A 57671-nucleotide genomic window follows, 5' to 3' on the forward strand; every position below is an offset into this window, starting at 1 on the left:
ACCCTCCTTCACGCAGGTGATTTTCGCGGCCGATGGCGGGCTGCGACTCACGGGCGACTTCCAGGGCACGCTCCACTGGGGAGGCGCCGTGCTCATGCCGTCATGTGTCGCGGAGGGCTGCGCTCGCGCCGCCTTCGTGCTCGCGGCCGATGCGGCGGGACGTCCGCTGTGGGGACATGCGCTGACCAGCCCGTCGCCAGGGGAAGCCCGTGGCGCGCGACTGGCGGCGGATGAGGAGGGAGGCGCGGCGGTGCTCTGGAAGCATGGCTGCGGCTCGGAGCTGGTGCGGCTGTCACCTTTGGGTGAGCTAGCGTGGCAGGCGCCCTACGTCACCCAGCCGTGTGACGAGAGCCTCCACCTGCGAGACCTCACCTTCCTGTCGGGCGGAGACGTCCTGGGTACGGGCACGTTCTCCGGTACTCGCGCGCTGGGCGGCACGGAGTCCTTCACCTCCGACGACACGGACGTCTTCCTTCAACGCCTGGTGCCGTGAGGCCCGCGTCGCCCCTCAGGCGGCGCGCGTCTCAGCGGGGACGGCCACCTCCGCCACGGGCTCGGGGAGCGGCTCACCGTCCGCGCCCAGCACCACGGGCTTGATGCCCAGCTTGCGCTCCACCAGGGCATGGCCCAGGTAGATGAAGGGCGTCAGGCTCACCGCGACGAGCAGCTTCACGACGTACGACGTGGCGATGATGTTGAAGATGACCGCGGTGGGCAGCACGCCCGTCCACGCGACGAACTGGACCACCGTCGTGTCGATGAGCTGGGAGACCAGCGTGGAGCCCGTCGCGCGCAACCACAGCATCTTGTTGTTCGTGATGCGCTTGAGCAGGTTGAAGATGGAGATGTCGCAGAACTGGCCCACCAGATAGGCGATCATCGACGCCAGCAGGATGCGCTGCGAGCCACTGAAGACGTTGTTGAACGAGCCCTCCACCGTCCCCGTGAAGTCCGGTGCGCGCGTCAGCGGAGCGAAGGGCACCTCCACCGCGATGGCAATCACCGTGAAGGCGAAGATGGCCATGCTGAAGCCCACCCACGTGACGAAGCGGGCGGCCTTCTTGCCGTAGAACTCGTTGAGGATGTCGGTGAGCAGGAACGTCACCGGGAACGGCAGCATGCCAATGGACATGACCGCCACCACGAAGCCCAGGTTGACCTCGAACAGCTTCACGCCGATGAGGTCTCCCACCACCAGCGACGTGACGAACACCGCCGCCAGCACCACGAAGAGCTGCATCCGCCTGTCGAGGTTCATGCCGTTGTTTCCTCTGGGCTCCGAAGTCGCGTCATACCGTGTCTCGCGTCCTCGGAAACAGTCCCCTCACCAAGAGTGCGTCCCCGTCCTCAGGGCTGCTTGTCCGCGGACACACCGGGCGCCGCGGGCTCGTCATGGGGGTAATAGGACGTGCCGGTGATGGACAGGAGCGCCGACGCGGGCGCACGCGGCTCCACCGCCTGGGGCTCCGGCTCCAGGAAGCGGGGCCGATACACACTCAGCACCGTCTGCTCCTGCGCGGAGGGGTTGTCGTAGCGACGCGGAAAGCCCCGGGGCCAGTGGAAGGCCATGCCCCGCTCGACGGGGTGCCCCTGCGACATCAGCCCCTGCCCCAGCACCAGCTCGCTCTCCTCCATGCCTGGATTCGAGCTGGCGGGGACGGTGCCACCGGGCTTCACGCGCAGGCGATACATGCCGTATCCCGCGCCCTCGTGGATGACGTCCAGGCGACCGAAGGACCGCTCCTCCGACGCATAGCTCATCTCCTCCGCCGTGCGATGCACCTGGAGCGAGGGCACGGCGAGGCCGCCCAGGGCCAGGGGCTTGATGACACGCACGGTGGCGGCGTGGACCTGCGCGCGCGGCACGTCCGCGGTGGGGGTGGCGAGCAGGTAGCGACTCACCGCCTCGACGGCGGACTCCAGCAGCTCGAAGCGACACGCCTCCAGCAGGAAGCGCAGCTCTCCGGCCAGCCGCCCATAGTTCACGGTGTGCGCCAGCCGGCCGCCCGTCGCCGCGTTGCGCGTGTCCAGGAAGAGCGCCACATCCAGCCGGAGCGGCTGCGCCGAGACGCGCTCGCGGTTGTACACGCCCACGATGCAGTCCACCGTGAGCCCGCGCAGCTCGATGACGTCCAGCGGACGGCCCTTGCTGTCATTGACCACGGGAGGATGGAAAGCCAGCTCCGCGCTCATAGTCTCGCGCTCCTGCCGCCGTCGACGGCGATGACCTGTCCGGTGACATAGGGCGCTTCGCGCGCGAGGAAGACGATGGTGCGAGCCACGTCCTCCACGCTGCCCTCGCGTCCCATGGGAATGTGTCGCAACACCTCTTCGCGCGCGGCGGCGTCGAAGCTCTCCGGGAACGCGGCCACGCCGGGCGATACGGCATTGACGCGCACGTGCGGCGCCAGCTCCACCGCCAGCGCGCGCGTCAGCATCAACAGGCCCGCCTTGCTCACCGAGTAGTGCGCGAAGTGGCTCTCCGGACGCTCACCGGCGATGTCTCCGACGTGCACCACCAGCGGGTCCTTCCCCGCGAGCAGCGCGGGCAAGAGCGCCTGGGTGAGGAAGAAGGGCGCGTCCAGGTTGACGGCGAGCATGGTGCGGTACCGCTCGCGCGAGATGTCCGCGAAGTCGACCCGCTCGTAGAGGCCGGCGTTGTGGACCACCACGTCCAACGCGGGCCAGGCCTCGCGCACGCTCGCGGCCAGGGCGTCGACCGCGTCGGGCTGACTCAGGTCGGCGGTATGAAGGGTGACGCGGCGTCCCTGTGCCCGGAGCTCGTCCGCCAGCGAGACCAGCGAGGTCATGGAGCGGTTCGCATGCAGCGCCAGGTCATAACCCGCGCGAGCCAGCGCCCTCGCCACGGCGCTCCCGACGCGGATGCCTGCTCCCGTGATGAAGGCGGTCCCCATGCGGCGCACTGACTAACAGGCCGCACGGGGAAAGGCACCGGGGACCTGAAAACACGAAGGGCGGTGCTGGATACCCCCGTATCCGGCACCGCCCCTCGACCCCCTGTTTTTTCTCAGCGATGACTACGGGTAGTAGCTGGCCGGGTGCGTGCGGTTCGAGCTCCAGCCATTGCCGCGCTCGTAGGACACCCAGACCCACTCCGTGGTCTGCACGTAACCGCCTTCCACCCACCGGTTCTCATAGAAGCCACCCGAGCAGCGGGAGACGCGGTGCCGACGGCCACGACGCTCCTCGCACACCTCGGGCACCCACACCTTCTCGTAGCGGCCCTCGACCCAGCGGTTCACGGTCTGCATCTCGTAGCGGCCGCGAGCCCGGGAAGGAGGACGGGGCGCCGGAGCGTGGTGGCAGCCGCCGGTGTGGATATGGGCCTCATAGCGGTCCGGGTGGTGGCCCCGGCGGTTGTCCCGGTCCTGGTGGCCCCGGTTGTCGTCACGGTCGTTGTCCCGGTCATGGTTTCGGTCATCGCCGCGGCGGGCCTGCTGAGTCGCCCAGTCGCGCACGCTGCCGTCCTCCGCCATCGCCGTCGAGGAACCAAGGAACAGGGTGCCGAGAGCCAGGGTGGTGAGAGCAGTCTTGAAAGCCATGGTGTCCGTCCTCCGTCGTGTTGCTACTTCTGACGGGGCACCCTCCGGAACATTCACCACCGGGCACCACCCTTCCTCGCGGACATCGAGCGCGGATGTAGGCAAGGCGCTCAAACCCCCGTGGAACCAGGGACTTACCGGGCGAAGCGAGGTGCGACCTCCGCGCAGGTGAGGCCCTCCTCGGGAGCGCAGTTGCGCCCCACGAAACAGCCTCCCGCGCCTTCATGGTCCACGCAGCGGATGGGCCGGCAGTCCGCGTCACCCACGCACGAGCGACGACTCACCGTGCACGTGCCCTGGCTGCAAGCATCCTGCACGCAGTCGGTGTCCTGCTGGCATGAGCAGAAGCCCTCCACGTCCCCCTCCGCAATCGAGCAACGTCCCGCGCACGCGCCCTCGGCCTGTCCGTCCGACTTCACGCAACGCCCGCCACGTCCACAGTGCGAGTCCTCACGGCACGGCAACGAGGGCGACGGCGCGCACTGCGCATCCGAGCGACAGCGCGCACGACTGGCGACCACCACCACGTCCGAGCACTGGTAGCCATGAGGACAACCCTGCCCCTCCGAGCAATCCGCGCCGCAGAAGGCAGTCCCCGGGCTCGCCGTCTCGCGCAGACAGAAGTTCGCGCCGCGACCGCAGACCTGGAGGCCACCGCCGTAGATGCAGCTGGCGCAGTAGGGACGTCTCACCGGGTCGAAGTCGCTGAAACATGTCCCCGCTTCCACGCCCGACGGCGTGCCGCAGGACTCACCGAAGGCGCAGTCTCGCGCGTCCGCGCAGAAGCTCGCGTCGCAGACACCCAGGGCACAGGCGGCGCGCCCTTCTGGCGTGGTGGCGTCGCAGAGACACGGTGCATCACCGCAGCGGCAGGCCGTGCCCGCGCAGTCTCCGGATGTCCGACAGCCCGCCACGCACGTGGTCCGCGCGAGGTCACAGACTTCGCCCAGCGCGCAGTGCAGGTCCGTGGCGCAACGGCCGCGCGTCAGGCAGGTGCCGGTGCTGGTGTCGCAGAAGAGGGAGTCCTCACCGCAGTCCGCGTTCGACTCGCAGCCCGCGCGGTCCTGGCAGAAGCCCGCTTCGTTGCACAGCTCTCCCGGCGCACAGGCGCCGTCCGTGCGACACCGACAGGCCGACGTCTCCGTGTCACACCGATACGCCTCCGACGGCGTGCCGCAGTCCGAGTCCACGCGACAGCCCTCATCGCCCACGGGAGCGTCACCGCGACAGGCGGCGAGGAGGAGCAGCAGCGGCACGGCGAGGGGAAGCCAGCGGCGCATCACGGGTCGAAGACCTCCGAGCGCCCCAGGACGTAGGCCGTCCAGGTCGCGGTGGACAGCGTGTCGTAGGTCCACTGCGAATACTCGAAGCGAGGGACTCGCGCGACGGAGAGGTCCGCGCGAAGTCGCGCGCCTTCGGGCAGCTCCGCGCGCAGCGACTGCAACGCGGCCTCAGGGAGCGTCGCCCGCGTCTCGCCGCCCGGAAGCACGGCGGTCCAGCGGATGCCGCCTGTCGTACCAGGCGCCATCAGGGTGAGGACCTGCACGTCCGGGGTGGCACCGGAGGACGATGGAGTCCAGGCCACCGCTCCCGTGAAGCGGGCATCCCGCGCGGGCTCGGTGAAGACAGGGAGCGGGAGTATCGGCGGGAGCGTCACGCCCGCCTCCAGGGCTCCTGGCTGACGGTGATACAGCACGCTCTGGGGATAGGCCGTGGTGCCTCGAAGCAGGTCGAGGAAGAGAAGGCTCGCCCCGTCCACTCGAGGAAGCTGGGGGAACGTGAGCAGCGGACCGGGCCCTTCGACAGAGGAGAAGAAGCGCGAGCCCGTGCCCCAGTTGTGCGGATGAGGAACCAGTCCCTCCGCGCCCAGGTCCAGCCACGCGTAGACCTGATGCAGGGCTTCCTCGCCCGCGATGATGACGGGCCCCGCCACGGAGTGGGGCGCGGCGACGTCCAGATGCACGTCGAACACCACGTCCTGTCCTTCGGACACCCGCGTGCCCGAGGCCGCGATGCCGCGACGCACGCCGAGCAGGTAGGGCTCGAAGTCGACCTCGTCCTTCAGCACGCCGAGCACCGCATACACCGCGCGCAAGCCGGGCTGCGCCTGCACGACGTAGGCGCCACCCTCTTCGCGAATCCGCCACGTCTCCGCGCGACGGTCTCCGGGCCCCGCGAAAGGAGGGCCCGACGCGGGGCTCAACTGCGCCACGAAGACGCGAGCCTCCAACACCTCTCCAGTCTGGAGCGGCCTGGGCGGCTTGAAGCCTCGCACCCGACCCGTGATTCGAGCACTCGCGGGCACGGGCGGATTGCCCGGGTTGCCTTCGCTGTCGAGACGGCGCAGGTACACCGTCAGGTTCTCCGAGCGGATACCCGCCACCGTCACCACATCGTGGCCCGCCTTGAAGACGGTGACGCTCTGCGCGCCCACCATCCGTGAGTCGGACAGCGTCAACTGTCCGCGTGCGTCCGTCTCACCCTGGAGGAGTGCCGGCGAGCCCGTGCCGAGCAGGACCTTCGCGCCCACGACGGGCTGCCCGTAGGTCCCCGAGGAAGTGTCGAGCACCGTGACATTCAACGTTCCCGTGAGCAGCGCACCCGAGAGACCTCCAGGGCCTCGCGGGTCGAAGTAGGTGAAGGCCTCGGAGAGCGCCGAGCGCACGGCTCCCTGGATGACGGCCACCTCCACGGGCCCCTGGCTCCGCGACACGGGAGTTCGACATGTGAGGGTGTGGGCGTCCACCACGTGCACGTCGCTCGCGGGCTCTCCGCCAAAGGTGACGCGGATGCCTTCAACGAAGCCGGTCCCTCGCACCGTCACTCGCGAGCCTCCCGCGATGGCACCGCGCGCGGGCTCCACCTGGGAGAGCACGAGCGCGGGCTCGTAGGTGAAGGCGTTCGGGAGCAGGGCTTCGTTCTCCGGGTCGCTCGCCGAGGAGACATGGAGCGAGTGCGCTCCCGCGCCACCTGGCGGCGTGGTGAGGCGGAGCTCCGTCGTTCCCAGCACCGTCACATCTGGAGAAAAAAGCGCGCCGACTCGCACCACGGCATCCGGAGGCAGTGCGTCTCCTTCGAGGAGGACCTGACTTCCTCCTCCCGAGGGGCCCGTTCCAGGCGTCACCCGCGTGAGCGCGAGCCGATAGGTGTAGCCCCCTGGGAGGTGACTGCGCAGCGAGGCCGCGCTGACCGTCACGGGGACTGTGCGCGGAAGCGTGCCTCGCGGCGGAACGCGGACCGTGAGCGTGAACCGGGTCGCCGCGACAATCTGGACGGGCGTTTCATCGAAAGTGACGGAGAGGTCCGGAAAGTCGAACGCCAGTCCTGTCAGCGTCACCGTGCCGTCCTCTCGCGTCCCCACGCGTGGAAAGACTCCCAACACGCCGAACACGGTGCCCTGCGGACTGTCCGCGTACGTGAATCCCTGGCGCACCGTCCAGGCACCTCGCGGGGTGACGATGCGCACGGGGACTGTCTCCATGTCCATGTGCCGTGGCGAGGCCACCACGAGGCGCGTGGGTGACTCCACGCGGAAGGAGGGCGCGGACGTGTCTCCGAAGAAGACCTCCGTCGTGCCCTCGAAGCCCTGTCCCGTGAAGACGACGGACGTGCCCCCGAACATCGTCCCCGTGAGCGGCTCGATGTCGGTGACGCGGGTGTCCTCGACGTAGCGGTATGCACGCCTCAGCACGTCACCCACGCCGGCGCCCTGCACCCGCACGTCGACGGAGCCAACAGTGGTGCTCCGGGGAACGACGACTCGAAGCTCCGAGGAGGACACTCGCGTGACGGAGGGACTCGCCGTGCCTCCGAAGAGGACCTGGAGCCCCGTGCTCGAAGGGAAGCCCGCGCCCACCAGCACCACGGTGTCACCGCCCCCTTGCGCTCCCGTATCGGGCGAGACAGCGCGGAAGTCGAAGACATCGAAGTACGTGAAGCACGCCGCGCAGACCGTCGTCCCATTCGGGTTCTTCACCGAGACGTCTGCCGTACCTTCGATGCCAGGAGGCGTGCGCAGGTCGAGCGTGGTGTCGTCGATGAGCTGGAAGTCCCGAACCGCGCGCGAGCCGACCCGCACCTCCGTGCGCAGCGCGGCTTCCGAGGGCGTCGCGGCCACCCCTTCCACGAAGCCACGGCCCTTCAACGTCACCCAGGTTCCACCCCCACTCTCTCCCCGCGTGGGCAGCGCCGAGTGGATGACGGGCGCGGCCGATGCCCCCGCGTCGACCTGAGTCCCCGCGTCCGTGGGGCCTGCGTCCTCCGCACCCGCATCACGTGAACCCGCATCCGGCAGGTCGCCCGGTGGTCGGGACGAGCCTCCGCAGGCCGCGAGGACAAGGACCAACAGACCCAGCACGAACCCGCGCCGAGGTCGCTCGACATCGACACGATTCGTGCAACCGGGCCAGAAGTGGCCGCTCCTGGCAGCGAGCCACAAGCCCATACGCACCCGGGTGACGTGCGCGATGAAGGAGCAGTTGCCCGCTCGGGCCGGAGCCCTCATCGCGAAGCCATCCGGGATTGGCGTGCGTGATTCCCGCGAGCCCGAAGGCAGGTGGCTGTTCGCCGTCGGCACTGCCATGCGGCGACCAGGCCATGAGGAACTCCTCATGGGTGCCACTCCTCCTGGAGCGTGTAGCCATTCATGCCCGTGCCCCAGGCAGGTGGTCGCTCGCGTCGGCACCGACGTGCGACGGCTGGGCCATGAGGAGTTCCTCATGGGAGCCACTCCTCCTGGAGCGTGTAGTCATTCATGCCCGTGCGCCCAGAGGCAGGTGGTCGTTCGGCGTCGGCACCAACGTGCGACGACTGGGCCATGAGGAATTCCTCATGGGAGCCACTCCACCTGGAGCGTGTAGCCATTCGTCGTGCGCGCGTCATCGCCCACCACTCTCGCGGTGAGCCGCTGGCCCGCCACGGTCGGAGCCGGCAGCGACACCGTGGCGCCCTCCACGTTTTGCGAGCAGCCCAGTTCCACGCCTCCGCTCTCGCCCAAGAGACACAGGCGCAGCAAGCCACGGTCCGCCGCGTAGCCCGACAGCGACACCTTCACGCCTTGGGCCACGGGCACGGTGAATCGAACATGGTCCTGCTCTCCCGGGCAGACCATCCCCACCAGCGACAGGCGCTCCGGCAGGTCCGTGGCCGTATCGACGGTGTCGTTGGGCTCGTGGATATCGTCATCACAGGGCGTGCCTCGCGAGAGGAAGAAGCCGATGTCATACGCTCGCGGCAGTGTGTCACGCGAGGCGATCCGCACCGTATACGTGCCTCGCTCCGCCACGACGTGCGACATGCGGAATCGTCCCGTCGCCAGCACCCGACCCCTCGCGTCTTCAATGGTCGTGGAGAACACCGACTCCGCGAACACCTCCGCGTCCACGTTCACGCCGAGCTGGTCCCCTCGCTCCAAGGCGAGCGAGTAGTGGTCCACGTCATCCGGGCACAGCGTCAACTTCACGTAGCGACTCGCGCTCACGGGGAACGTCGTGGACACCGTGTCGTTGGGCTCCAGCGCATCCGGCTGACAAGCCCGGGGCTCACAGGTTCCCGTGCCGAGGTCGCAAAGCTGGTCCATCGCGCAGTCATCATCCGAGCCACACGGTGGAGAACCCGGCAGGCACGCCCCGCTCGCCAGATGACACACCCGAGGCACCTCGCAGTCCCGGTCCGAATAGCAACGCGGTGTCGATGAACACCGTCCCGCCGCGTCACACACCAAGCCCACCGAGCAGTCCGTGTCCGCCTCACACTGGACGCAGAGACCCTCCGCGCAGTGCTCCCCGTCCCCGCACGAGGTGACCTCGGTGCAACGGGCCACACAGGCATGCAGCCCGGGATTGCAGCGCTCCTCGGCACCACAGTCCGCATCCTCGACACATCCCAGGTCCTCCTCGCAGACGAGCGTGGACCCATTGCATCGTTGCCCGGTGGGACACTCGCCCCTCGCTCCCGAGGGACAGAGCACCACCTGCGTCCTCGCGAGACAGAGCCCCTGTCGGCACCACAGCCCGAATGCACACGCCTCGTTCGTCGCGCAGTCCGTGCCCCAGCCCTCACGAAGCACACAGGCCCGGGCCTCATCGTCACAGCGTTCCTTGAGCCGACACTGGCCGCTCGACTCACAGGCACCGCAGACACCCGCGAGCGTGCAGACCTGTCCTCCCTCGCAGTCCTCGCGCCGCGCACAGGACGTCGGGCTCGGCCCCGCATCCGGCAGCACGGGTGGCACTGTCTCCTTGGAGGAACAGGCGAACACGCAGCACGCCACCACGAGGAGCCACCACCGCATCGTCACGGCACCTCCGTGACCACGCCCGAGGGCCACTGCACGTCCGCCGCCGTCCACACCTCACCCTGACTCGCCAGGGTGCGACGGAACTCGCCCTTCAACACGCCCCGGTCATACACACGCACTGTCGCCCCACTGCGCGGGTCCACCGCTCCATTCGCGCGCGCCAGCACCACCGCCACACGGTAGGTCCCCGCCACCGGGCTCTCGTAACCGAACACCTCCGGGCCGTAACCCGTCAGCCGGTCTCTCAACAACTCCGGGTCCTCCGCGAGTCCGGGCGCTCCCCAGTCCGGACGCGGATTCGCGTAGTGACAGTCGTCCACAGAGCCCGGCACCGCGTCCACGCCCCGCGACACATGCAGGTCCAGGTCCGTCTCCGCGTGGTCCCAGGACACGTCCACCAACAGTCGCTGCGCCGGCACCGCCAGGACACGCGCGCTCGCGGGACGAGGACTTCGAGCGCCAGCGGCATCCATCACCGCGAGTTCCACCACGTACGCCCCCGGCACCACCGGGTCCAACCGCAACACCGTGCGGGCCGCCCCCGGCTCCATCACCTGAGCCCGCGCACCCACCGGTCTCTCCCGCAGCACCCATTCGTACGTGAGCGGCCCATCCCCATCCGCGTCCGTCGAGGCCGTTGCGTCCAGCACCACCTCTCCTCCAGGTACGCTGTCTCCCATCGCACCCATGACAGGCACCGGCGCCAGATTCACCCCGCCGTGCAGCGCCACTCGCGCCTCTCGGTGGTCAGGGTCCGTGGTCCGCAGCAGGAGTCCTCCGCTCACCTCCTCGGAGGCAGCACCCAGAGGCACCGCATAGCGGACCGACAGCTCCACCTCGCTCGACACATCCAGGACCGCCGGGGTCTTCGTGGAGCCCACGAGCTGAAAGGCCGACGGTATCGAGTCACCAACAAGGGTCAGTGATTCGAGCACCAGCGGCGCGTTGCCCCGCGAGCGCACCTTGAAGGAACGCACCACGGCGGCACCTTCCGAGACACGTCCGAACTCGATCCGCTCCGCGTCCAACTCCAGAATCGCCGAGGTACGCCCCTCTCCTCGCAATGACACGTCGAGCGACGGACGACTCGGGTCATCCGTGTGCAGCTCCAAGGTCGCCGTGTACGGAGACTCGCGCGGAGGGACGAAGGCCAACAGCACGGGGGACTCCGCCTGCGCGGGGACTTCCACTGGCGCGGAGATGATTCGAAACGGACTGTCCGCCTCCCGCACCGAGACACCCACCACGCGCAGCGGAGCACGCCCCGCGTTCACCAGCGGAAGGGACACCGTGCGCTCGTTCAGCGCGGGCACCTCTCCGAAATCGAGCGTGGATTCGGGCGCCACCCAGCGAGGCACCACCGGCAGCGAAGACACATCCTTCCCGCAGCCTCCCGTCAGCAAGCAGCCCACGACGAGCCACCACCCTCCGCGAGCCGCCCACGTCCTCACGACGCGTCCTCTTCCACGTACTCCAGCTCCACCCTTGACCCGAGCCCGGGCACCGAGTCCCCCGCGAAGAACACCGTCCTTCGCTCGGGCTGGTACACCCAGCCATCCTCGGCTCCGGCCCTGGGCGTGCAGACGGCATCCAACGCTTCGCCTGGTTGACCCGCGCACGCCTCTCGGTCCACCGCGTCACAAGCGCTCAGCGCGTCCTGCGTCGCACCACAGGGATACCGCACCCGGACCCGCAACGAGTCCACACGAGGGACACGCTCCAGCGCGAACGTGCGCCGCAAGCCCACCGCGCTCGTCGCCAGCGTGCGGAGCGCTCGCGCGAAGTCCTGGTCACAGATGCTCCCCAGCTCCCCACCCATCAGCGTCACCAGCTCCGCGTACCGAGTCCCCGGCTCCGCGCCACAGCCATTCGCGGGCACGTCCCCGATGATGGCGGAGGCCACCACCGTCCCGTCATTTCCCAGCCCCTTCGCCTGCTCGAACGCGCGCCAATACATGCGCACGTCATGCGGCGAGCGGTCGTCCTCATCCGTCACGAAGGCCAGATAGAGCCACGCTCCCGGACGCAGGAAGTCCACGGCGTGCTCCAGCGCGCAACCGTCGCGGCAGGGTTGTGTGGAGCAGCGCGCCACACAGGCCGCGCGGGCCTCCAGCACCGGTGCGTTCTCGCGAGCCACCTGCTCCAGCACGAGGTTCGCGGCCTCCAGGCCCGCCTCGTACGCACTTCCCTGCGTCCCCACGCGCACGCTGTTCGCGAAGGCCTGCTCCAGCTCAGGTGTGTCCGGCCTCAGGATTCGCGGCGTGCCCACCAGGGCCCCCGGCCGCGTGAAGGTGTCCGTCGTCGCCACGCCCATCCGGTAGTCGACGCGCCCCTCGCGGAACAGCGAGATGAAGGCCTGGAAGTTGCGCGCGAGCGACTCCTGACGCGGTGCCATGGAGGCCGAATCGTCCACCACCCACAGGACATCCACCGCGGGGGCAGGGCGCTGCGCGTACGTGTCGACGTGATAGCCGGCGGGAAGCGAGGGCACGAGCCGCTCGTCTCGACAATCTACGACCAGGAGCGCCAGGAAGGCGACGGCGGCTGCACGGCGCATGAGCGAGCAGCCTATTACCACCGCTCCTCGGGAATCGAGCAGGCCGTCCCGCCGAGCGTTCATGGTGCACATGGACAGCCAGAAGCAGTCCTGGCGCGGCCCCGGGTGCGGTACACCCAACCTCACCATGTTCCACCGCCAAGGGCCCACCCTCCTCGAGCTGGCCGAGCAGGCCATGACCTCCGTCGAACACGGCTACGACCTGCTCGCCCCCAAGTTCGACTACACACCCTTCCGCACGCCAGACCCCGTGATCCAGGCCGCCATCGACGCCCTGGGCCCTGCCGGCTCAGTCGACACCGCCCTGGACGTGTGCTGTGGCACCGGCGCCGCCATGCGCCACCTGCGGCCACTCGCCCGGGAGCGCGTCGTCGGCATCGACCTGAGTCAGGGCATGCTCGAGGAAGCCGACCGCCGCCTCTCCGGCGCTCCGGGCACCGCCGCCTTCCAGTTCGTCCGGGGTGACGCGCTGGAGATGACCTTCGACGCCGAGTTCGACGTCGTCACCTGCTTCGGTGCCTTCGGTCACATCCTCGAGTCGGACGAGCCGCGCCTGCTGCAAGGCATCCATCGCGCCCTGCGTCCCGGTGGCCGATTCCTCTTCGTCACCGGACATCCACCGTCGATGCTGCGTCCGGGCTACTGGGTGGCCCGAGGCTTCAACGCCGCCATGCGCGTGCGCAACGCCCTCTGGAAGCCGCCCTTCGTCATGTACTACCTGACGTTCCTGGTGCCTCGCGCCAGGGCACTGCTGGAGGCCCAGGGGTTCACTGTCGAGGTTCGCGACAGCATCCTCCCCGAGCCCTTCACGCCCCTGGCCACCGTCATCGCGACGAAGCGCTGACTACTTGCTGTCCGTCGCCTTCGCCGCGCCCTTCTCCAGGCCGCGGTACACCGTCTCCAGCCACACGTCCGTCTTGATGTAGCCCTCGCCGAAGGACTTGAGGTGCTCCGGCACGCCCTCCGCCTTCACCTGCTCCAACGTCTTGCCGGCCTCACGCCGGGTGCGCACCAGGGCCACCGACTCGCGCAGCGCCCCCACGAAGCGCTCCAGGCCCGCGCGGTCCGTCAGCGGCCCGTGGCCCGGAATGATTTTCACGTCCGCCGGGAGCGTCTGGAGCAGCTTCTCCACGTTGCGCACGTACCCTTCCACCGAGCCGCCGCTGTTCACGTCGATGAACGGGAAGGCGTCCACGAAGAACTGGTCACCCGTGTGCATCACGTTGGAGCCCACGAAGTGCACCAGCGTGTCGCCATCCGTGTGGCCCGCCGGCAGGTGCGTCAGGCGAATCTCCTCGCCGTTGAAGTACAGCGACATGCCCGTGTCGTAGGTGATGACCGGCAGCGCCTCCTTCTTCGCCGGAGGGACGACTCCGCGATCCCCCCTGTCCTGCCCGACCACCAGCCGCGTGCGCACCTCGCGATGCGCCACGATGCGGCCCTCGCGGCCGAAGACGGCGTTGCCGCCCGTGTGGTCGCCGTGCCAGTGCGTGTTCAGCACATAAGCGATCTTCGCCTTGCTCAGCTTGTCCAAGGCCTTGTGAATCTTGGGCGCCAGGGGCTCGAACTGGTCATCGACGATGAGCAGGCCATCCGGTCCCACCGAGACGCCGATGTTGCCGCCCGCGCCCACCAGCATGTGCACGTTGCCCGCGACGGGACTGCTCGTCACAGAGACCTTCTCCACATCCTTCAACTGCGCCAGGGCCAGCGAAGGAATCGCGACCAGGACCGCCAGGAGGCTTCGCATGTCGGGGACTCACAAGGACAGGGGTGCGGGAAACGGAGAGGCACCATAGTCCACCGCGACCACCGTGTACTCCACCGCGCCTCGGGGTCGCTCCACCTGCACGGACTCCCCCACTTCCTTGCCCAGCAACGCCCTGGCCAGCGGCGACTCCACGCTGAGCCTCCCCGCCTTCACGTCCGCTTCATCCAGGCCGACGATGCGGTAGCGCACCCGCTCGCCCTCTTCGTCCTCCAACTCCACCCACGCGCCGAAGAAGACACGTCCCACCTGCGCCGGGTCTGGCTCCACCACCCGCACTTCCTCCAACGTCGCAGCGAGGTGCCGCGCTCTTCTCTCTCGCTCCTGACGCCGCACCCCGGCCTCCAGCGGCGTCAGCCCTTGCGCACCTGCGTCCGGGCCCTGCATGGACGCCAGTTCGTCCTGCAGCGCGCGGTAGCCCTCGGGCGTGATGTAGCGCTTGTCTCCCGAAGCGGACCTCGGGCGCGGCGGCACCAGCGCCTCATCCCCACCCGAGTCTTCCTTCGTGAACGCCTTCGACATTCCCGCCTCCACGAGCCGAGGCACTTCAAGGCCCCGAGATCAAGCTACGCCGCTTCCTCCATCACTCAAGGGGTGCGCGCATGGCAGGGCAGGCAAGGCTGACTGGCAAGCAGGGCCAGGAACTGGCTGGCTCTCGTGGTGGGGCCTGAACGCGCACATCCAAGGCATCGCCGACCGACTCGCGAAGGAGGGCTTCACCGTGTTCGCGGTGGACCTGTACCACGGCCGCACGACAAAGGACGCGGCGGAGGCGGACAGGCTGTTGGCGCAACTGGACTGGGGCAAGGCCAGCGAGGAGCTACGCGCCGCAACGGATGCGCTGCGCGAGCGCGGTGGGCCGGGCACCAAGGTCGCCGTCCTGGGCTTCTGCATGGGAGGCGCGCTGACGCTGCTGGCGGGAGTCACTGACCCGCAGCTCGACGCCGTGGTCCCCTTCTACGGGATTCCTCCGGAGACCGTGGACGTCACGCGCATCCGCGCGCCGGTGCTGGGCCACTTCGCGAAGAACGACGACTGGTGCACGCCGGACCGCGTGGATGCACTGGAGCAGAAGCTGAAGCGCGCCCACGTGCCCGCGGAGTTCCACCGCTACGACGCCAGCCACGCGTTCTTCAACGACACTCGACCGGAGGTCCACTCGCCCGAGAATGCGCGCCAGGCGTGGAAGCGCACCGTGGACTTCCTCCACGCGAAGCTCGGCTGAGCCTCGCGCGGAGGACGGACGACGCTCGGCTCAGGTGCCGGGCGTGGGCGCGGGCGTCCCGGACGGCTGCGGCACGGGGCTGGGCGCCGCCTCCGGGGTGGTGGCCGGCGTGCCGGACGCGGGGGTCTCCGTGGCCGGGGTCTCCGTGGCCGGGGTCTCCGTCGCGGGAGCCTGCTCCGGCGCGGCGGGAGCCTGGGGCGCGGTCTCCACGGGAGCGGCGGGCGCCTCACCCGAGGGCGCGAGCTGCAGGCGGTACTCCTTCACGCCCTTGGGCAGCACCACCTCCACCAGCGGGTTCTCCTTCAGCAGCGCCTCGTTCGCCTCCAGCTTCACCAGGCCATCCGCGTCGCTGAGGACGTTCAGGCGCGTACGGCCCTCGCCCGCGCGTACCCGGGCCCCCTCCACGGGCTTGCCGGAGCCATCCACCACGCGCAGCGCCACGGTCTGCCCGGGGGTGACGCCAGCGGCGCTCGGAGGAGCAATCAGCTCCTTGTAGGTCGGCCGCAGGGCACAGGCGGTCAGCAGCGAGGTGGAGGTCAGGACGACGGTCAGCAGGGCTCGGCGGAGGCTCATGGGAATTCCGTACGGACGTGAGGGGACTAACGGGCGCGGCAGCATAGCCGCAGACGGCGAGCCGCCAAGCCCCACGCCCGCCCCCTTGGGTTTGCCTGGCCCGTTTTCCCCGGCTTGCCCCTGGGATGAACCAGGGGGCCGCAGGGCGGCCCGCTCACCGATGGGGGCAGCAGCCCTTCCACATGTCCGTCGCCGACCCCACACCTGAGGGACGGCGGGAGCGCCACACCTGCCCCTTGGGAGGCTCGAAAGCCATGGTCGAGATGATTCGCTCCGATAGAACCACCAACCCTCCCCCCTATGCGCGGGATGTGCACCGCGAGCTCAGGTACTCGGAGCTTCCAGCGGGCATCGGGATGAAGTCCGAGGAGATCCGCTTCAAGCACAACCGGTTCGTCGTCAGCGTGGCGACGATGCTCATCACCAGCTTCGTCGTCTTCTTCGTGCCGCTCTTCAACGGCCTGATTGGTGGCGCGTTCGGCGGGTTCCACGCGCGGACCATGAAGCGCGCGCTCGGCGCGGCGCTCGTCAGCTCCATCGCGCTGCCAGTGTTCATCGCGCTCTTCTCCTTCCTCGCCGGCCCCACCCAGCTGCGCATCTTCGGCGGGCTGGGGTTCTGGGGATGGACGGCCCTCTACGTCATCGGCACGTTCATCGGCGCCGCCACGGGCCCCTACTGTCGCCCGCTGTTGACCGAGGGCTTCAACGCAGCTCCAACCCCAGTGCCAGCCGACGGTCCATCGTACCGGACCACCACGACGACGGAGACCGTGACTCGCGAAGTGATTGTGGAGCGAGTGAGCCCTCCCAACGAACCTGTGCGCGAGGAGTGAGCAGCACCCCGAAGGGCCCCGCGCGCCCCAGCCACCACTCCACCTGGAGCCAGGCCCCCGCCTCATGCGTGAGGCGGGCGTCGCCCATGCGCCAGGTGGGGGCATAGGCCGCTTCCAGGCGCACCGCGTTGGCCCCCGAGCCCGGCAGGCCCGTGCGGTGTGTCAGCGACAGGCGAGGCCCCGCCGCGGGCGTCAGGGCGTGCTCGCTCCAGTGCATCCGCGCGAGTCCTCCCACGCCCACCGCCGTGAAGCGCGAGAAGCGCGCGCCCGCGTCCACCACCACCAGCGCCTCCGCCTGCACGGTGGCCCGGTAGGGCAACGCTCGCGCCGCGTCCGAGGCCACGCGCGCCTCCGCGCCCCACCCGAGCGAGTCCCACGCGGACTCGCGGAACTGGGGCAGTTCGCGCTGCAACGTGCGGTAGCCCACCAGCGTCATGTCCGTGGACACCACGCGCGGAGGGCCCCACCGAGGCTCCAGCGACAGCTCACCATCCAGGACCCGCAGCTCGCTGCTCGACTGGAAGCCATGCAGGCGCGAGTCCCCCAACGCCTCCGCCATCCCCGCGGTGCGCACGCTCACCACGGGCCGCGCCGCGCCCACGTCGGGGAAGTCCATGCCCACGCTCACCACCGTGCGCGCCGCGCCGGACTCCCGCAGCGCCGAGGCCGCCCAGCGTGTCTCGGCCTCCACCTTGCGACGACGGTCCGCCCCCAGGAAGGCCACCGCGTCGACCTCCGCCAGCACGCCGTCATTCAGCTCGCCCTGTGCCTCGGTGGCCCGGACGAAGGCGGCCTCGGTGCGCTCCGCGCGGACGAGGACCTTCAACTCCTTGGGCGTCGGCGGGCGGCGCGGCGCCCTGGCCAGGGCTTCCTGGAACAGCGCCGTCCGGTCCAGCACCGCCAGCTTCCGCTGCAGCGCGTCCTCTCGCTCGAAGACCCGCTGACGCTCGCGGATTCCCGCCTCCGCGGAGCCCTTCAGGGGTGTCTTCACCGCGAGCAACCGCTGGCGCTCGATTCGCAGCCGCTCTCCTTCCAGCCGGTCCAACGCCGCGCGCTCCACCCGCACCGCATGGGCCACGTAGGCATGCAGTGTCTCGCGCACGGAGGCTCGGGCCTTTGGCGATGCGGAGGCGAGCACCCCGCTCACCGTCTCCGGCAGCTCTCCATAGGCCTCGCGTCTCGTGTCGGGCTCGGGAGATTGAAGGTGGGCGTGAAGGCGCAGCAGCCGCGTCAGCGCGGAGGTGTCCACCAGGCCCGTGAGGGACTCCAGGGTCTCTCTTCGTATCGCGTCCGCGCGCACGGCGCGGTCTCCGGTGGACTCGAAGGCGTCCGGAATCAGCTCCAGCAGCGGGCCCGCGGGGCCTTGCTTGCCCAGCACCTCCAGCTTCGCCAGCGCGTCCAACGTAGCCGTGGGCAGCACCCACAACGCTCCGGGGGAACTCACCTGTCGCCCGTGCTCCAGGACTCCGTTGAGGAGGAAGAGGAGCGCGCTCGCGCAGTTGTCGGTGAAGAAGTAGTAGCCCATGTACCCGCGCCGCTCGAGCTCCCAGATGCGCTCCAGCATCCGCGCCTCCTCGCCACGAGTGAGGCGCAGTCGGAAGCGGCGGATGGTGCGTTGCTCCAGCTCCAGCGACTCGTGGGTGAGGTCGCCCATCGTCCCGGTGAGGAAGACGGTGTCGTAGCTGCCCGTCATCCCCTTCACCACGTAGCCCAGGCCTCGGGGCTCCAGTCCCGTGAGCGCCACGAGTTGCACGACGCGCTCGAAGGAAGGGCCTCGCACCTGGGCGCCCTCGCTCCAGACGGGGCGCAGCAGCAGGTGGCCGAAGAGGGACTCGGGCTGACGTCCCGTGGCCGCCACCAGGAGGACCTCGACATGGGACAGGAGGTCGCGTTCCGCCCAGGCGTCGAAGGCCGGACAGTCCCCGCGTGAGCGCGGCGCTCCGAGCCCCGTAGCCTCCACCAGCTCCGTCAGCGCGCGCGACTTGGAGAACTCCTGACAGCGCACCTGCTCGTCCACGGACAGCGCGTCCTCGCGCAGGGACTCCACTGGGACGAAGTATTCTTCCGCGAACGTCACCAGGTCCTGCGACGCGCTCTTCTGTCCGAGTGCGCGACTGAAGGCTCCGGCGTAGTGCAGGCGCGCTTCCTCCTTCCAGACCAACGGGCGCTCGAAGGGCTTCATCCAGCCCGACAGGCGGCGCCAGCTCTGGGACCGGCTCCACTGGTAGACGTCGTCCCAGCGCTGCACCACCGCGTGCACCACGGCGCGGCGGCGCCACAGCCGCGCCGACTCCTCATCCGTCAGTCGTGACAGTCGCAACGTCGCGCGACGCTCCGAGGAGGGTGCGTACTGGTAGAGGTGGAAGCGGGCGCGCTCCTCGGACCAGTCCGGGCGTGCCGCTGTTCCATCACCCAGCCCCAGTGGAGCGGACGCGGGATGAAGGACGAACTCCAGCGGACCTCCTGGAAAGCGGCGCATCGCGGGCGGCAGGGCGCTCAGGCCTGCTTCCACCTCGCGCACCAGGGACTCGTCGCTCGCGGCGGCACCTCGCAACAGGACGCCTGCTCGCTCCAGCGCGGACACGCGTTCCTTCAGGGGACGTGTGTCCTCCGTCGTCCCGCCTCGCGATGGAGGCTCGGCCTTCTCCGTCGCTCGGGCGCCAGCTCGCGGCGACACTTCGTCCTCCATCGCCGCACTTCGCGATGGAGACTCGGCCGGGTCCGTCACTCGCGGCGACATTTCGTCCTCCATCGCCACACTTCGCGATGGAGGCTCGGCCTTCTCCGTCACTTGCGCGCCGCCGGGCTCCGCCCACGCGGGCAGCGTGAGCGCGAAACTCAGCAGCCACGCCGCCCGGCGCCTCACTCCACCACCTCCGCCGTCGCCTCCTCCCCACCATGGGCCGCGAGGAAGGCGCGCCGGTCCTCGTCGAGCCTCGGGTCCGTGCGCGCCAGCTCACCCACCCGCGCCAACCAGGCCAGCGCCCGCTCGGGCGTCAGGGTGCGCGTGTCCGCCATCGCCAGCAGCTCGCGGCGGTTCGCTCGCAGCAGCCGCCCGAAGGTCCCCAGGTTCTCCCGACGGATGCTCGCCGCCGACGCCAGGTCCTCCACCGTGGGCCCCGCCCCCAGCGCCAGGTCCTCCCGAAGCTGGTGCGTCCGGGAGCGCAGATACACCTGCGCGGCCCGCCCCACCTCCTCCGGCGGAGGAGGCGCCTGACGCCGCCGCTCGGCCGCCGCTATCACCCGCCAGATGACCACCCCCAGGCCAATCACCGTGGCCGCCACCGTCGTCGCCGACACCACGCGCCCATCGTTGTTCTCGCTGTTGCTCGTTTCCGAGCGCGAGTCCTTCCCCTCCCCTGCACCCTCCGACTCGCTGGTCCCCGTGTCGCTCTTGCTGGAGCGCGACTCGCTGGACCCTCCCTCCTCGGAACTGTGGTTCGAGTTCTCGCTGGAGCCCGACTCCGACTTGCTCGAATCGCCGGACCCCTTCGACGAGTCCCCGGACCCCTTCGATGAATCCCCGGATCCGTCCGACGAGCCACCCGAGCCCGAACCCGAACCCGAACCGTCGGACGACCCCTCCGACGCGCTCATCCCTCCACTCCCCGTGGCCCCCGGCGTCCGACACCCTGTCACGCCCAGCAACACGGCCATTCCCAACGCAAGTTTCCCGGTGCGCATCATCGTCATCTCAGACTCCCCCTGAATGAGCATTCGTTCGCCGCGAGCAATGGACAGACATCCGTCCAGCCTCACGGAAGGAATTCATTGTCATGAATATGTTAGCCAGTGGCGTGCCGGCTGCGAAACAGTGATGTTTCGCGGCCTTGCGGATGACGCCACGCATCAAAGCGCGAAGCGGACGTCCCAGGGGTGCGTCACGGGCTTCGCGCCAGATGTAGGGAAAGTGCGGGGTACAAGGGCGACGCGCCGGGCATCGACTGTCGATCCCCGGCGCGCGCTCACATGAAACCTACCGCGAAAGGCCCTCCCCCCCGGTGGGCCTGCACTTCATTGTCGCGCGGTACGCACTGCGATTTCCATGCGGGGAAGCCCTGATGTCTGCTTCCACCCGGAAGCCTCAGACTCCAGGGCATGTCGCCGATAAATGCTCAACAACTCACAACTTCGACGTGTTGGTGGGATAGTGGGAGTCACTCATTGCCAGCGTATACTCAGGATATCGTGATTCGTTTGAATTCCGAGGAACAGCGTATCCTGGCGGACCTGGAAGCCCTGCTCGTCGAAGCGGAGCCGAGTTCGGAGTCCCTTCCCACACTTCTGGGGGCATTGCGCGACACGCTCAAGGCGGAGCGCGCGGTGGCCTACGGCGTGGATGTAGGGCCGGACCGCTACCACGTCAGCTATTCCTTCAACTCGGGCTTCCCCCAGGAAGGGGAGTCGGTCTTCGACGCCCTGGAGACCTTCCTGTCGGACCGGGAGAGTCTTTGGGGTTGGTATGATCCAGCCCGTCCCGCGCCGGCCCAACGCAACCGGGCGCTGCACTTCCGCTCGCTGCAGGAGTCGGAAGCGCGGCAGATGCCCTTGCATGACCTGCCCGCATATGAGGTGGGGCGGCGTCTGGGATTGACCGAGGCGGAGCTGGACGCCCAGAGAGACCGGGTCAACACCCGCTCCGGCGCGGTGTACCGGCAACTGGGCATGGAGCGCATGGCCTTCCTTCGCACCCTGGTCTGCGAGGGGCCGTCGCTCCTGGGCTGGCTGGGGTTGATGCGCGAGGAGCCCTTCACCGAGCGCGAGCAGCGGGTGCTCCAGGCGTTGACGCCCACGTTGCAGCGGCGGCTGACGATGGAGACGCGCCTGCGCGAGTCGGGCCTGATGTCCACCGCGCTGGAGGTCGCGATGGAGGCGCTCGGTCGAGCCGCCTGGGTCGTCAGCGGCAGCGGCCGGGTGGTGCACGCCAACAGCGCGGGCCGGGTGTGGCTGGAGCGCGGCGAGCCGGAGCTGATGGAGCAGCTGCGCCGAGGCGCCCAGGGCATCCCCTGCTCGGGGCCGCTGACGCTCACGCCGCTGCGCACCACGGGGCTTCCCGCGCACTACCTGGCCATCGACACGGGCACCGCCTCCAGCGCCGCCGCGCGCGTGCAGGCCCTGGCCGCGCGCTGGTCGCTCACCGCGCGCGAGTCCGAGGTCCTCACGCACATCGTCCAGGGCGAGACGAACAAGTCCATCGCCGGCAGGCTGGGCTGCGCGGAGCGCACCGTGGAGGTCCACGTCACGCACCTGCTGGCCAAAGCGCACGTGGAGAGCCGCTCGGCGCTCATCGCCCGCTTCTTCCAGACGTCCTGACTCTACAATGAGCGGGTGAACGACTCCCAAGCCACCCGCATCCAGGCTGCCCACGCTCGCGCCCGACAGGCGGTGGAGGCAGGTCCCCGCTCCGCGCCCCCTGACGGTGTCCCCCGCCGACGACGGCTCGCCCTGGGCGACCCGCAGGCGGACTTCGACAAGGTCCTGGGCATCCTCGACCACCACGGACTGCTGGGCGCGGACGGCTGGCTCCTGCCCGACGTGCAGCTCATCTCGGTGGGAGACCACTTCGACTGGGGTCGTCCCGAGGAGCGCCTGCACGCGGCGAACAGCGCGCTCGCGCTGGTGGCCTGGCTGGCCGCGCATCCCGCCGACCAGGTCCTCCTGATTCTGGGCAACCACGACCTGGGCCGCGTGGGAGAGCTGGCCGGCTTCGACGACGCCCGCTTCACCGTCGCCCAGGCGGAGGCGGACCGCGTCTACCAGAAGGGCCTCACCGACGAGGCCGGGGAGAAAGCCTTCCTGGCGCGCTGGCCCCAGGTGCCCACGGCCGAGCTGGTGGCCCGCGACTTCGGCAACTTCCTGGAGGCCCAACGCGCCTGGGTGGAGCACCTCTTGCGCGTCCGGCGCTTTCGCACCGCGCACGCCGCGGGCCACGGGCTGCTGGTGCTGCATGCGGGCGTCACCCACGAGGACCTGGACGTGACGGGCCTTGCCCCCGAGCGCCGCGCGGACGCGGACGCGGTGGCCCACGCGCTGAACGCGACGATGGACGCGGCGGTGGAGGCCTGGACGCAGGGACGGCTGGAGGTTCCGGGCCTGCACCAGCCGGGCGACGCCGCGCACGGCGAGGGCACGGGCATCTTCTACCAGCGCCCCAGCACGAAGCCGGAGGACGCCGAGCGCACGCGTCAGACGCCGCGTCGGCGCTTCGACCCCAGGCGGCTTCCCTCGGGACTCACCCAGGTGGTGGGGCACACCCGCGACAAGCGCATCCGGGAGCTGATGGGCGTCACTTCGGGCACGGCGCTCGACGGGGTGGTGCGCCACCTGGTGACGGACGGCACGCGGGTGGACTGCGCGCACGGTGCCCCGCCAGCGACGGGCCCGGCGGAGGCGGTGCTCGTCTTCATCGACGGCGGGATGAGCCACTGTCCCGTCGACGCGTACGAGCTGTTCGACCTGGGTCAGCGCGCCGCCGTACGAGCGACGGCGCGCTGACCTGAAGGACTACTTCGGCGCGGGCTGGGCCTCCGCCTGGAGGCCGGCGAGCTTCTTCTCCAGCCCCTTCATCATGCGCGGCGACACCTGCGAGGCGGGCAGCGTCTTGGCGTAGGCGATGGCGTCCTCCACCGTCTTCGTGGCGCCCGCGACGTCCTTGCGCGCGACGTGGATGTCGACCCGGTTGGACAGCACGTTGATGCGGCGGGAGCCCTTCACCCGCGCGAGCGCGCGGTCACTCGCCGCGAGCGCATCATCCAGGCGCCCCTGCAGCCGGTACAGCGTGGCCAGCCGCGCGGGCGGGTTGTAGTCCTGGGGCAGGTCCTTCTCGCTCTGCTCCAGCGCGGGCACGGCGCGCTCGGGCGTGCCCAGCTTCATCGCCGCCAGCATGCGGTGCGAATCAAAGACGGAGCGTGCGTCGGGGTTGGGCGCCTTGGCGGCCTCCGCCTCCAGGAACGCCAGCCACTCGCCCGCGAGCGCCTTCACGCCCGCCTCGTCCTTCTCCAGCTCTCGCGCGCCCACCCGCATCTCGTAGAGGCCGGAGCGGTCATCCCCCGACATCTCGATGATGGGAGCGCCCATGGCCTCGACCACCCTGGCCTCCAGGGCCACGCGCAGCTCCTTGCTCGCGGCCTGGTCCGGAATCGACAGCGCGCACATCAGGCCCATCATCGAGGCGTTGGCCCACGACAGCGAGCGCGGCGTGCCCGGCAACAGCTCCAGCGCCTTCTTCGCGCACGGCTCCACCTGCATCGCGCCGTACATCGCCGTCATCAGGGACTCCACCGCGCGGCCCCGACGGGACCAGTCCGCGGGTGCCTCGGCCAGGGCCTCCGTCAGCGTCTCCGCGGCCTCCGCCGAGCGTCCCTCGCCGTAGAGCGCGTCACCGCGCGCCAGGAGCGCCTCCGCGCCGGTGATGCCACCCTTGTAGGCGCGCTCACCGTCCTCGAAGAGCTTCACGAGCTGCTCCACCGTGGCGCTGCCGGCGAAGCGCAACAGCGGCTTCTCCTCGCGCGGGTCGATGACGTACAGCGTGGGCCAGAACTCGATGGGGAACTTCTCCTGGAACGCCGCGTTCTGGGTCAGGTCGGTGTTCACCTCCAACCAGACGTAGCGTCCGGCATGGCGCGCCAGCGACTTGTCCGACAGGACATACGCTTTCATGGAGCGACAGGTGTGACACCACGGTGCCCAGACGTCGACGAAGAGGGGGATGCCCTTCGCCTTCGCCTCGGCGAGCGCGCGGGCGTAGTCATCCTCGATGAACGGCAGGGGGGCTCCGGCATGCGTCGCATCCGTGGACACGGGGGTGTTCGTGTTCGCGGCGGTGCAGGCGACGAGCCCCAGCAGCAACAGGCAGGCGGCGTGGATGCGCATGGCGGCGGACCCTACCGCGCCCTCGCCGCTCTGTCCCTCAACGACATCCGCCACGCAAGCAACTGGGCACCCGCTCCCGCACATGCTCTGGTGTGCGCGGACCTCCGATGACGAGAGACCCCTACACCCTGCGTGATTCCCTCGCGTCCGCCCTGGACGCCCTGCCCGCCCCCGAGCGCTTCCCCGAGGCGTCGGACGCGGACCTGGCCCGGCGTCTGGCCGAGCGGCTGCGCAGGGACCTGCTTCCCCGCCTGGGTTCCGCGGACGCGCCCCTGTTGCTGGTGGCCATCGCCGGCCCCAACAACGTGGGCAAGTCCACGCTCTTCAACGCGCTGGTGGGCGCGCCGCTGTCGCCCGCGAGGCCCGAGGGAGGCCTGACGAAGCAGTGCCTCGCGGCGGCCCACCCGGAGACGTGGACGGGCGCGCTGAAGGACTTCCTCACCCGTCGCTACGACACGGTGCCCGTAGCGCCGGGAACGCTCGCGCCCGTGGACCAGCCGGGCCCCGCGGGGCGGCTGTACCTGGTGCTGGCGGACGCGGTGCCGCGCGGGCTGCTCGTCATGGACACGCCGGACTTCGACAGCGTGTACCGGGAGAATCGCGAGCGCGCGGAGGCGCTGCTCGTCACGGTGGACGTGCTCGTGTTCGTGGTGAGCCGGCAGACGTACCAGAACGCGGCGCTGGTGGACTTCCTGCGCGCCGCCGTGGGCCATGGGCGGCCGTACCTGCTCGTCTACAACGAGGCCTCGCGCGAGGAGGTGGCGCGTGGGCACCTGGACAAGCTGGCCTCCGACGTGGGCCATCCTCCGCTCGCGCGGTACCTGGCGCCGCACCAGCCCGACGTCGAGGCGGGCCTGCGGGCCCTCGCGACGGAGCCGCTGGATGGGAGTCCTCCGCTCGATGCCCTCCTGGGAGAGGCCGAGCACGCACGGGAGCTGAAGGCCCGGGCGCTGGAGGCGTCGCTCGCGGATGCTCGCGCGGAGCTGGAGGCGGTGGCGCGCGCGTCGACTCGCGCGGCGAGCGAGCCGGAGCGGCTGCGGCAACGCCTGCGTCACGAGCTGGAAGGCGTGGGCCGCGCGGCGGCGCTCAAGGCGGTGCCCGCGGACGTGCTCATCGATGCCTTCCGCGACGAGTTGGACGCGCGCAGCCAGTTCCACAAATGGGTGCGGCTGCCCTTCCGGGGACTGGCCACGGCGCTCACGTACGTGAGTCGCAAGGTGCGCCAGTCCTTCACGGGGCCGGAGCCGGAGGGCTCGCAGACGCCCTCGCGCACGGTGGACGCGACGATGACGGATGGGGTGCGGCGGCTGGTGGATGCCTTCGCGCCGGAAGTCGCCGCGTGGCGCGGAGACCCCGAGACACGAGAGAAGCTGACCGAGGCCTTCGGGCCCGTGACGCTCGCGAAGCTGGAGGAGCCGCTGGGCTTCGAGTCCCTGCACGCCCACGCGGCGGACCGCGCCACGCTCTATGCCTACTGTCGCGAACTGGTGGCGGGCGAGCTGCAGGGAGGCATGCGCGAGGAGCTGCTCCAGGCGCTGACGACGCTGGTGTACTCGGTGCCATCGGGCGCGGCGGCGGTGGTGACAGTGGCCACGGGCGGCTTCGGCCATGACGCGGTGGTGTGGGCGGGTACGCTTTTGTCCACGCCGCTGATGGAGCGCTTCGTGGACCTGCTGGGCGCCCAGGTGCGTGCCCGCGTCACCCGCAAGTGGGCGGACGCACATGGCGCCACGCTGGCCCGCGCGCTGGAGACGCGGTTCTTCTCGGACGTGCTCGGCCACCTGGATGGGCTGGCGGACGACTGGAACCACACCGCCGCGCGACTGGAGGCCACGCGGGCCGAGCTGTCGTGACGGCTGGCGGGTGGACGAGCCGTCGTCCTCCTGGTTCAGCGGGCTGGGAGGCGTGCGCACTGAGACACCGAGGCGACACCGCGCGGACGGACAGGACGGATGACATTCGGTCCGTGCGTGTGCGGCGACAATGCGCCATGCTGCGAGCGTCATGAATGGCTCGGACCCCGGAGCACCGGGCTCCCCACCTCCCGTCCTTTCCTTCCGCCACCTGCTGACCGACGCTGTCGGTACGTTCCTGGATGAGGCGGGGATGTCGTGCGCGCAGACGGCCGACTCCATCGGCGAGCTCATCGTCACGCTGTCGCGCTACCGCGAGGAAGGCGCACCGCTGTTCCCCATGGCCTTCATGGGGGACGACCTGGGGCAGATGCTCGCGCTGCTGGGCGGCAAGGACCCCATCGCCATCGGCATCGGGCCCCGCTCACGCGCCACCGTCCAGCGAGCCCTCAAGCAGTGCGCGCCGTTGGGGCAGGGTCGGTGGTGGGCGCTGTACCTGCTGCGGGTGCCGGAGGGCTTCGCCTACGGCGTGTTCCGCACGGACCCGTTTCCGCTCGCGGAGTCACCGCTGGAGCGACTGCGGCGGACGGAGGAGGCGCAGGCGGGTGTCGTGGGTGTGCTCCAGCTCGCGGACAACATGCTGGAGCTGCGCGCGGGTGGCGGGCTGTGCCGGCACGTGTACCTGTCGGGTGCGCGCGTGGAGGGGGCGTCACCTCCCGCGGTGCTCAACGAATTGGCGGAGGCCATCACGGATGGCGTGGCGAGCGCCAGTCTGGAGCGAGCCCGAGGGTTCTTCCGGCGCGTGCTCTTCGAGGTGATGCAGTCGTCCCATGGGGCGCTGGTGGCGGTGCTGCCCCGGGAGCGCGCGGGCTCCACGCTCTTCGTGGACGGCATCATCCTGCCGCGCCCATTGGATATCGTGGCGCTGCTGGACCGGTATCACGTGGACCCGACCGACTCGGCGGCCACGGCGGTGCGAGCCACCGGGCAGCTTCTGCGCGGAATGATGGCGACGGATGGAATCACCGTGCTTCGCGCGGATGGGTGCATCGTCGGGTACAACATCTTCGTGCGGCACCCGGAGTCGCTCGCGCATCAACCGTCCGTCGTGGGCGGAGCACGTCGGCGCACGTACGAGGTCCTGGGCGCCGCCGTCGGCACCGAGCTGACCGCCGCGTTCATCCGCTCCCAGGATGGTGACGCGGCCTGCCGTCGCGCATAGCAATTCCTTCCACTGCCTATCCACAGCGCCTGGTCTGGCCGACAATCATTTGTCAGACCGCCGCGAAACCGTCGTCTCTTCAACAGCCACCCAGCCATTTCAGAGACACGTGGCGGAAAGTCAAAGTGAAATCTCCCAGTGACAACTCTCCCCACCAGCGCTCGAACGCGTCCACCAAGACCGGGCTTCTGGTGGGTATCTGCCTTGCTACGTTCCTGACCGCCCGGATCGCTGAAGCCTCATGCCCCGAAGGACAGACAACAACCTGCACCTTCGAAGGATGTGCGGGAACTTCAACATGCAGCAACAGGGAGTGGAGTGAGTGTGCGCCCACCCCGGCCTGCTACGAGACGCCGCCCATGGGTCTCCGGTACGTGACGAGCGGGATTGGGGCAGGAAAGGAGAAAACCGTCGTGGGCGTCCCGGACGCCGCCACGACAGACCCGTTTCCCACGTATCTATTTACCCAGGCGCAAAAGAGTCTGACTTTCACTGCGACGGCGGAAGACCCCAATCGGGGAGTCAAATCCGTCAAGCTCACCGGCGAACTCACTGTCTGGTGCATGTCGCCTCGCCGCAGTGTCTACAGCACCGAGACGCGCTCGGCGCAGACGTTCCCTCTCTCGAATGAGAACAGCGCCGCGACAGCCTCTCCCTCGCGCACCGTCTCCCTCGCAGCGACGTTCAAGTCGTATACGGAGGAGACCCGCTGCGCGCCCGGCCTTTTGCCCTACCGCATCGACCTCGCGCTCACGGCACAGGCCACCGACGGCAACAACAACGTCCTGAAGACGCCACTGCGCCGGTATGTGTTCGTCCAGTCATTCAAGGTCGCGACATTCAACATCCGCAACGGCAAGAACATGGCGAACCAGGACAGTGCCGACATGCTCGCCATGTACTTGGAACCCGATCACAGAGTGGACATTGTCCTCTTTCAGGAGACCAGCGAAGACACCGTTTCACGTCTCCTGATGCAGCCCTGGCTCCGAGAGCTCTCTCGATACCGAGCCCTCTCTGGGAACAACGATCTGGCCATCTTCAGCAGGTTCCCCATCGCGCAGAACGTGGTGGTCCCTTTTTCGCAGCCACTCAGGGACTACGTTCATCGATGGCACTACGTGGTGATGGACATGGGCGGATTCAATCCTCGGATTGCGAATCTTCACCTCATCGCGACCAGCGTCGCCGAGGAGCGAGACCTGAATGAATTCACCTATCGCCGACAGGAAATGGATGAAGTGATGTTGGTGATGCGTCCGCCAGGCCCTCCCTCCATCATCGCGGGTGACTTCAATGCGCCCGTCTACAAAGACGACCCGCCCTATACCTACATTCGCGCGGAATGGGACTCCCTCTACTTTCAACCACCGTACAAGCATTTCTGCATGGTGGCGGGCTGCGAGGTGACGCCGGAGCTTCTGCCCCGCTACAACCTTGACCAGATCTGGCTGGGGATGAGCACGCCGGGGTTCGCGATTGTCGACGCCTACACGGCTTTCGATGAGCCTATCTACGAACCCACGTTCCTCTCGGACCACCGCATGCAGGTGGTCCGCGTGCACATCAAGGAATAGTGGGGACAGGGGGAGTCGCGCCCTGCTCCCGATATGAGCCTCGGTTCTCCTCGAAAAGGAGGAGAACCCATGGTGTGCTGGAGCCATGAACTTCGTCTTCGTGGGTACCAGCCTTGGCGCCCGGGGAACAGAGACCCACCTGGTCAGCCTGGTGCGCGCAATTGCCCAGGCTGGCCACGGGGTGGTCACCGTCGCGCGAGAGGGGGGCTTCATCGCCAGGGAGTTGGAGTCCCATGGGCTCGCCGTCGAGCCCGGCGTCTTCCGAAACGCGGCGGATGTGAGGGGGATGCGCAGCGTGCTGCGCGCCATCCGCCGTACGCGGCCCCAGTGGTTGGTGGGCAGCTTCGGACATGAGTACTGGCCGCTGCTGATGCTGGGGGGGATGACCGGCACACCGGTCGCGCTCTTCCGCCATCTCAACAGCCGACTCAAGCCTATGTCCCGCCTGCTGCTACCCCGCTGGGCGCACCGATTCATCGCGGTCTCGGAGTCCATGCGCTCGAATCTGGTAGAGCAAGGTGTTGCCTTCGAACGGGTTCGGCTCCTCTACAATCCGTTGGACGTTGGCTACTTCCGCCCAGATGAAGAACGAAGGGCGGAGGCGCGTCGCGCTCTTGGAGTGAGCGCTGACGAAGTGCTCATCGGATTCGTTGGCGCGCTGAAGCCAGAAAAGGGAGCGTTCCGACTGGCCGAGGCCCTGAATCAGGCCATGCCACTTCGACCTGGGCTGCGCGCACTTTGGGTGGGCGAGGAGGCAGCGCATCCGCGATTGAGAGCGGCTCTTGCGCCAGAGTTCCACCACCGACACCTCCTGCGCGGATGGACGAGCGATATGCGCTCCCTCTATGCCGCCATGGACGTAGCCACCATGCCATCTGAGTGGATGGAACCCTTCGGGCGTGTCTCCATCGAGGCTCAGGCGTGCGGAGTCCCAGTGCTCGCCAGCCGCATTGGAGGATTGCCAGAAACCCTGCGGGAGGGAGAGACCGGTGGACTGGTTCCTCCTGGAGACGTCGCGGCCTGGCGTGAAGCACTGCTGAACATGGCGGACATGGCGCCAGCTCGTCGGCGGGCGATGGGGGAAGCAGGGGCTCGATTCGTTCGAGAGCGCTTTGCCGCCGAGCGCATCGTGGAGGAGTTCTTATCGATGCTAGAGCCAGCTGGAGCCGGCCCCGCAGGTCGCCTGGGCCCTGGGGCCTGACGCCGGGCGTTCCGAGGACCGAACCGGCCAGTAGGGGTCTTGCGCACACGACGCCGGGCCGGGATTTTCGGGCTGTTCTGGATAACAGCTGCAACCTGTGTCGGTAGAGGCACAGGTTTGCTGTCCGGAGCCTGACCTCTCACGTCACATGGCACCGTGGACGCACAGATGGCCGGAGAATTGAGTTTGTCAGAGGCTTCCAGCATGCTGGCGCGGCCTTGAAATCCCCCTTGTTCCGCATCGCGCGATTCGCGCTCGCTGCCCTCGCGGTGTGCCTCGTGGCCCCCTCTGCGTGGGCCCAGAAGCTACCGGACGTCACCGTCGCTGGTCCGCCTATTGCCCCCGCGCTGAGCGAGAGCGGCCAGGGCCTGTGCGTTGCGTCCAACGTGTGGACGCGGACCCCAGGCGAGTTTCCGCAGACGCGTGGCACATTCCTCGACGGCATCAACGGGTTCTTCGAGGAGCCCGCCAGCAAGCAGAACCGCATCACGACCGTGCTGCGCACGCCGTTCGATCTGTCGAACAACCTCAACGATGGTCGCACGCTCAGCTTCGGCGACTTCGTGGGTCAGGTCACCATGCCTGGCTGCTCCACCGGTGGATGCAGTTTCAACGTCATCAACGACAATGATGCGTTGACACCATTCGTCTCCCGCTTTCGCGGCTACTTGAACATCCCCGCTAGCCTCGTAGGCCAGACACTGCATCTTGGGTACTACTCGGACGATGCCGTCAGTCTGGTCGTCTATGACCGTGCTCAGGCCTATACGGTCATCAACCGACCGCCACAACTCGGCGCCGCCACATGGCGAACAACCAACAGCGTGACCTTCGCCCAGTCAGGGCTCTACGCCGTTGAGATTCTGTACGCCCAGGTGACGGAGCACGCCGCGCTGGAGATGTCGATGCTCGTAGGAGCCTTCACGGACTTCGAGCGAGCAGCCAACGTTCCGCCGATCATCAACCTGTACAGCTCCAACTTCCAACTGCTCCAGCCCGCGCAGTTCTTCCAGACGGAGAACGGCATCCCGTCCTATTCGACGGACCCCAACCGCTGCGAGCAGTGCATCCGCGCCAACGTCAACGCCCAGAACAACGGCGGCTGTGATCCCTACTACCACTGCAACTCCGCGGCCCTGTGCGCCCCTTGCGACTCCTCGCTCCGCTGCGGCGCGGCCTGCTCTCCCTGCGGTCAATCCACGCCCCTCTGCGCCAACATCAACGGCAACACGCAATGCGTGCAGTGCACGGATGATAGCCAGTGCCCCAACGGCCGCTGCGACCTGAGCGACAACATCTGCCGAGGATGCAACGGCGACGACGACTGCCCGACCAACGGCCGCTGCGACCTGAGCGACAACACCTGCCGAGGCTGCAACGACGACAACGACTGCCCGAACACCGGCCGCTGCGACCTCGGAACGAACCAGTGCTCGGGCTGCAACGACGACGCGGACTGCCCGGGCGCCGTCTGCGACGAGCCCACCGCCACCTGCGTCCCCTGCACCGACGATGAGCACTGCCCCGATGGCCAGGTCTGCGCGACCGACATCAACCAGTGCCGCGAGTGCAACGACGATTCGCAGTGCGTCCGCGGTGAAGTCTGCACCAATCACCAGTGCGCCCCCTGCGCCACCGATGACCAGTGCGCCGGCAACTCCTGCAACTGCTGCCCCAATGGCACCCAGTGCTCCGCACTGACCGCCGGCGGGTCTCCCTCCTGCGTCGAGTGCACCACCGATGACCAGTGCGCTAACGGTCAGAAGTGCGATCCGCTCAACGGCACCTGCGTCACCACGCTGCCCGAGTGCAACACCGCCGATGCCTGCGGCCCCGCCTGCGCCAAGTGCCCTGGCGAGCGCCCCTTCTGCCTCGACGGCGAGGTCTGCGTTCAGTGCCGCACCGACCTGGAATGTGGCGACGGCCAGTTCTGTCTCAGCGGCGAGTGCAGCACCTGCACCACCGACCGCCACTGCGGCTCGCGCTGCGAAGCCTGCGAGACGGACGCACCCTTCTGTCTCTCGGATGGCTCGGTCCAGAACAGCACCTGCGTCGGCTGCAGGAGCAATGACGACTGCGGCAGCGGCCAGTGCAACCCCACGACGCGCACCTGTGAGAACGCCGGCGCCTGCGCGGTGACCTGTGACGCGGGCCTCGTCTGCGATGGCGAAGCGTGCGTCCAGTGTTTCGCCGACGCGCACTGCCCCTGCGGCGGCACCTGCGACCTCACCAACAACACCTGCTCCTCTTCGTGCGAGGACAGCGGCGACTGCCTCGGCGTCCAGCACTGCTCGGCCAAGACGCAGGAGTGCGAGCGAGGCCGACGCAAGCCCGGCACCGACCCACAGGGCGGCGCCTTCTGCTGCGGCACCGCCGCCGACGCCACTCCGGCTGGCAGCGCCACCATCCTCGTCCTGCTCGCCGCGGGCCTCCTGCTCCTCCGCTCCCAGCGCCGCGTCCGATGAAACCCTTCCACCTGCCGCTCCTCCTCCTGGCGCTCGGAGGGGCAACCCTCGCCTCCGCCCAGCCGGACGCCCGCTTCGACGTGCAGCTGTTCCGCCCGTCCGCGGCGCCGCAGGACCTGGTTGTCGTCACCCAGTCCCGTCCGCTGTCACACATGTCCGTGGCCTTCGGGCCGTACTTCAGCTACTCGCTCAACCCCCTCACGCTGGTGCCCGAGGGCGGAGACCTCGAGAAGATCAGCCTGGTGGGCAACCGCCTCCAGCTCGACGTCATGGCCATGGTGGGCCTGTTCGACTGGGGCGAGATTGGCGTGGACCTGCCGCTCATCCTCGCCCAGGGCGGACAGAACCTGGAGGTCATCGGCACCGAGGGAAGCGTGGAGAGCTTCGTGCTCGGTGACTTGCGCCTCTCCGGCAAGGTGGCCATCCCGGGCCTTCGCCGTCCCGCCGAGGGCAAGGGCTGGGGCGCCGCGCTGACGCTCAACGTGTCCTTCCCCACGGGCGCGCAGGACGCGTTCGCCGGCGAGGGCGAGATGACGTGGGCCCCCGGGCTCGTGCTGGACTACCGCTTCGGCAACGGCATCCTGCTGGCGTTCAACGGCGGCTTCTGGAAGCGGCCGGACCGCGTGTTCGACGGCGTGGCGCTGGGTGACATGGCGCCCTTCGGCCTCGGCACCGAGGTGCCCATCCTCCGAGGCAGCGGCATCACCGCGCTCGCCATGGTGAACGGCGCGGTGGGGCTGAAGAAGGCTCCTGGAACAGAGCGACAGATTCCCGCGGAGCTGCTCATCGGCCTGCGCTGGTACAGCTCCACGGGCGTGACGTTCACCTTCGGCGGCGGCGCGGGCTGTGGCTGCTCGCTCGCGTCGCCCACGCTGAGCCTCTTCACGTCCATCATCTGGATTCCGGCGAAGACGCGCGAGTGGGAGGCGCTGGAGCGCTTCAAGGAGCCGCCCGAGCCGGCACCGCCGCCTCCTCCGCCGGTGGACCCGGATGGCGACTCGGTGATTGGCGTGGGCGACAAGTGCCCGGATGTGCCCGGCCCCGTGGAGAACGCGGGCTGCCCGGACACGGACCGCGACGGCGACGGCACGGTGGACCGGCTCGACAGGTGCGCGGACCAGCCGGCGGGAAGCCGTGGCCGTGATGGGTGCCCGCTCGCGCGCCGCGACGGGAACAAGATTGTCATCCTGGAGCAGGTGAACTTCGCCACGGACCAGGACGTCATCCTCTCCGAGTCCTTCCCGATTCTGGAGGAGGTCGCCCGGGTGATGAACGAGAACCCGGAGATGGACCGGGTGTTGGTGGAAGGCCACACGGATGCCCGCGCGAGCGATGCGTACAACCTGGACCTGTCGCGTCGGCGTGCGTCCAGCGTGATGCGCTTCCTCATCCAGAGCGGCGTGGCGGCGGAGCGGGTGTGTTCGCAGGGCTTCGGTCGCAGCCGGCCGCTGTCCGACAACGTGACGGAAGAAGGCATGGCGCTCAACCGCCGCGTCGACTTCACCATCCAACCGCCCAGCGATGGCCCGCGTCCGCCCTGCCCCGAGGACCCGTCCGAAAAGAAGGGCAAGCGCCCCCGTACGAAGGCGCCAAGCCCCAAGGCCAGCCCCGCCGCGCCGAAGCCGTAAGCGCGGCGGCGCGGGCTCCGACAGCATCCGCCGCACGCCGCGCCCCTCAGCGAGGCGTCACGAACCTACGAAGCGACTCGCGCGCACGCGGAAGCCGCCGGCATCCACGGCACGGGCGGTCTCCACCGAGGGGCCCCGCACCACCGTCAGGGAACGACGAACTCCGCGGCGGAGCGGCGGCGACCGGCGACAACGGAGACCACCGCGCGCCCCTGCCCCACCGCCGTCACCCGGCCGTCCTGGGACACCGACACCACGGCTGCGTCCGACGTGAACCACTCCAGCGGCACGCTGTCGAGCACCACGCCGTTGCGATTGAAGGCCCGCGCCAGGAGCAACACCGACTGCCCCGGACGCTGGAACTGATGGTGGGTGAGGTTGAGGCCCAGGCGCGCGAAGTCCGCGGGCACCACCTGGACGGCGATGTGCCGAGCCAGATGCCCCAGGCTCGCGCTCACCGTGGCCGAGCCGGGCTTCACCGCCACCAACTGTCCCTCCTCTACCCGCGCGACCGACTCGTCCGACGAACGGAACTCCGGCACGGCGTCAGGAAGCGACGCGCCCTGCTCATTGCGCGCCACCACGCGCATCTTGATGACGCGGCCCACTTCCATGAAGTCGGCACCCGGCGCGCGCACATCCAACGAGTTCAGGATGATCAGGTCCAACGGCAGGGCCTCACGCACCTTGCCCCCCGTCACGCCGATGACCGTCTTGCCGGACTTGCGCACCGTCACCACGCCGTCCTGCACCAGCGCCACATCCGTCGCGGAGCTGGTCCACCGCAGCTTCGGCTCGGACATGCGCTGACCCTCGGCATCGAGGACCGTGTAGTCCAACTTCACGTTCTGCCCCGGCGTGCGCAGGAACTTCGACTCCAGCGGCTGGAAGGTCAGGGACTCGGGCGACGGCCCACATGCGCCCAAGAGGCCGAGCGCGAGAACAAGCACGGAACGAAATAGGAAACGCGGCGTCTTCACGGCGGCGGAGACAGACAACGAAGCGGGGTGGGAGTAGCGCCCATTTTAACCACGCCCCTCGCCCCACGTGTGAACCGCGAGGCCCTCTTCTCACGGCCTCCGCGCCCGATGCCGTCCGCAAGGCACTCGTCCAGACAGGCGGTATCCGCTCGCCCCCTCAGGAGAAGAGGAAGTGGGGGACGTTGAAGTCACTCTCGGTGGAATCGAGGGACGCGACGATGTTGAGCCGCTGCCCGGGCTCCGCGAGGTCGACGACGTAGTCCGCCTTCGTCTTCCCTGCCCCCTGGATGACCCGGACGCGGGGTCTGGCTGCCTGCGCCGAATCCGTGGGCACATCCATCACCACGCCCAACTGCCCCCCAGACAGGCGCACCAGCGTCCCCACCGGGTAGAAGCCGGCCACCGCGGTGAACAGGCGGACCACCCTCGCATCGAACCGGGTGCCCGCCCGGTGGGTGATGAGCCGCAGCGCCGTGTCCGGTGCCAGCCCAGGATGAGGCGGCGCGGGGAACGTCAGCAGGTCGAAGGCACAGGGCACCGCGAGCAGCCGCCCCGCCAACCCCACCGGCCGCTGCACCGGTCCACTCCACGCCGGCTGGAGGCAGTCGTGCGCGGCCACGACACGCTCCAGGCGACTGGCGTCCAACGGGCGCTGCAACAGCCGGAGCGCCGTCTTCAGCGGGCCCCGCCGCGCCAGCAACTCATGGGAGGCGCGGTCGAACTCCTGCTCCGGCGCGAGCGTGGTGGCCCCCCGCCCCAGGTCATGGAACAGCCCGCTGAGGGCCAGGTCCAACTGCTGCGCGCGCGACAGCCCCATCCGCCGCGCCATCAACAGCGACAGCACCGCCACCGCCGCTCCGTGCTGCCCCCCATCCACGTCCGTCCGGCGAAAGCGCGTGAGGCCCACCAGGAGCGACTCATGGCCCACGGAGGACTCGGCCAGGCGCAACAGCACGCGGCGGAAGCGCTCGACGCGCACCTGCCCCTGCGAGGTGATGACATGCTTGAGGAGGACGACGAGCCGTGCGTAGTAGCGGAGCATCACCTCGCGCGGGGTCAGCACGTTCGTGGACGACAACACGTCGCGCAGGCGGATGGGCCCCAGCTTCTCCTGGAGGATGGCCTGCGGCTTCTGCGCGCGCCGGTGCTTCTGGAAGGCGACGAGGAAGGCCCGCAGGTGTTCGCGACGCAGGCCCGAGCCGAAGGAGATTTCCTGCACCTGGAGATGCTCCAGGTAGCGCCGCAGCGAGACGGCCGTCTCCAGATGCTCCTCACCCAGCTTCATCCTCGCGCCGTTGAGGAAGGGGATGCCGCCCACGCACTGGAGCTCCACTGACTTCTGTCCCCGCAGCTCCGCGTCCAGCAGCGAGCCCAGCTCCTCGAGCGCCTCCTTCACGCCCGCGTTGTCCACGTCGTGCAAGGACACCGTGTTCAGACACCGAACGACGACGCCCATGAGCCTCGGGCCCACCTCTGCCGCGTCCTCCCGTGTCGTCGACGTGTCCATGTCTCCGCGTCCCCCGACGTCCGTCCGTCGGCTTCAGCCCACCGGGGCCAGTTGCGCCAGCGCTTCCCGACAGGCCTGTTTCAGATTGCGCGGCGCGAAGAGCTTGTTCGCCACCGCCTCCAACAACGGCCGGGCCCTCGGGTCTCCGAGGATGCCGATGCAGCGCGCGCAGTGGGTCTTCAGCTCGATGTCCTGCGCTCGCTCGAAGGAAGAGCGCAGCGCAGCGCCAGCGATGGGGCCTCCCAGGTCCGCGAGCGCGCGCAGCACGGCCATGCGCTCGCGCAGCTCCATCCGCGCATCGAGCCGGGACACCAACGGCCCCACCGCCGCATCCACTCCGTAGCGCACCAGCAACACGAGCGCCGCGCCACGCACTCCCACCGCGGGGTCCGCCAGGAGCTTCAGGAGCGGCGAGCGCTGGGCCTCCACGTCGCGAGGACTCAGCCGGGACAGCAGCGCCGCGCGAACCTCCGGTCGGGGATGTCCCAGCAGGGCCGCCGTCAACGGCAGCGACTCCGGTCCCGACTCGCGCAGGAACTGCACCCAGTCCAGGTCCGCCTCGCCCAGGGACGAGGCCCGCGCCACCAGGATGTTCAGCGAGATGCCCCGGCGCACGAGCAGCTTCGCCAGGGCCCCACGGGCCTCGGGCGAGGGCAGCTCGAAGAGCAGGTCCGTGACGCCCTGGAGCGCATCCCGAGGCAGCGCGCTCACCAGCTCCAACACGCGCAGCAGCAAGCCCGGCTGGGCGGTGGCCTGGGCCAGCGCGAAGCGCGTCTTCTCCCGGAAGAACAGCCGCGTGACGGCATAGAGGTCCGGCGTGCGCGCGTCCGAGGCCCGAGCATCCCGCGTCATGCCCTGCACCACCTGCGACAGCTCCGTCCAGCGGCCATTCGAGACGAGGCTGGAGAGCAGCTCCTCCATCCACGCCAGGAGCTCCGAGCGCTCCTCCTCGCGACACACCGCGAGCAGGCCCCACACCACCCACAGGCTCCGCTCGTGCACGCCTTCGCCGCCCCGCTCGCGCTCCAGCAGGGCTCGCAGCTCCGCCAGCTCCGTGTCGCTCGCGCCCGCGAAGGCCGGCGCTTCAGAGCGCACCAGGTCCTGTGCGCGGACAGGGGCCAGCACCTCCGCCTCCAGTCGCGCCAGCCACTCGTCGTGTCCCACGGGCCGACGGCGGCCGGAGCCCGAGGACTGGCGCCGCGTGAGCTCCGCGAAGAGCTGCTCCTCGCGCTCGGCCAACTGGGCTTCGGCCTGCGCGGACTCGCCCGTCTCCGCCGACGCGGGCACCTCCGCGACGACGAGCTCGATGTCCTCGAAGCCCCGCTCCCAGAACCACGTATAGAAGTCGTACTCCGGAGGCAGCGTGCGCTGTAGCGCGCGGTGCCACATCCCCAGGAAGGCGCTCAGCTCCTCCGAATCCAAACCCGGTTGCAGCAGCACCTCCTGTACACCTTCCAGGAAGAGGGGCCGCGTCACCGAGTCCTTCGCGGACGCCGACTCCACGAGCACCACGTCTCCCAGGAGCAGCGCCGAGGAGCGAACGTGCAGCACCACCGCCTCGCTCGTCACCTCGTGGTAGCGCCGCACCGCTTCGCTCAATCGCTGTTGGACTTCCACCAGCGCGGCATGCCCCTCCGCGTAGAAGCGATAGGCGCCCAGCACCTTGTTCAGCGCGTGGCCCACCTCCGTCGCGGCGTCCCCCGGCGAGAGCGCGGGCAACCCCACGGCGCCTGGAGCTATTGTCTGACCTCTGGGAGCGGGAGTGGGCATGGCTGGCAATTCATTGGAGTCCCTCCACGACACTAAAGCCAGAATCCAAGCACCACCAAATGAAGGTTGTCTTTCATGAACGAGGCGCGTGGGCGCCCAGTGCCCCAGGGACTGGGTTGCCAGGGCTTCGCCCTCGCGCCACCCAGCGAGTCGGGCGCGCTCCCGGGCCCGCTCCAATCGCTCACGCGCCTCGTCTGCCCTGCCCCCCGCACCGAGCAGACGCCCCACGTCGTAGTGGATGCGCGCGGCCTCCTGCGCATCGCCCCCCTGCTCGGCCAGAACGAGCGCTCGCTCCAGTTCAGGGTGTCGTCTACCCCGCCGGCGCGAGCCACCTCAGGCGCGGCATGCTGCCCGTGGGACGAGGCCCCGGCGCCAGGGCCAGCGGCTGGACGTAGAGGCCCCGGCGCTCTCGCGTCCACCACGCTCCCGTGCGCCGACGCTCCTCCGCTCCTGTCATCCGGTAGTCATGGAGCACCGCGCGAACCTGCCGGGGCGGCGCGTCCGGGAAGGGATTGCGCTCGAGCAATCCCAGCACCTCGGGAGCGCCTTCGAGCAGTCGAGCCAGGAAGGCGATGAACCAGCTCGGCGGAGAGGAGAGCGCGGCGAACCACATCTGCCAGTCGAGGCGAGGTTGGTGTGGGGCCACCTGCTTCGGCGGCTGGTCGACGTCGCCCACCTTGTAGCGAAAGCGATAGGGCTCCCAGTGCTCGCCGTCGTTGGAACCTTCGACGACGATTTCCGGTCGCTCCACCGTCATCACGCTGAACAGGCCATAGCGATTCACGGAGCGCAGCGGGCGCGCACAGCCGTGCAGCCACGTCAGGGGACGGAGCACTTGCTCCGGGAGTCGTGCACCTCGCTCGAAGCGCAGGAGGATGTCAGCGGCGCCGAGCAGGAGGAGCGGCGTGAGCAGGACTCCACTCCAGTGCGTCCGCGAGCGCGCCGGAGGTGGGCCCTCGGGAAGGAACGGAAGCATTCGTCGCAGGGCGGCGTCATCCAGCAGCCACACTCCCAACGCCAGGGACTGGAGATTGAAGAAGCCATAGTTGCCCGTGGCGGCGATGGCGGCCTGCAACGCGGAGAAGGCTCCGAAGGCGAGCTGTCTGGGTCGACGGGGTGTGAAGACGAGGAGCGGCACACCGGCTTCCAGCGCGAGCACCATCGCTGTCGAAGCCTTCTGGAGTGGCTCGGGCAGGTGGTGTGCGTACCAGCCGCCGCGCGTGGGCAGGGGCGCTGTCTCGTAGTAGTGCCGACAGGCTGTCAGCTCGCGCCACGTCCTGTCCCCCGACTGCCACTTGCTGACACCCGAGCCGAAGTAGAGGCGGAACACGAGCAGTCGGAAGAGGAACACGTCCAACGCACCGGGTGACGCACGGCCCAGGCCCGGGCGCAGTCCTGGTGGAGCGGTGAGCGCGGACAGCAGGCCCATCTCCAGCAACAGGACGTCCCACTGGAACGAGAGGAACTCCCGGCCCACCGCCGCATAGGAGAGATACAGGCCCCACAACAGGGCCAGCGCGCTGCGGGGCGCGACGTTGAAGAGGACCGCGAGGGAGAGGAGCTGACCCAGCGTGCAGCCCCGCACCAGCGCCGCGTCGGAAGCGCCGAACCAGAACACCGTGGGCAGTCGTCGCCAGCGCTCGCGCGCGGGTTCGGCCTGTCGCCGTTCCTCGCTGACCAGGTCCTTCACGGGGCGGATGCCTCGCGAGCCGAACAACCCCAATACCTGTCCTCGCAAGGACGTGAAGGCGATGAGGAACGTGCCGCCCATCAACCGGAGGAAGAGCCAGCGCACCTGGCGGAGGTCTCGCGGTGCCACGGTGCGGCCGAAGAGCCAGCGGTCCACCCGTGATGCCGCGCGGCGATTGCGAGCGATGACGCCGTAGGCAGCCTGGGACAGGCCCAGCACTCCGGGCAGCAGCCCCACTCTCGCCATGCCGTGCGTCAGCCAGCGGGGCGACCGGGTAAGCGCGCGGAAGACCGCCTCCGCGCCCTGCGACACGCGGCCCGAAGGCTCCACGAGCTGCGTGGCGCGACGCATGTTCCGTCGCGGGATGCCGAGCAGCAGGAGGAGCCAACTACGGCCTGGGAGGAAACGGACGCGTCCTTCGGTGTGCTGTGCCCAGCGCGCCACCCAGCGGCGGCAGAAGCCGCAGTCGGCGTCGTAGAGCAGCAGCGGTGGCGGACGCGTGAGCCACTCCCGGGCGGCGACACGTCCGTGCGTGTGAGAACCCACCATGGCTGAAGCATGGAGTCGGCGGGTGGAGTTGGCCGCCCTTTGGCGCGGAGGCGGTGGCCGCTCCGGGGCCGGGGTGCCGAGCGAGCAAGCGCGGCATCTCGTGGGAGGCCCTGGACATCGGAGCGGGGTGCCTAGCTTTCACGGCATGAGCGAGCCGAAGGGGAAGGCAAAGCGACTGGTCGAGGTGGCGCCTGGCATCCACCACTGGACCTTGAATGACAACCGCATCGGCGGCACGCGCAGCGATGCCTACGCGGTGGTGGATGACGATGGGGCGGTCATCCTCATCGACCCACTGCCCATCGACGAAGCGGTGCTGCGGGGACTGGGTGACATCTCCGCCATCCTGTTGACGGCGGGGAATCACCAGCGTTCGGCGTGGCGCTTCCGCAAGGCGTTCGGCGCTCCGGTGTGGGCGCCGGAGAATGCATACGGGCTGGAGGACAAGCCCGACTTCATCTACGTGGCGGGCGACACGCTTCCGGGGGGACTGCTCCCCTTCCATACGCCCGGTCCCGCGGTGGCCATGTACACGCTGTGGATGCAGAAGCATCCGCGAGGCATTGCCTTCATCTCCGACCTGTTGACCCACGAGGGCAGCGGCACGCCGGAGTTCATCCCCAGCGAGTACCAGGACGAGCCCCTTCGCACCCGACAGAGCGTCCAGCGCATCCTGGACCACCTGGCCGTCATAGACATCGTCTGCTTCGCGCACGGAGAGCCCATCCTTTCGGATGGCGCGAATGCGCTGCGGCGTGCGCTGCAGGAAGACATGGACGCTCCTGCCGCACCGTCACCCTGAGACTGAAGTCCCCGAGTCACCAACGAGGACGGCTCAGTGCGCGCCCTCGCGAACCAACACGTGGCCGTCCTGGACACCTGGCGGGACGAGGTACAGCGCCTCTCCCGCTTCCGCGCGGTCCAACAGCGCGCTCAGTGCCGGCAGGTCCGTGACGGCGATGCGCCTCGTCGGATCCAACGACAGTCGACGCTCCATCGCCTCCGCCACGCGCGCGCCGTCGGACACGTCCGTCTCGTAGACGAAGGTCCGCTCGCCGTACTCGTGTCCCCCGGGAACACGGCCCACCAGTCGCAAGGGCCCCAGTCGCGCGTGGACGCGCACACTCGGATTGTCCCACTGAGCCACGCCACGCAGCCGCGTCGCACGCAGCATGCGCAATGTCAGCGTCTTCACCCAGGCCCCCGCCCCCGTCCCCGGCAGGAAACTCAACAACGACACGCCGATGAACAGCCCCGGCGTCATCGACGGCGCCGCGTAGTACGCCGCGCCGATGGCCGGCTCCTCATCCGCGAGCCCCAGGTGCGCGCGCAGCTCCGGCTTCAACATCCGCGCGGGACAGCGCAGCAACCCAATCGCTCCCGGCATCAGATACAGGTCCGACAACACCCAACGCGGCACACCAATCCCGCCAAAGGCGAACTGGTTCAACGCCAGATACTGCGTCGCCAGCTCCAGATTGCGCTCAGCGGGCAGATACGTCGCCGGCAACCCCAAGGGCGACAGGTCCATCGACTCCGCGTGTTCACCCGCGCCCAGTGCCATGAGCGACACCCCCGGATGCGCGGAGAAGAATGCCTCGGCCTGCCTCGCCAGTGCTTCGGTGTCACGCATCGGCTTCGATGTCCTTCGCCACCGCCGACAGTCTCGCCTCGTCCGGAATCCTCACGGCGCCGTCGTCCACCCACGCCCGCGACACGAGACAACGCGAGGAACCTCCGCCCTTCTCACACAGCTCGCTCATGTCGAGCGACACCACCCCCATCCCCAGCGCCGCCACCCGCGCCTTCACCGCCTCCGGCACCACGGACGGCGCAAGCAAGTCCCTCCCCACCGGCAACCCATTGGTGGCATAGCGACGAATCTCGTCCTCCGTCACCGTGAGCAACCGCTGCTCACCGAAGCGCTCGCGCAGCAGCGCATACGACTCGGCGGCGATGACGTCCGGACACACCAGCATCCGGTCCACGGCGGGCAACGGCAGCAAGGCCATGTTGCCGTGAAACGCGGGCTCGCGGACCTGCACGCGCACCACCTCGCCTGGAATCCAGCGCGCCGCGGCCTCCAATCCCTCCAGTGTCGTGCGCCCACCCCAGAACAACAGCGTGGCCCCGTCGAAGTGCGCCACGTCGCCATGGGCCTCCCAGATGCCCTCGCCCGGCTCCATCACCTCGAACCCCATGCGCCGCGCCAACGAAGCCCAGTGTTCCTTCTCCGCCTGACGGTGCGCGCTCATCATCCGAGGCAACACGAACCCCGGCGCCGCGCCCTCGCGCGCGACCACCTGGCCGCACTCCGCCGCGTACGGCATGCCCGTCAACAGCTCCGACGGCGACGACAACGCCACCACCGTGCCACCACGAGCCTCGATGGCCCGCGCCAGCTCCAGCCACTCACGCCGGGCCTTGCGCGCATCCACCTGCCCCGCCTCGCGACTGCGGAAGTTGTTCCGCCCTCGCAACGCCCAGCCTCGCCCCGGGGGCGACATGAGGAAGAGTTCCATGACCCCTCCGCTTCTACCCCTCCCCCACGCATGACCGCCACACCACGTCCCGCCATTGAACGCTGGCGCACGCCTCGTCACATTCGCGCTGGCCCTCCGCGCGACGCCAGGACAGGCTGCCCCTCACGTGGACGAGACGAGCCTGCCCGAACCCGAAGCCTTGCGGTCCCTCTTGAAGACCGCCCTGGAACTGCCACCGCTCCAGCCGCATGCGGCGCGGTTGGAGCGCCTCGTGGACGACTACGCGCGCGGCGTCGCGAGCAGGGACGCTCCGCTCTCCGTCGCGCTCGTGGGCGCCACCGGCGCGGGAAAATCCACCCTCCTCAACGCCCTGGCCGGACAACCCCTGTCCCGCGAGGGCGTGGACCGCCCCACCAGCACCGCCGCCACCGTCTTCGCCCCAGAAGGCGCCGCGGCGGACACCCTCGCCCAGACGGGCGCTCGCGTGGCGCGGTACGTGCCCGGCCCCCAGGCCCTCTGGGGCGGACAGGTGTTCATCGACACCCCTGACCTCAACAGCGTGGCCACCACGCATCGCGATGTGGCTCGCGCCGCGCTCGAACGCGCGGACGTGGCGCTCGTCGTCATGCACCGGGGCAGCGTCGCGGAGGCCACGCAGGTGGAGTTCCTCGCGGAGTTCGCTCGCCGCCGCGCGCTCGTCTTCATCCTCAACTTCGCGGACGAGCTGTCACCCGAGTCTCGCGACACGCTCAAGGCACAGGTGCGCCGCGTCGCCGCCGAGCAGTTCGGCCTTCCCCCTCAAGACGTCCCTGTCTTCGCCATCAGCGCGCTGGCCGCCAAGGAAGGCCGCGACGTGTCCGGCGAGTTCGGCCCGCTGCTCTTCCACCTGCGCGGGCTCGCCACCCAGGCCATCGCCGCGCGCGTGCGACGTGGCAACGCGATGGGCGCCTTGGAGGAAGTGTCCACCCGCGTGAAGGCCGCGCTCGACGAGACCGATGCACTGCTCGCTCGGACTCGCGCCGCGCTGGACTCCGGCCTGGCGAAGGCCTCCGACGGACTGCGCGAGGACTTCGACGCGCGACTGCGCCTGGCCCACGGACACCTCGCGGCGGAAGTGCGACGACAGGCGGGAGGCCGCTTCTGGGGCCCGGCGGCGTGGGGCCTGCGCCTCTCCCTGTGGGGCGCGAGCGGCCTGGGCGCGGCGGCGCTGGTGAGCCGACGCAGCCTTCCCGCGGGACTCGCGGTGGCGGCGGCCTCCACGGTGGTGGACGCGGTTCGCGGACACACACGCGCGCGGGCCGCGGAGAGCGCGGTGATTGAGCCCTTCGACGACGACTTCGGCGTGGAGTCCGCGGCGCGCACCGCGCTGGCCGAGGCGCGCAGCGTGGCGCGAGCCGGAGGCCTGGAGCCGTCGGTGCTCGGCGTGCCGGATGTGGACGCGATGTTGGAGGAGGTGCGCGCGGCTCGGGCCGCTGCGTGGCGCTACACCGCGACGACGGGCGTGGCGGAAGCGGTGGCGGGCTGGTGGCGCACCGCGCGCTGGCTGGTGCTGCCGCTCATCAACCTGCCGCTGCTCGTGCTGCTGGGACACGTGGGCTACCGCGTGGTGCGTGCCTACGTGGAGGGCCCCCTGTTGCCGCTCGACTACTTCGTCAACGCGGGAGCCCTCTTCGCGCTGCTCGCCGGAGCAGGCGCGATGCTGGCCTCAGCGAGTCTCGCTGGGGCCGCTCGCCGTGCGGGCGCCGGCGGGCGCACGCGCTTCGTCGAGGCCCTGGCCACCCTGGGCGGGCGGCTGGGAGAGGCCGTCGATGATGGCCTTCGCCCCGGGCGGGAGGCCGCGCGGCGCATCCTGGCGCTCCGGTGACATGGACACCACCGGCTGACCCGGCGTGTGCGAGCCCTCCGTCGCGGCCATGAGCGTGTCGCGACCGGAGTCACGGCAGATGGGCGCGGCCACGCGCGTCTCGCGCACCGGGTCTCCATAGCCAGCGATGCGCGCGGGCACGGACGGGTTGTTCCAACCCTTGCCCACCTCACGCGCCACCTTGAAGTGCAGGTGCGCGCCACACGCCCAGCCGGTGGAGCCGGAGAAGCCGATGAGCTGCCCCTCCTTCACGCTCTCGCCGGGCTTCACCACCACGGCGCTGAAGTGCAGGTACTGCGTCTCCAGCCCGTCCCCATGTGAGAGGACGACGTAGTTGGCGTAGGGCGCGAACTTCTCGTCGCACCCGCCCTTCGAGCTGTCGCCGCGAGCCAGCCGCACCACACCTTCACGCGCGGCGACGATGGGCGTCCCTTCCGGCATCCGGAAGTCCCACGCATACGTGTCGTTGTGTTGGTGACTGCCTGTGTCGTGTCCCTGGCTCACCGTGTGGATGCGCCCACACGCGAACGGAACGCCGACCTCGGGCATGTCGCCCACAGGGGAGGCAATCGAGTTGGTAACCGCTGGCGCCGTGGCCAGGAGGGAGCCGACAAGGAGAGCGGAGGAAAGGTTCATATCGGGCCGGCGGACAACGGAGACAAGTGGCAGGGGTATTTCCTGGACCAATTATCTCGCGCCCGCGTGGCCTATCACCAGGGACCCCATGGCCCGCTCGCTCGTCCGTGGGGCCTGACGCCCTCGACGTCGAGTGACGAGTCCGCCTCCAGCGGGCGGGCACCTGTCTCCTCGCCTGCTCGACGAGGCGCCGCGAAAATGCCCAGGCGAGCCTCGCGCGGACGACGGCGCCCTCGTGTCTCACCTGCGCCACCGTGGGTGGCACCGTGGATCACCCTCCCTCACCAGCAGCCGCGACATAGTGACTGGTCACTCATTAACATCGGAGTTATGCTTTCGGCAGATGGCCGTGAAGAGCGCATCCCCTACTGAAGGGCCACCCCGCCCTCCCCGCCGCACGCAGCAGGAGCGCCGCGAGACGACGCGCCGCAAGCTGCTGGACGCCACCATCGACACGTTGGTGGACGCGGGGCACGCGCGCCTGACGACGGTGGAGGTCGCGAAGCGAGCGGGCGTGTCCCAGGGCGCGCTCTTCACGCACTTCGATACGAAGGAGGAGCTGCTCGCCGCGGCGGTGGAGCACCTCTTCCCGCGAATCATCCAGGACTACCTGGCCGGTGTCGGCGCGCGGCCGTCGAGCAAGGACCGCATCGCCTCCGCCGTGGACATGTTGTGGGCCGCGTACCAGCGGCCAGAGCTTCAAGCGGCCATCGAGTTGTATGTGGCCGCGCGCACGGACACGGCGCTCCAGGTGGCGCTGGCCGCGGTGGATGGGCCGCACCGGGAGAACCTTCACCGGGTGGCGCGCGAGCTGTTCCCCGAGGCGGCGACCGCCTACCCGGAGTTCGACTCCGTGGTGGAGCTGGCGCTGGACGCCGTGCAGGGCGCGGCCGTCGGGGGAAGCGCGCGTCCGGATGACCCGGCCCACCGCCGCATGCTCGATGCCCTCACCCGCTTCATGCGCAGTGCTTTCTCTCCACCTTCGACACGTCGACCGCGCCAACGCCACCGCTCCTGAGCATCACGATGGAGGTGTCCCATGGACGCCGTACACATTCCCGACCTCATCACTCCCGCCATCCCCGTCTTCATCCTGACGGTGGTGGCCGAGGCGCTGTGGGTAAAGAAGCTGCGTGACGAAGGCCGCGAGGTGGCGGGACATACCCTGAAGGACTCGGCCGCCAGTCTCTCCATGGGCCTGGGCAACGTGTTCATCAACGTGGTCTGGAAGGGCATCGCCTTCGCCGGCTACCTGGCGCTCTACAACCTGACGCCGCTGCGCGTGGGCACGGGGGTGCTGGCCTGGGTGCTGCTCTTCTTCGCGGAGGACCTCTGCTACTACTGGTTCCATCGCGTCCACCACGAGAGCCGCTTCTTCTGGGCGTCGCACGTGGTGCACCACTCCAGTCAGCACTACAACCTGACCACGGCGCTGCGGCAGACGTGGACCAACCCCACGGGCTGGGTGTTCTGGGCGCCGCTGGCGCTGCTCGGCTTCTCCCCGGTGATGATTGTCGTCCAGCAGTCGGTGAGCCTGCTCTACCAGTACTGGATTCACACCGAGGCCATCCACAGGCTGCCGCGTCCGCTGGAGTGGGTGCTCAACACGCCGTCGCACCACCGCGTGCACCACGCGTCCAACCCGCGCTACCTCGACAAGAACTACGCGGGCATCCTCATCATCTGGGACCGGATGTTCGGCACCTTCGAACCCGAGGGTGAGAAGCCCGTCTACGGCCTGACGAAGAACCTCCAGACGTACAACCCGCTGCGCATCGCGTTCCACGAGTTCTTCGCCATCGCCAGGGATGCGATGAAGCCGGGCTCATTGAAGCAGCGACTGAGCTACGTCTTCCGCAATCCCGCGTGGAAACCGGACGAGCGAAGTGCGCCGCCCGGCAGTCCTCCGGCGACGGAGCCGGTGCGCCCTTCCGCCTGAGGTGAAGACCCTCCAGGGGTGCCCCTGACTCCCTGGGGAGTGGCGGGTGTTGAGCACTGCGCCCTTCCCGGGTGTCGAGTCCTCGCGTCGCGCGCGTGTTCGGCTTCCCTCACGCGAGCGGAGGCGCTAAGCCAGCCGGCACTTTTTTCGCGCGAGCACCCCCAGGAGGAGGACGAGTCATGACCGAGCGTGAGCTGTGGGAGCGGTACCAGCGGTATCTGAGCGTCGTCCCGTCGCTGGGGTTCTCCCTCGACGTCTCGCGCATGGGCTTCGCCGCGGACTATCTGGAGCGGATGCGTCCGCGCCTGGAGGAAGCCTTCTCCCAGATGGAGGCGCTGGAGAAGGGCGCCATCGCGAACCCGGATGAGAACCGCCGCGTGGGCCACTACTGGCTGCGCGCCCCCGAACTGGCCCCGGAGCCCGCGCTCTCCAAGGACGTCACCGACACGGTGGCCGCCGTCCACGCCTTCGCGCGCGACGTGCATGACGGGAAGCTGAAGCCGCAGAAGGCGCAGCGCTTCACGCATCTGCTGTTGGTGGGCATCGGCGGCTCGGCGCTCGGGCCGCAGTTGGTGGCGGACGCGCTGACGTCGCGGGACGACAAGCTGCGGGTGTCCTTCTTCGACAACACGGACCCGGATGGGATGGACCGGGTGCTGGGACAGCTCGGCGCCCAGCTGGCCGAGACGCTGACGGTGGTCATCAGTAAGTCCGGCGGCACGAAGGAGACGCACAACGGCATGCTGGAGGCCGAGCGCGCCTATGTGGAGCAGGGGCTCACCTTCAGCAAGCACGCGGTGGCCGTCACGGGCGCGGGCAGCGAGCTGGACACACACGCGAAGAAGCAGGGCTGGCTGCGCACCTTCCCGATGTGGGACTGGGTTGGCGGACGCACGTCGGTGATGTCGGCGGTGGGCCTGCTGCCCGCGCGGCTCCAGGGCCTGGACATCGACGCGATGCTGGCGGGCGCCCGGGAGATGGACGTGGCGACGCGGCAGCGTGACGCGGTGAAGAACCCGGCGGCGCTGCTGGCGCTGATGTGGTTCCACGCGGGCGACGGCAAGGGCCTGAAGGACATGGTCATCCTGCCGTACAAGGACCGTCTGCTCCTGATGTCGCGGTACCTCCAGCAGCTCGTCATGGAGTCGCTGGGCAAGGAGAAGGACCTGGACGGCAAGGTGGTGAACCAGGGCATCGCCGTCTACGGGAACAAGGGCTCCACGGACCAGCACGCGTATGTGCAGCAGCTGCGCGAGGGCGTGCCGAACTTCTTCGCCACCTTCATCGAGGTGCTGAAGGACCGCGACGGCGAGTCGATGGAAGTGGAGCGCGGCATCACCAGCGGGGACTACCTGCTGGGCTTCATGCTGGGCACGCGCCGCGCGCTGTTCGAGAAGGGCCGCGAGTCCATCACCCTCACGGTTCCGGACGTGAGCGCGCGCACGGTGGGCGCGCTGATTGCCCTCTACGAGCGCGCGGTGGGTCTGTACGCGAGCCTGGTGCACATCAACGCGTACCACCAGCCGGGCGTGGAGGCGGGCAAGAAGGCGGCGACGAGCGTGCTGGAGCTGCAGAAGAAGCTCACGGCGCGCCTGCTGGATGCGCGTGCATCGGCGCGTTCGGCCGAGCAGCTCGCCAACGACATCGGCCAGCCCGACGAGGTGGAGACGGTGTTCAAGGTGCTGGAGCACCTGGCGGCCAACCCGGGGCGCGGCGTGCAGCGCTCGGGTGGCGCGAGCCCCTCCGAGGCTCGCTTCCAGGTGAAGTAAAGCGCACCACGACAGCCCGGCGTTCGTCCGCGCCGGGTTCTCGCGGGTTGCCTCAGAGACGCGCCTCTTCATGAAGCGAACCCCTCGGGAGCTCGCTTCGAGAGAAGTGACTTGAGGCACGAATCCCGGCGTTCATCCGCGCCGGGCTCTCGCAGGTTGCCTCAGAGACTCGCCTCTTCATGAAGCGAACCCCTCGGGAGCTCGCTTCGAGAGGAAGTGACTTGAGGCACGAATCCCGGCGTCCGTCCGCGCCGGGCTCCCGCGTGTCGCGTCAGCCCACGCCCCAGAGGCGACGCGCCTCCTCGGCGATGAGGTCCGGGTACTCCTCGGGGAAGAAGAGCTTCGCGCCGGGCACGCGCCGCACACCTCGCGAGGCGCCGAACGTCTGGTCCAGGTAGTCGGCGCTCGACTGCGAGAAGATGGTGTCGCCCGTTCCCCAGAGGATGCGCGTGGGCACGGTGCACTTCTGGAGCGCCGGCCCGATGCCCGCCAACGCGTTGGCCTCCAGCCCGAGTGTGTACGCATGCGCCTGCGCCTTGCCGCGCGGCGAACGCACGAGGGGCGCGAAGTAGTACTCGATGGCCTCGTCCGTGGGCTGGGAGGGATTCGAGTAGCACATGCCCCCGAAGCCCTTCTCGGAGCGCGCGAGCGCCTTGTCCGCGAGCCACGGCGCAAGCCACGCATCCACGTACTCGCCCTTGCGTGCCATCTCGATGACGGGCAGCACCGCGGCGGGCGGGCACTCACTCTCCACATCGCAGTTCGTCAGCAGCAGCGTCCGCACGCGCTCCGGATGCCGGGTGACGAGGAGTTGCGCGATGGCGCCCCCACTGTCGTTGGCGATGACGTCGACCGACTTGATGGCGAGCCTGTCGAGCAACTCGACGAGCATGTCCACCTGGGCCTCGGGCGCGTAGCTCTGACCCTCCGCGACCTCGGTGTATCCGAGCCCCATGAAATCAGGAGCGACACAACGCCGGTACGGCGACAGCCGCTCGATGGCGCCGCGCCACTGGAAGCTGTTCAACGGGAAGCCGTGAAGGAACAACGCGGCCTCACCCGTGCCGCGCTCGACGTAGGCGATTCGCCCGAAGCGACTGTCGAGGTAGCGCCGGGAGGCGTGGTAGGCCGCCGCGTCCAACGCACCACCCTGCTGCGCGGAGGTGCCGCCGGTCGCGCGAGGCACGCAGCCGGAGAGCGCGCTGACAGCCAGTGCTCCCGTGGTGAAGGCGAGGAACTCCCTGCGACGCAGTCCGTGCGTCACTACGGGGTTGCGGGGCAATGCGAAGTCCTTGGAGCTCATTCCCGAAGTCATTTCCTGAAGGGGTGTGGGGCGCGGCGGGTGTCATGCCGTGCAACGCCGGGACTTGTAACCAGCTGATCCCAAGGCCACTTGGTGAAAATTGCGCACGGGACGCACGCGCTCATGCGTCCCGGAAATGGGAACGCTGGGGTTGCCCCTGGACCGCCGGCTGGGACTTTGACCTAGGCTCGCGGCATGAGTCGTTCGACGGGACTCCCCACGCCACCCTCTCCCCCACGTCGGGAAGTGGCGCACGCCGGACTGGTGCGCGTCTTCGCGTATCACTGCCCCGCGTCGAAGGGTGCCCCAGTCGAACCGGAGCAGTTCACCCACACCTCCATCTCGCTGGTGCGCTCGGGAGTGTTCGGCTTCCGGAGCGAGCACGGGCCCAGGCTGCTCACCACCGGCTTCGCGATGCTCGCCAACCCCGGGCAGCAGTATGAAATCTCGCACGAGCACGCCGGGGGAGACCGCTGCATCATCTTCCGCTTCGACGAGGCCGCGCTCGAGGAGCTGGTGGGGAGTCCTCCTCGCGGTGCGCCTCGCCAGTACTTCACGCGGTCAGTGCTTCCGCCCTCGTCACGTGTCGAAGCGCTCCGACACCTCGCCGAGAAACAGCTCGCCGCTCATGGCGCATCCCTGGGCCTGGAGGAGTTGGGGCTCGCGCTCGCGGCGCATGTCGGAGCGCTGCTCGGCCGCGCGCCCAAGCCCGAGGCGACTCGCGACAACCGTGCTGCTCGGGACAGCGTCTACGCCGCCCTGCATGCGATTGAGCACGACTCCGCGCGCGAGCTTCGACTGGAGGAACTGGCGCGCGTGGCCGGCTTGAGCCCGTATCACTTCCTCCGCGTGTTCAAGCGCGAGACGGGTGTGACGCCCCATCGCTTCCTGCTGCAGACCCGCGTGCGACGCGCGCTGGAGCTGCTCCGCGATACCGAGCGGCCCGTGACGGACATCGCCTTCGACGTGGGCTTCGGAGACCTCTCGAACTTCATCAACACCTTCCGCCGCGAGGTGGGCAGCTCTCCCGTGCGCTTCCGCAAGGTGACTCCGAAGGACTGGGCCGACACCGTGCGAGCGTCTTCGCGCGGGTGATGCGACTCACGGTGCCTCGCCCGCCGTCGGCGCTCGCGAGTTCGTCCACCGTGATAAAGGGCACCTGCGCCTCCTGCTGGGAGAGGACGCTCCAGAGCCGTCCCCGACGGACGCCGCGACAACTCCCCGCGCGACGCACGCGTCCTGGAGTCGGCCCGGCGCTGAAACGAGCGAGGCGACTATCGCGTTGCCACCTGTGTCCCCGCGAGCCCCGCCTTCTCTCGCCGACACACCTCCGCCACCCAATCCGAAACCGCGCGCACACGCGGGCTGCGCTGCAAGTCCTTGTGGAACGTCAGCCACAAGGGCCGCTTCGCCAGGACTCCCGCGCCCACGCGCGTCAACCGAGCGTCCCGCTCGCCCGAGAGACACGGCAGCAGCGCGACGCCCAGCCCCGCCGCCGCGGCCTCGCGCAACACCGCGGTGCTGTTGCTCTGGAGCAATCGCCGTCCCCCCGCTGTGACCCGCTTCAACTCCTCGGACTCCTCTCCAGACGTGAGGGCCATCCGGTAGACGAGCACGGTGTGCTCGCGAAAGTCCCCGGGCCGAGGTGCGCCCCGGCGGCGCAGGTAGCCGCGCGACGCGTACATGGCGAAGGCAATCTCGCCGACCTTGCGCACCACCAGCGCATCGCCTCGGGGCGGTATCAACCGCAGCGCCAGGTCCGCGTCGCCTCGCTGGAGGTCCACCACGTCGGTGCCCACCACCAGCTCCAGGTTCAGGCCAGGGTGGCGCGCATGAAGCTCGCCCAGGTGCGCGGCGAGCAGGGCCTGGGCCAGATACTCGGTGGCCGCGAGTCGGACGGTGCCCTCGGCCTTCGCTTCATCGGAGACGGAGTCGTGAAGCAGGCGGAGCGCGTCCTCCATCTCCCGCGCCCGCGCCACCACCGCCTCGGCGTCCTCCGTGAGCCCCAACGTGCGCGAGCCTCGCAGCACCAGCCGCGTGCCGAGCGCCTTCTCCAGCGCCGCCAGCCGCCGTCCCACCGTGGTGGCGTCCACCCGCAACTCCCGGGCCGCCCCGGCGAGCGAGCCCTGGCGTGCCACGGAGAGGAGGTAGCGCAGGTCGTCCCATCGCATATCCATGCCTGCAATGGTGCAGCAAAGCCCTGCATTCCCGCAGCACTTCCGGCGCTATCTCGGACCCTGGAAGCGGCGGCTCCCTTGGCGGCCCCGCGCGAACGACAGGAGAACGCGATGTCCATGTCACATGCGACGGCGCTGGAGCAAGACACGGTCCCCTCGGTGCGGAGCATCCCCCAGGAGGACAGACTGACGGCGGTCACCCAGGGCACGAGCCCGGGCGTCCCCTTTCGACTCAAGGCCCAGGACGGCTACCCGCTGGCCGCAACCCTCTTCCCCCACGAAGGCGCGGAGGTCGGCGCGGTGGTGCTGCTGGCCGGGGCCACGGGAGCGCGTCAGCGGTACTACTCGCGCTTCGCGTCCTTCCTCGCGCGCCGGGGCTTTCCCACCGTCACCTTCGACTACCGGGGCATTGGCGGCTCACGCCCAGACACCCTCACGGGCTTCGGCGCGCGCATGGAGGACTGGGGAAGCCAGGACCTCGCGGGCGCCATCGCCGCGATGCGCGAGCGCTTCCCGGGGCGACGCCTGCTGATGGTGGGCCACAGCGTGGGTGGCCAGTTGCTCGGGCTGGCGGAGAACGCTCGCGAGGTGTCCGCGCTGTTGAACGTGGCGACGGGCTCCGGCTACTACAAGCTCTTCCCCCAGCGACTGCGCATGGCGCTCAACTGGCGCGTGCTCACGCCCGTGCTGACTCGGGCCTTCGGCAAGCTGCCGGGCTGGGCGGGGACGGCGGAGGACCTGCCCGCGGGCGTGGCCGCGCAGTGGGCGCGCTGGTGCCTGTCCCCGGACTACCTGCTCAGCGAAGGGGGTGAGGCACGCCGCGAGGCCTTCGCGTCGCTGTACCTGCCGCTGCGGGCCTACAGCTTCTCGGACGACCCCATCGCCTCGAAGGCCTCCGTGGAGCACCTGCTGTCGTTCTACGCGGACGCGCTGGTGGAGCACCGCCGGCTGACACCGAAGGACGTGGGCCAGGCCATCGGCCACTTCGGCTTCTTCCGGGAGAACTTCCGCGACACCCTGTGGGAAGACGCCGTCGAGTGGCTTGCCATCCAGGCGCTCACCCCGCGCCCCGTCAACCCACGGTAGCCCCCACAACCGGCGCGGGAGCCGCCGTGTGAAACAGGCGTCAGGTGTCGCGCGGACGGCGTTGGCTCCCGGGTGACCTGAAGTAGAACCCGGCTCCATGGAACTGGAGCTCAAAGGCAAGGCGGCCCTCGTCACCGGCAGCAGCCGAGGCATTGGACGGGCCACGGTGGCGGCGCTGGCTCGCGAGGGCGCACGGGTGTGTCTCAGCGCACGGGGCGCGGAGGCACTGGACGCCGCCGCGAAGGAGCTGCGCGCGGCGGGCGCGGACGTCGCCACCGTCGTCGCGGACGTGGCCACCCTGGCGGGCGCCGTGGCGGCGGTGGACGCGGCGGTGCGCGCGTTCGGCACGCTGGACATCCTCGTCAACAACGTGGGCGGCAGCGGGGGCGCGGGCGCCTTCGACTCGGCCACGGCGGAACAGTGGACCGCCGTGCTCGACCGAAACCTCATGTCCGCCGTGTGGTGCAGCCAGCGCGCCGTGGAGGTCATGCGCGCGAAGGGCGGCGGCACCATCATCCACATCAACTCCATCTACGGCCGCGAGTACGCCACCAGCGCGCCCTACACCACCGCCAAGGCGGGCCTCACCGCGCTCACCAAGGAGATGGCCGTGGACCTCGCGCGCCACCACATCCGCGTCAACGGCGTGGCGCCCGGCTCCATCCTCTTCCCCGGGGGAAGCTGGGACAAACGCCAGAAGGCCGACCCGGAGAAGGTCGCGAAGATGGTGAAGGACGAGCTGCCCTGGGGTCGCTTCGGCTCGCCCGAGGAGGTGGCGGACGTGGTGACCTTCCTCTGCTCGGAGCGCGCTCGCTGGGTGACGGGGGCCACGCTCCCCGTGGACGGCGGACAGGGCCGCGCCTTCTGAACGGGCCCAGGACACGGCGGGCCAGCACCCTGGATGGCGCCAGCCGGACGCCATGCTATGGAGGGCCCTCCCCTGGGGTATTCCGTGCTGAAGCTTTACAAAAAGGAAGGCGACAGCCTCCGTTTCTGGGAGGTCTGGGTGCATGAGGGCGTGCTCACCACGCACTGGGGCACCGTGGGCGAAGTGGGCGAACAGAAGGACACGCCCCTCCCCCCGGAAGAGGACCCCGACTTCGCCATCGCCGACGCCGCCGGCCCGCTCATCGAGCAGGACTATGACGAGCCCGAGCTCGACGCCATGGCCACGCTCATCGTCCAGTACCCCATCGAGGGCAAGGGCACGGGGCACGACGTGGAGAAGCGCGTCGCCATCGAGGAGCTCCTCACGGATGCCCTCGGCTGGACGGGCAACGGCGAGGTGGAAGGCGGCGAGCTGCGCGACGGCTTCCTGCGCGTCCACTGCCAGGTGATGCACGCCGACGCGGCGGTCCGCACCGTGCTGCAAGCCCTCGACTCGGAAGACATGGTGGATGACGTCAGCGTGCTCGTGGCCAAAGGCGACGAGGAGCCTCGCGTCATCTGGCCCACCACGCCCTGAGTGCTACCAGCGCGGCGGCGACGCCACCGCCGCGCTCGCATCTTCCAAGGGACGTCACGCCCCCGCGGGATGCACCGCCGGAGCCGCCTCGACTCCGGCGGAGATGCGGTGCCAGAGCTGGTGCGAGGTGAGCAGCAACGCCAGGGTGACGAGGGGCGAGATGGTGTTGCCCAGCGGGTCCCCCATCGCCGTGTGGGACACCGCCGCCGCCACGAAGTCGATGGCGAAGCCCGCATAGGCCCACTCGCGCAACGTGCGAGACCCGGGGGCCCACAGCGCCACCACGCCCAGCAGCTTCGCGATGCCCAGCATGGTCCGGAAGTAGTCCGGGTAGCCCAGGTGCTCGAACGCCGCGACCATGTTCGGCGCAGCGGTCAGATACAGGAAGGCAGAGACCGTGGCCGACAGGGAGACCAGTCCGGTGACAACCCAATACGCGACTTTCAGCTTCATGCTCACGCCTCCAAGGACCGTATGGGCTGACGAGCAGCCCCCCGCGCGAGACGATACGGGTTACAAATCCGCCGTCGCAAGCGGGCCACTCTGACCCGCCCCCTCGCCTTCGACGAACCGTCGGCCATCATTCGCCCGGTCCGGCCTGCGACCCCGGTCCAGTTCGTCCCGGTCCAGCATGCCGTCCTCGTCCCGGTCCACGCCGATGCGCCGCTCGGAGCCCGCGGGCACCACGGTGTACGTCAGCTCCGCGCCGGGCCGCGCACCCGCCAGCAGCAGATACGCCCCCACCTTCTCCGAGGCCCGGTCCGACTGGAACACACCGCCGCCGAGATAGGCGAAGCCGCGCTCCTCGCCATGTCGGCGCCCCTTCACCACCAGCCCCACCTTGCCCTGCTCCGCCAGGGACATGAACTGCAGCACCCGGGCGAACTCGGAGGGCGTGGCCGTCGTCAGGGTCACCTGCTGCCCCACCGCCGCGTGCGAGTCCTTGCTGTCCGGCCCCGGCGGCAGGAACATGTCCGTGGCCGAGCCGCGCGGCAGCTCCGAGCCCGCGAAGGACAGCAGCAGCGCGACGAGGTCCGCCACCTCCTGGTCGCTCTCCGGATTGAAGGTCGGCTCGGTGATGAAGCGCGCCAGCGAGTCCACGCTGCCGTCATGGATGAAGGCGAAGCCGGACAGGCTCTCCTTCTGCGTCAGCTCCATGCCCACCTTCTCGTAGACGTTGCGCAGCTGCGGCACCTTGAGCGTGACGTTGGTGCTGCCGTCCGTGGACACGAGCGCGTGGTGCGACTCGCCCGTGGCGCCCTTCTGCATGGGCATCCACATGGCGCCGGTCCACTGCATGTCGACGGCGAGGCCCGACGGGAAGGTGTGGCAGGTGTTGCACGCGAAGAGGCCCTGCGCGAGCAGGCGCGGCGGACGGAACAGCGCCATGCCCCGCGTCGCGTCGCCATTGGGCAGCGGCTGACCGGCCGGCGCGAAGCGGCCCGTCGTGTAGTGGCCCGTCAGCGGCAGGTTCCGGGGCAGCGAGTTGTCCAGGTTGCGAAACGGGTTGGGCGGGAAGGTGAGCGTCGCGAGGAACGAGCGCAGCTCCTTCATCTCCCGAGGCGTGAGCTGGGCATCGTCACCCTGGAGGCCCTCGAAGGCGGGGTTGAACTCCTCCAGGCTCGCCCGGTCTCCGCGCCAGTGCAGCGGCTCCTTGCCGATGATGTCCTGGAGCGTCTGCGTCGTCATGGGGCCCTTCATCGGGTGCCACGCCTCGAAGGGCGGCAGCGGCAGGCCCATGCCCAGGTTCTGCCCGGCCAGCGACTTCACCGCGCCCGTCGGGTCTCCCAAGTCCCAGCCCAGCCGGTCCATGCGCCC

General features: G+C 69.4%; 46 protein-coding genes and 1 pseudogene (2 of these 47 running past the window's edge). 21 read left to right on the top strand and 26 right to left on the bottom strand.

Annotated features, from left to right (window positions below; all coding sequences use genetic code 11):
• A protein-coding gene (locus HUA78_RS09355) for a hypothetical protein (protein ID WP_174464597.1) crosses the window boundary here: on the top strand, window positions 1-493 show its 3' end. 824 nt of this gene lie to the left of the window's left edge; 493 of the gene's 1317 nt are visible here — the last part of the coding sequence; the start codon falls outside the window, past its left edge; the stop codon is at window positions 491-493.
• A gap of 15 nt (window positions 494-508) precedes the next feature.
• Here HUA78_RS09355 and HUA78_RS09360 read toward each other — a convergent pair whose 3' ends face one another.
• The 9 genes from HUA78_RS09360 to HUA78_RS09400 all read right to left on the bottom strand — a co-directional run bounded on the left by HUA78_RS09360 (window position 509) and on the right by HUA78_RS09400 (window position 12418).
• Complete coding sequence (locus tag HUA78_RS09360; RefSeq protein ID WP_174464598.1) at window positions 509-1258, bottom strand: queuosine precursor transporter; 750 nt, start codon at window positions 1256-1258, stop codon at window positions 509-511.
• 89 nt (window positions 1259-1347) lie between these two features.
• Window positions 1348-2193, bottom strand: coding sequence for a dihydroneopterin aldolase (locus tag HUA78_RS09365; protein WP_174476095.1), 846 nt, complete (start codon window positions 2191-2193; stop codon window positions 1348-1350).
• Entirely contained in the window at window positions 2190-2915 is a 726-nt protein-coding gene (locus HUA78_RS09370; RefSeq protein WP_174476096.1) for an SDR family NAD(P)-dependent oxidoreductase, read from the bottom strand. Before HUA78_RS09370 ends, HUA78_RS09365 begins: the two co-directional genes overlap by 4 nt.
• Before the next feature lie 123 nt (window positions 2916-3038).
• The gene (locus tag HUA78_RS09375) at window positions 3039-3563 is read right to left on the bottom strand and encodes a hypothetical protein (protein ID WP_254614127.1); all 525 of its coding nucleotides are present in this window, start codon (window positions 3561-3563) and stop codon (window positions 3039-3041) included.
• Window positions 3564-3697: 134 nt separating this feature from the next.
• On the bottom strand, window positions 3698-4846 hold the full coding sequence (locus HUA78_RS09380; RefSeq protein WP_174476097.1) for a hypothetical protein: 1149 nt from the start codon (window positions 4844-4846) through the stop codon (window positions 3698-3700).
• Complete coding sequence (locus HUA78_RS09385; RefSeq protein ID WP_217442391.1) at window positions 4843-8145, bottom strand: IPT/TIG domain-containing protein; 3303 nt, start codon at window positions 8143-8145, stop codon at window positions 4843-4845. Before HUA78_RS09385 ends, HUA78_RS09380 begins: the two co-directional genes overlap by 4 nt.
• Window positions 8146-8391: 246 nt before the next feature.
• Window positions 8392-9855 (bottom strand): hypothetical protein, encoded by a 1464-nt coding sequence (locus tag HUA78_RS09390; protein ID WP_174476099.1) that lies wholly within the window; start codon window positions 9853-9855, stop codon window positions 8392-8394.
• 2 nt (window positions 9856-9857) lie between these two features.
• On the bottom strand, window positions 9858-11312 hold the full coding sequence (locus HUA78_RS47480) for a choice-of-anchor D domain-containing protein (protein WP_174476100.1): 1455 nt from the start codon (window positions 11310-11312) through the stop codon (window positions 9858-9860).
• The gene (locus tag HUA78_RS09400) at window positions 11309-12418 is read right to left on the bottom strand and encodes a vWA domain-containing protein (RefSeq protein WP_174475862.1); all 1110 of its coding nucleotides are present in this window, start codon (window positions 12416-12418) and stop codon (window positions 11309-11311) included. Before HUA78_RS09400 ends, HUA78_RS47480 begins: the two co-directional genes overlap by 4 nt.
• A 127-nt stretch (window positions 12419-12545) precedes the next feature.
• On the opposite strand from HUA78_RS09400, the gene HUA78_RS09405 reads away from it, so the two are divergent.
• Window positions 12546-13262 (top strand): class I SAM-dependent methyltransferase, encoded by a 717-nt coding sequence (locus tag HUA78_RS09405; RefSeq protein ID WP_174454355.1) that lies wholly within the window; start codon window positions 12546-12548, stop codon window positions 13260-13262.
• Here HUA78_RS09405 and HUA78_RS09410 read toward each other — a convergent pair whose 3' ends face one another.
• Both HUA78_RS09410 and HUA78_RS09415 read right to left on the bottom strand, forming a co-directional pair.
• Complete coding sequence (locus tag HUA78_RS09410; RefSeq protein ID WP_174476101.1) at window positions 13263-14168, bottom strand: MBL fold metallo-hydrolase; 906 nt, start codon at window positions 14166-14168, stop codon at window positions 13263-13265. It abuts the gene before it with no gap.
• 9 nt (window positions 14169-14177) lie between these two features.
• Entirely contained in the window at window positions 14178-14708 is a 531-nt protein-coding gene (locus HUA78_RS09415; RefSeq protein WP_174476102.1) for a GreA/GreB family elongation factor, read from the bottom strand.
• Between HUA78_RS09415 and HUA78_RS09420 the strand changes: the two genes are divergently transcribed.
• A complete protein-coding gene (locus HUA78_RS09420) occupies window positions 14692-15411 on the top strand; it encodes a dienelactone hydrolase family protein (RefSeq protein ID WP_371745532.1) in 720 nt (239 codons plus the stop codon). The two genes, HUA78_RS09415 and HUA78_RS09420, sit on opposite strands and share 17 nt — an antisense overlap.
• Window positions 15412-15441: 30 nt before the next feature.
• Here the strand turns inward: HUA78_RS09420 and HUA78_RS09425 are convergent, their stop codons facing one another.
• The 3 genes from HUA78_RS09425 to HUA78_RS09435 form a co-directional block, all read right to left on the bottom strand.
• Window positions 15442-15984, bottom strand: coding sequence for a hypothetical protein (locus tag HUA78_RS09425; protein WP_174476103.1), 543 nt, complete (start codon window positions 15982-15984; stop codon window positions 15442-15444).
• 702 nt (window positions 15985-16686) lie between these two features.
• Complete coding sequence (locus HUA78_RS09430; protein WP_371745533.1) at window positions 16687-19683, bottom strand: DUF4105 domain-containing protein; 2997 nt, start codon at window positions 19681-19683, stop codon at window positions 16687-16689.
• Window positions 19680-20090 carry a hypothetical protein gene (locus tag HUA78_RS09435; RefSeq protein ID WP_371745534.1) on the bottom strand — a complete coding sequence of 137 codons (411 nt, stop codon included), beginning with the start codon at window positions 20088-20090 and terminating at the stop codon, window positions 19680-19682. Before HUA78_RS09435 ends, HUA78_RS09430 begins: the two co-directional genes overlap by 4 nt.
• On the opposite strand from HUA78_RS09435, the gene HUA78_RS09440 reads away from it, so the two are divergent.
• The 3 genes from HUA78_RS09440 to HUA78_RS09450 all read left to right on the top strand — a co-directional run bounded on the left by HUA78_RS09440 (window position 20068) and on the right by HUA78_RS09450 (window position 23312).
• On the top strand, window positions 20068-20526 hold the full coding sequence (locus HUA78_RS09440; protein ID WP_217442393.1) for a hypothetical protein: 459 nt from the start codon (window positions 20068-20070) through the stop codon (window positions 20524-20526). The genes HUA78_RS09435 and HUA78_RS09440 overlap by 23 nt on opposite strands.
• A 479-nt stretch (window positions 20527-21005) precedes the next feature.
• A complete protein-coding gene (locus HUA78_RS09445) occupies window positions 21006-22130 on the top strand; it encodes a helix-turn-helix transcriptional regulator (RefSeq protein WP_141643653.1) in 1125 nt (374 codons plus the stop codon).
• A gap of 15 nt (window positions 22131-22145) precedes the next feature.
• Window positions 22146-23312: a metallophosphoesterase gene (locus HUA78_RS09450; RefSeq protein ID WP_174476105.1), complete on the top strand. Its 1167-nt coding sequence runs from the start codon at window positions 22146-22148 to the stop codon at window positions 23310-23312.
• Between the two features lie 9 nt (window positions 23313-23321).
• Here the strand turns inward: HUA78_RS09450 and HUA78_RS09455 are convergent, their stop codons facing one another.
• Entirely contained in the window at window positions 23322-24689 is a 1368-nt protein-coding gene (locus tag HUA78_RS09455; RefSeq protein ID WP_174476201.1) for a thioredoxin family protein, read from the bottom strand.
• Between the two features lie 107 nt (window positions 24690-24796).
• Between HUA78_RS09455 and HUA78_RS09460 the strand changes: the two genes are divergently transcribed.
• The 6 genes from HUA78_RS09460 (at window position 24797) to traB (ending at window position 34635) form a co-directional block, all read left to right on the top strand.
• Window positions 24797-26542, top strand: coding sequence for a GTPase domain-containing protein (locus tag HUA78_RS09460; RefSeq protein ID WP_174476106.1), 1746 nt, complete (start codon window positions 24797-24799; stop codon window positions 26540-26542).
• Between the two features lie 151 nt (window positions 26543-26693).
• Window positions 26694-27764 carry a hypothetical protein gene (locus HUA78_RS09465; RefSeq protein WP_174476107.1) on the top strand — a complete coding sequence of 357 codons (1071 nt, stop codon included), beginning with the start codon at window positions 26694-26696 and terminating at the stop codon, window positions 27762-27764.
• A 413-nt stretch (window positions 27765-28177) separates the two neighbouring features.
• Window positions 28178-29341, top strand: coding sequence for an endonuclease/exonuclease/phosphatase family protein (locus HUA78_RS46310; protein WP_174476108.1), 1164 nt, complete (start codon window positions 28178-28180; stop codon window positions 29339-29341).
• Between the two features lie 85 nt (window positions 29342-29426).
• Complete coding sequence (locus tag HUA78_RS09475; protein ID WP_174476109.1) at window positions 29427-30542, top strand: glycosyltransferase family 4 protein; 1116 nt, start codon at window positions 29427-29429, stop codon at window positions 30540-30542.
• A 278-nt stretch (window positions 30543-30820) separates the two neighbouring features.
• Window positions 30821-33007 (top strand): outer membrane exchange protein TraA family protein, encoded by a 2187-nt coding sequence (traA, locus tag HUA78_RS09480; RefSeq protein WP_371745535.1) that lies wholly within the window; start codon window positions 30821-30823, stop codon window positions 33005-33007.
• Window positions 33004-34635 (top strand): outer membrane exchange protein TraB, encoded by a 1632-nt coding sequence (traB, locus tag HUA78_RS09485; protein ID WP_174476111.1) that lies wholly within the window; start codon window positions 33004-33006, stop codon window positions 34633-34635. Before traA ends, traB begins: the two co-directional genes overlap by 4 nt.
• Window positions 34636-34781: 146 nt before the next feature.
• On the opposite strand, the gene HUA78_RS09490 is transcribed toward traB, so the two are convergent.
• The 4 genes from HUA78_RS09490 to HUA78_RS09505 form a co-directional block, all read right to left on the bottom strand.
• On the bottom strand, window positions 34782-35615 hold the full coding sequence (locus tag HUA78_RS09490) for an Ig-like domain-containing protein (RefSeq protein WP_141643668.1): 834 nt from the start codon (window positions 35613-35615) through the stop codon (window positions 34782-34784).
• A 157-nt stretch (window positions 35616-35772) separates the two neighbouring features.
• The gene (locus tag HUA78_RS09495) at window positions 35773-37071 is read right to left on the bottom strand and encodes an HD-GYP domain-containing protein (protein WP_174453981.1); all 1299 of its coding nucleotides are present in this window, start codon (window positions 37069-37071) and stop codon (window positions 35773-35775) included.
• An 84-nt stretch (window positions 37072-37155) separates the two neighbouring features.
• Entirely contained in the window at window positions 37156-38892 is a 1737-nt protein-coding gene (locus tag HUA78_RS09500; RefSeq protein WP_174476112.1) for a HEAT repeat domain-containing protein, read from the bottom strand.
• A 310-nt stretch (window positions 38893-39202) separates the two neighbouring features.
• Window positions 39203-41131: a lipase maturation factor family protein gene (locus HUA78_RS09505; protein WP_174476113.1), complete on the bottom strand. Its 1929-nt coding sequence runs from the start codon at window positions 41129-41131 to the stop codon at window positions 39203-39205.
• Between the two features lie 145 nt (window positions 41132-41276).
• Between HUA78_RS09505 and HUA78_RS09510 the strand changes: the two genes are divergently transcribed.
• Window positions 41277-41933 carry an MBL fold metallo-hydrolase gene (locus tag HUA78_RS09510; protein WP_174453977.1) on the top strand — a complete coding sequence of 219 codons (657 nt, stop codon included), beginning with the start codon at window positions 41277-41279 and terminating at the stop codon, window positions 41931-41933.
• A gap of 33 nt (window positions 41934-41966) precedes the next feature.
• On the opposite strand, the gene HUA78_RS09515 is transcribed toward HUA78_RS09510, so the two are convergent.
• Window positions 41967-42764 carry a hypothetical protein gene (locus HUA78_RS09515; protein WP_174476114.1) on the bottom strand — a complete coding sequence of 266 codons (798 nt, stop codon included), beginning with the start codon at window positions 42762-42764 and terminating at the stop codon, window positions 41967-41969.
• Entirely contained in the window at window positions 42757-43653 is an 897-nt protein-coding gene (locus HUA78_RS09520; protein WP_174453974.1) for a dimethylarginine dimethylaminohydrolase family protein, read from the bottom strand. Before HUA78_RS09520 ends, HUA78_RS09515 begins: the two co-directional genes overlap by 8 nt.
• A gap of 127 nt (window positions 43654-43780) precedes the next feature.
• Between HUA78_RS09520 and HUA78_RS09525 the strand changes: the two genes are divergently transcribed.
• Window positions 43781-45478, top strand: a complete 1698-nt coding sequence (locus HUA78_RS09525) for a GTPase (RefSeq protein WP_174476115.1) — start codon at window positions 43781-43783, stop codon at window positions 45476-45478.
• 183 nt (window positions 45479-45661) lie between these two features.
• Here HUA78_RS09525 and HUA78_RS47235 read toward each other — a convergent pair.
• Window positions 45662-46114, bottom strand: a pseudogene (locus HUA78_RS47235) (M23 family metallopeptidase); the annotation flags it as partial.
• A gap of 343 nt (window positions 46115-46457) precedes the next feature.
• Between HUA78_RS47235 and HUA78_RS09535 the strand changes: the two are divergent.
• The 3 genes from HUA78_RS09535 (at window position 46458) to HUA78_RS09545 (ending at window position 49822) form a co-directional block, all read left to right on the top strand.
• The gene (locus HUA78_RS09535) at window positions 46458-47132 is read left to right on the top strand and encodes a TetR/AcrR family transcriptional regulator (RefSeq protein WP_141648158.1); all 675 of its coding nucleotides are present in this window, start codon (window positions 46458-46460) and stop codon (window positions 47130-47132) included.
• A 21-nt stretch (window positions 47133-47153) separates the two neighbouring features.
• Window positions 47154-48053 carry a sterol desaturase family protein gene (locus tag HUA78_RS09540; protein WP_174453971.1) on the top strand — a complete coding sequence of 300 codons (900 nt, stop codon included), beginning with the start codon at window positions 47154-47156 and terminating at the stop codon, window positions 48051-48053.
• Between the two features lie 179 nt (window positions 48054-48232).
• Entirely contained in the window at window positions 48233-49822 is a 1590-nt protein-coding gene (locus HUA78_RS09545) for a glucose-6-phosphate isomerase (protein ID WP_174476116.1), read from the top strand.
• 271 nt (window positions 49823-50093) lie between these two features.
• On the opposite strand, the gene HUA78_RS09550 is transcribed toward HUA78_RS09545, so the two are convergent.
• Window positions 50094-51125: an alpha/beta fold hydrolase gene (locus HUA78_RS09550; RefSeq protein WP_174460759.1), complete on the bottom strand. Its 1032-nt coding sequence runs from the start codon at window positions 51123-51125 to the stop codon at window positions 50094-50096.
• Between the two features lie 195 nt (window positions 51126-51320).
• Between HUA78_RS09550 and HUA78_RS09555 the strand changes: the two genes are divergently transcribed.
• Window positions 51321-52220 (top strand): helix-turn-helix transcriptional regulator, encoded by a 900-nt coding sequence (locus HUA78_RS09555; protein WP_174464843.1) that lies wholly within the window; start codon window positions 51321-51323, stop codon window positions 52218-52220.
• Window positions 52221-52399: 179 nt separating this feature from the next.
• Here the strand turns inward: HUA78_RS09555 and HUA78_RS09560 are convergent, their stop codons facing one another.
• Complete coding sequence (locus HUA78_RS09560; RefSeq protein WP_174476117.1) at window positions 52400-53302, bottom strand: LysR family transcriptional regulator; 903 nt, start codon at window positions 53300-53302, stop codon at window positions 52400-52402.
• A gap of 111 nt (window positions 53303-53413) precedes the next feature.
• On the opposite strand from HUA78_RS09560, the gene HUA78_RS09565 reads away from it, so the two are divergent.
• From HUA78_RS09565 to HUA78_RS09575, 3 genes are all read left to right on the top strand, one after another.
• Window positions 53414-54388, top strand: a complete 975-nt coding sequence (locus HUA78_RS09565; protein ID WP_174453966.1) for an alpha/beta fold hydrolase — start codon at window positions 53414-53416, stop codon at window positions 54386-54388.
• Window positions 54389-54485: 97 nt separating this feature from the next.
• A complete protein-coding gene (locus tag HUA78_RS09570; RefSeq protein ID WP_174476118.1) occupies window positions 54486-55256 on the top strand; it encodes an SDR family NAD(P)-dependent oxidoreductase in 771 nt (256 codons plus the stop codon).
• A gap of 84 nt (window positions 55257-55340) precedes the next feature.
• Window positions 55341-55853 (top strand): hypothetical protein, encoded by a 513-nt coding sequence (locus tag HUA78_RS09575; protein ID WP_174464844.1) that lies wholly within the window; start codon window positions 55341-55343, stop codon window positions 55851-55853.
• A 54-nt stretch (window positions 55854-55907) separates the two neighbouring features.
• Here the strand turns inward: HUA78_RS09575 and HUA78_RS09580 are convergent, their stop codons facing one another.
• Window positions 55908-56306 carry a DoxX family protein gene (locus HUA78_RS09580; RefSeq protein WP_174453964.1) on the bottom strand — a complete coding sequence of 133 codons (399 nt, stop codon included), beginning with the start codon at window positions 56304-56306 and terminating at the stop codon, window positions 55908-55910.
• A 60-nt stretch (window positions 56307-56366) separates the two neighbouring features.
• Window positions 56367-57671 carry the 3' end of a beta-propeller fold lactonase family protein gene (locus HUA78_RS09585; protein WP_174453963.1) on the bottom strand. The gene runs 1488 nt beyond the window's last position, so 1305 of the gene's 2793 nt are visible here — the last part of the coding sequence; the start codon falls outside the window, past its right edge; it ends in the stop codon at window positions 56367-56369.

Source organism: Myxococcus sp. CA033, from assembly GCF_013336625.1.
Lineage (GTDB): Bacteria > Myxococcota > Myxococcia > Myxococcales > Myxococcaceae > Myxococcus > Myxococcus llanfairpwllgwyngyllgogerychwyrndrobwllllantysiliogogogochensis.

Bases quoted from the DNA above. Each gene is read 5' to 3' on its own strand.
- HUA78_RS09410 (WP_174476101.1), bottom strand. From the start codon at position 14,168: ATGCGAAGCCTCCTGGCGGTCCTGGTCGCGATTCCTTCGCTGGCCCTG.
- HUA78_RS09390 (WP_174476099.1), bottom strand. From the start codon at position 9,855: ATGCGGTGGTGGCTCCTCGTGGTGGCGTGCTGCGTGTTCGCCTGTTCC.
- HUA78_RS09565 (WP_174453966.1), top strand. From the start codon at position 53,414: ATGTCCATGTCACATGCGACGGCGCTGGAGCAAGACACGGTCCCCTCG.
- HUA78_RS09415 (WP_174476102.1), bottom strand. From the start codon at position 14,708: ATGTCGAAGGCGTTCACGAAGGAAGACTCGGGTGGGGATGAGGCGCTG.
- HUA78_RS09580 (WP_174453964.1), bottom strand. From the start codon at position 56,306: ATGAAGCTGAAAGTCGCGTATTGGGTTGTCACCGGACTGGTCTCCCTG.
- HUA78_RS09495 (WP_174453981.1), bottom strand. From the start codon at position 37,071: ATGGGCGTCGTCGTTCGGTGTCTGAACACGGTGTCCTTGCACGACGTG.
- HUA78_RS09385 (WP_217442391.1), bottom strand. From the start codon at position 8,145: ATGGCAGTGCCGACGGCGAACAGCCACCTGCCTTCGGGCTCGCGGGAA.
- HUA78_RS09570 (WP_174476118.1), top strand. From the start codon at position 54,486: ATGGAACTGGAGCTCAAAGGCAAGGCGGCCCTCGTCACCGGCAGCAGC.
- HUA78_RS09500 (WP_174476112.1), bottom strand. From the start codon at position 38,892: ATGCCCACTCCCGCTCCCAGAGGTCAGACAATAGCTCCAGGCGCCGTG.
- HUA78_RS09440 (WP_217442393.1), top strand. From the start codon at position 20,068: ATGACCACCCCCAGGCCAATCACCGTGGCCGCCACCGTCGTCGCCGAC.
- HUA78_RS09515 (WP_174476114.1), bottom strand. From the start codon at position 42,764: ATGCGTGACACCGAAGCACTGGCGAGGCAGGCCGAGGCATTCTTCTCC.
- HUA78_RS09545 (WP_174476116.1), top strand. From the start codon at position 48,233: ATGACCGAGCGTGAGCTGTGGGAGCGGTACCAGCGGTATCTGAGCGTC.
- HUA78_RS09360 (WP_174464598.1), bottom strand. From the start codon at position 1,258: ATGAACCTCGACAGGCGGATGCAGCTCTTCGTGGTGCTGGCGGCGGTG.
- HUA78_RS09405 (WP_174454355.1), top strand. From the start codon at position 12,546: ATGTTCCACCGCCAAGGGCCCACCCTCCTCGAGCTGGCCGAGCAGGCC.
- HUA78_RS09475 (WP_174476109.1), top strand. From the start codon at position 29,427: ATGAACTTCGTCTTCGTGGGTACCAGCCTTGGCGCCCGGGGAACAGAG.
- HUA78_RS09465 (WP_174476107.1), top strand. From the start codon at position 26,694: ATGAATGGCTCGGACCCCGGAGCACCGGGCTCCCCACCTCCCGTCCTT.
- HUA78_RS09370 (WP_174476096.1), bottom strand. From the start codon at position 2,915: ATGGGGACCGCCTTCATCACGGGAGCAGGCATCCGCGTCGGGAGCGCC.
- HUA78_RS09540 (WP_174453971.1), top strand. From the start codon at position 47,154: ATGGACGCCGTACACATTCCCGACCTCATCACTCCCGCCATCCCCGTC.
- HUA78_RS09535 (WP_141648158.1), top strand. From the start codon at position 46,458: ATGGCCGTGAAGAGCGCATCCCCTACTGAAGGGCCACCCCGCCCTCCC.
- HUA78_RS09375 (WP_254614127.1), bottom strand. From the start codon at position 3,563: ATGGCTTTCAAGACTGCTCTCACCACCCTGGCTCTCGGCACCCTGTTC.
- HUA78_RS09550 (WP_174460759.1), bottom strand. From the start codon at position 51,125: ATGAGCTCCAAGGACTTCGCATTGCCCCGCAACCCCGTAGTGACGCAC.
- HUA78_RS09520 (WP_174453974.1), bottom strand. From the start codon at position 43,653: ATGGAACTCTTCCTCATGTCGCCCCCGGGGCGAGGCTGGGCGTTGCGA.
- HUA78_RS09400 (WP_174475862.1), bottom strand. From the start codon at position 12,418: ATGCGCCGTGCAGCCGCCGTCGCCTTCCTGGCGCTCCTGGTCGTAGAT.
- HUA78_RS09560 (WP_174476117.1), bottom strand. From the start codon at position 53,302: ATGGATATGCGATGGGACGACCTGCGCTACCTCCTCTCCGTGGCACGC.
- HUA78_RS09505 (WP_174476113.1), bottom strand. From the start codon at position 41,131: ATGGTGGGTTCTCACACGCACGGACGTGTCGCCGCCCGGGAGTGGCTC.
- HUA78_RS09460 (WP_174476106.1), top strand. From the start codon at position 24,797: ATGACGAGAGACCCCTACACCCTGCGTGATTCCCTCGCGTCCGCCCTG.
- HUA78_RS09510 (WP_174453977.1), top strand. From the start codon at position 41,277: ATGAGCGAGCCGAAGGGGAAGGCAAAGCGACTGGTCGAGGTGGCGCCT.
- HUA78_RS09555 (WP_174464843.1), top strand. From the start codon at position 51,321: ATGAGTCGTTCGACGGGACTCCCCACGCCACCCTCTCCCCCACGTCGG.
- HUA78_RS09365 (WP_174476095.1), bottom strand. From the start codon at position 2,193: ATGAGCGCGGAGCTGGCTTTCCATCCTCCCGTGGTCAATGACAGCAAG.
- HUA78_RS09455 (WP_174476201.1), bottom strand. From the start codon at position 24,689: ATGCGCATCCACGCCGCCTGCCTGTTGCTGCTGGGGCTCGTCGCCTGC.
- traB (WP_174476111.1), top strand. From the start codon at position 33,004: ATGAAACCCTTCCACCTGCCGCTCCTCCTCCTGGCGCTCGGAGGGGCA.
- HUA78_RS09425 (WP_174476103.1), bottom strand. From the start codon at position 15,984: ATGAGCCTCCGCCGAGCCCTGCTGACCGTCGTCCTGACCTCCACCTCG.